The following is a 56,885-nucleotide window of genomic DNA, read 5'->3' as shown; positions in this document are numbered from 1 at the left end:
CCGGATGCCTGAGCAGCGGGAATGCGACGTCCGAATCCCGCCAGCACCGCCCTCGCCGAGGGACCAGACTCGTAGCCGTACCGCACGAACGACGGAAGGACCGGACCGATGACGGTCTACACCACGACACCCAGCCCGCTCGGCGAACTCCTGCTCGTCGGCGAGGAGTCGGCGACCGCCGAGGGCGGCACGGCGCTCACCTCGCTGTCCGTTCCCGGGCAGAAGGGCGGCGTCACCTCCCCCGCGCCCGGCTGGCGCGAGGACCGGGCCGCGTTCGCCGGGATCCTCGACCAGCTCACGGCGTACTTCGCGGGCGAACTGACCCGCTTCGACATCGAGTTCACCGCGGCCGGAACCCCGTTCCAGCAGCAGGTGTGGAAGGCGCTGGAGGGCATCGACTACGGCACGACCCTCTCCTACGCCGACGTCGCGGAGCGCTGCGGCATCCCGCGCAGTTCGTCCCGCGCGGTGGGCGCCGCGATCGGCCGCAACCCCCTGCTGGTCGTCCGGCCGTGCCACCGCGTGATCGCCTCCAGCGGCGCGCTGACCGGCTACGCCGGGGGCATGGCCCGCAAGGAGCACCTGCTGGCGCTGGAGTCCGGCCACCGCGCCGGCTGAACGGGAGGACCGCATGACCCCCACCACCCACGCCCCGGCGGCCGTTCCCGCGCGGGTCGCCGCCGCCGACTGGCCCGCGCTCGCGGATGAGCTCGACGCGCACGGCAGCGCCCTGACCGCCGACCGCGTCCTCACCCCCGCCGAGTGCCGCGCGGTGGCCGGCCTCTACGACGAGCCGGCGCGCTTCCGCTCGACCGTCGACATGGCCCGGCACCGCTTCGGTTCCGGCCAGTACCGCTACTTCGCCCACCCGCTCCCGGAGCTCGTACGGGAGTTGCGCGAGGCGTTCTACCCGCGCCTGCTGCCCGTCGCCCGCGACTGGGCGGCGCGGCTGGGCGGCGCGGCTGGGCCGTCCCGCGCCCTGGCCGGACACCCTTCAGGAGTGGCTGGCGATGTGCCACGCGGCGGGCCAGCGGCGGCCGACGCCGATCCTGCTGCGCTACGGCCCGGGCGACTGGAACGCGCTGCACCAGGACCTCTACGGGGAGCTGGTCTTCCCGCTCCAGGTCGTGATCGGCCTGGACGAGCCCGCCGGGGACTACACCGGCGGCGAGTTCCTGATGACCGAGCAGCGGGCGCGCGCCCAGTCCCGGGGCTCCGCCGTCGCCCTCCCCCAGGGCCACGCCCTGGTGTTCACCACCCGCGACCGCCCCGTCCGCACCGCACGCGGCTGGTCGGCCGGCCCCATGCGGCACGGCGTGAGCACCGTCCGCTCCGGCCGCCGGCACACGCTGGGGCTGGTCCTCCACGACGCGACTTGAATCCTCCCCCAGCTGAAGCAGGGGGATTCCTGGCTCACGCCGCCTGCAGGTCAGCGACCCGACAGGTCTTCCACGATCAACACCAGCCGGGTTGCGATCAGCACGGCGTACGCGCTTGGCTCTCGCAACGCACGAGAGCGATCTCACCCTACGTGTCCGTGCGGTTTCTCCCTGGAGCCGAACCGACGTTCCTGCCCCGCTCCGCAGGGAGTCCGATTCCTCCCCGGCCTGAAGTCCGGGGCATCCTCGGAGGCCGTCGGTGACCGGCTCCCGCCCCGCCAGGACGTACACGCTGACCGGACCGGACGGGCTGCCGTACCGCAGCACCACGCCCGGCGCCCTCGGCGGGCACCGGCGCGGCCGCCTCTACGGCAGGCTGGACTGCCCGAGCGCGCTGCGGGCGCTGGCCCGCGGCGGCTACGTACGGGAGCGGGTGTTCTTCGCCGACGAGGCGACGGCGGTGGCGGCCGGCCACCGGCCCTGCGCACGCTGCCTGCCGCGGCAGTACGCACAATGGAAGGCGAGCCGAGCGAACCGGGACCCCGACACCATGGCACTGCCGTACCTCTCCGACAGCGGGACGCCATCCTCGCCGCTGCTCGCGGCCGGCGACCTGGCCGCGCTGGAGGGAGCGGCGGCGCCCGCGGCTCACACGGCGGAGGAACTCGCCGCTGTGCTCGGGCTGCTGGGCGGTGCGCGGGTCGTGGCGGTGGGGCACAGCCGCGACGCGGCCTCGCGCGATGCCGCGGCGGCCTTCGCGGCCGCGTGGCGCACGGCGGGCCGCGAGATCGCCGCCGTCGTGGACTGGCCCGAGGCGGCGGCCTCCTGGCTGCGGCCGGCCCTGCGGCTGACCGCGGACGCGCCCGACGCCTGGGCGGTCGCCGCGGCCCCCCGCGGCTGGGCCCAGCTCGTCCGCCGGCTGCGGCACAGCACCGGCTGGGACCCCGCCCGCACGGTCGGCTTCGCCGCGCTCGGCGATCCCCGTGTCGCGGCCGCGACCGGCGCGGCGGCGCTCCAGGGACTGCGCGCGGCGGCGGCCGATGGCGGCGTCTGGCGCTTCGACCGCGGCTGGGTCGTCCGGGACACCGGAGGCACGACATGAGCGCGCTGATCCCCCGCCCCCGGCTGGAGCTCGCACCGGGCGCGGTGCACGTACCCGGCTGGCTGGACCTCGACGAGCAGCGCCGGCTCGTGACCGCCTGCCGCGCCTGGGCCACCGGACCGGTTCCCATGCGGCACACGAGACTGCCGCAAGGCGGAGTGATGTCGGTGCGGACGGTCTGTGTCGGCTGGCACTGGCAGCCGTACCGCTACACACGGACGGCGGGTGACGTGAACGGTGCCCGGGTCGCGGAATTCCCCGGCTGGCTGGCCGAGATGGGCCGCCGGGCGCTGGTGGACGCGTATCAGGACGCGGCGGCCGGCGACGGCTACGCGCCGGACACCGCTCTGGTCAACTTCTACGACGCCGACGCCCGGATGGGCATGCACCAGGACAAGGACGAGCGCTCCGGCGCCCCCGTGGTGTCGCTGACCATCGGCGACAGCTGCGTCTTCCGCTTCGGCAACACCGAGAACCGCAACCGCCCCTGGACCGATCTGGAGCTGGCCTCGGGAGACCTGTTCGTCTTCGGCGGGCCGTCGCGTTTCGCGTACCACGGGGTGACGAGGATCCTGCCCGGGACCGGTGACCCGGCCACCGGCCTCACGGCCGGGCGGCTGAACATCACCATGCGGGTCACCGGTCTGACGGACACCGCCGGTCAGTGACCGGGCAGGTCGCGGTTGAACAGCCGCACCTGGCCGCGGGCGATGGGCGTGCCGGCCTCGTCCGCGATCTCCACGAGCCACAGTTGCAGGCTCCGGCCCTGCTGGAGGGGTGTGGCGACCACGTCGAGGCGCCCGGCGACGTGCGAGCGCAGGAAGTCGGTCTGGTTGCCAACCCCGACCGCGAACTGGCCCCGGGACCGCACCGCGAGCGACGCCCCCACACTGGCCGCGCTCTCGATGACCGTGATGCCCTACGGGGTGTGGTGCTCCGCGGTCACGTCCACGTGACCGCGGACCTCGGTCGGGGAGGCGGAGTCGAACCGCAGGCCGACGGCGCGGAGGAAGGCCCCCGAGTTCTCCGGGGCGAGGGCGGCGTCGGGCTGGGCTGCTTCGGGCACGGCGGGCTCCTGGTCCGCCCGCGGACGGGGCGACGGGATCAGTGCTGCTGCGGGGTGGGACGGTTGCGCACCAGTGTGGCGGCCGCGACGGCCGCCGCGGCGATGGCGACACCCGGGATGACGACGGCCACGTGCAGCGCGCCGGAGAAGGCGGCGCCGACCGCGGAGTCCACGGTGGCCCGCAGGTTCGCGGGCAGGCCCGCCCCCGAGGAGCCGCTGGCGACCGCCTCGACCACCTGGCCGGTGACCGCGGACGGGGTGCCGCGCTCGGTGAGCGCGTCGGGCAGCCGGGAGGCGAGGCCGCTGGTGAGGACGGTGCCGGTGACCGTCGCACCGAGGGTGCTGCCGACCTGGCGGAAGAGGTTGACCGTTCCGCTGGCCATGCCGCCGTCGGTGTGCGGCACGCTGATGACCGCCACAGCGGTGCCGGGCGGCAGGATGAGCCCGGCTCCGGCACCGAACAGGGCCAGTTCCACCCCGATGACGGTGATCGACGTGGTGGCGGACTGCGCGGTCATCAGCAGGGCGGCGACCGCGGCGAGCACGGTTCCGGTGACGAGGGTCGTCTTGAAGCCGACGCGGCGGGCTATCGCGGCGGCCACGTAACTGACCAGCACGTACGCGATCATCACCGGCAGGAGCAGCAGTCCCGCGTGGAGGATCGTCTCGTGCCGGACGCGCTCGAAGTACAGCACCTGCGCGAGGGCGACGGCCACGAACGAGTACTGGCCGATCATGGCGACGACGTTGGCCGTGGCGAAGGTGCGGTTGCGGAACAGCCGCAGGTTGAGCATCGGCGTGCGGGTACGCGACTCCTGCACGATGAAGGCGGCCACCGCGACGGCGGCGAGCACGAACGCCCCTGTCGCCTGCCAGGCCCCGTATCCGCTGTGACCGCCTTCGACCAGGCCGTAGTTGAGCGCGGCGATGGCGATCACGCCCAGCACCAGGCCCGGCGGGTCGAGGTGCCGGCCCGGCTGCTTGCTCTCGGTGACGAAGCGCGGCGTGAGGATCAGCACGACCACCGCGAGCACCACGTTGACCAGGAACACCGCGTTCCAGGAGAAGCGCTCCAGGATCAGGCCGGCCGCCACGGGACCGAAGGCGAGCCCGATGCCGGACACGGCCACCCAGATGCCGACCGCCCGGGTGCGCTCGTGCGGGTCCGGGAACATGTGGGTGACCAGGGAAAGGCTGTTGGGCAGGATCGCCGCGCCGCCGATGCCCATGAGCGCCTGGCCCACGATGACCGTCCCGGCGCCGGACGCCAGGAACACCACGAGGCTTCCCGCGCCCAGGAGCACCATGCCGAGGGCGAAGACGCGGCGGCGTCCCAGGATGTCGCCGACGGTGCCGGCGGAGAGCACGAAGCTCGCGACCATCATCGAGTAGATGCCGGCGATCCAGACGAGCGCCGAACCGGATACGTGCAGATCCTGCTGGAGGGGCGCGAGAACCGCCGCGGTCTGCGTGATGTTCACGAACATCGCCATCTGGCCGAGGCTGGCGACGACGAATCCGATCCATTGCCGCCGGCTCTGCCGGGCGGCGGTGGGCTGTGTGACGGGCGGTGCGACGGACGCGCCGGTGGCGGTCGGGGGTGTCATGAGCGTGTTCCCTCCTCAGCTGAGTACGACTCTCGAACCCAGCCGTGGGGTCGTACGCTACCATGTCTAAGTTCTTCTGCAGAACTCAGATAGGATTCACCGCATGGACTACCTGGACCAGGACACCTCCAACTGCTCGGTGGGCCGCGCCGTCGATCTCCTCGGCCAGCCGTGGGTGCTGCTGATCCTGCGCGAGGTCTCTCGCGGGATCCGGCGGTTCAGCGACATGCAGAACCATCTGGGCGTGTCCCGCTCGGTCCTCAGCGACCGGCTCAACGGCCTGGTCGAACGCGGCGTGCTGGAAATGCGCGACTACCAGGAACCGGGGACGCGCCGGCGCTCGGAGTACGTGCTCACCCCGATGGGGAAGGACCTCTACCCCCTGATCACGGCGCTGCGCAATTGGGGCGACAAGTACCTCGCGGACCCGGAGGGCCCGTCCCTGCTGGCGACGCACCACGGGTGCGGGGCGCCCGTGCGGGTGGCGCTGATGTGCGAGGACGGGCATGTGGTCGCCTCCGGCGACGAGGTCGATCGCCGCCCCGGTCCGGGTGCGCGGGCGCGTGTCCGCGCCTGACGCCCTGGGTTTCTCCCCCGCCCTCCCGCCCGAGTGCCCGGCGCGGTAAGTGCGGCCCCCGCTGCGTGCGTTGTGGGGTCGGCGCCGCGCCGGGGTACGTCCTCAGCGCTCGCGGGTTACGCCTGCAATCCGTGTACCGCGGTCACCGCTCGTCGCTTCCGGGCGCACCCCGCCACACCCCCTCCCGGGCCGGTTGGGGCGACTGACGGCCGGTGGGGTGTCTGTAGGCGGTGACGGCGGAGCATGTCGTTGGCGCGGCGCCAACAGGTGCCCGAGCACGGTGCCGCTTCACACCACCCACCGGGGATCAGGCGCGATACGAGACGGAGGGGGCGGGGTCGTAGGGGTGGCGTTCTGGACACTGGAGCATATTTGGGTGCACAACCCGGAGTGATCAAGTCGGGTACCTGAGGCACCTAAATGTGCTGTCCAGAATGGCAGCCCCGGAGGGCCCGCACCCGGCCCCCCAACAACGCGCGTCGGGGCGCCCGGACCTTGCCGGGCACACGGGAGGGCGGGCGGGGGAGAAACGGGTCTACAGCGGACGCGGGCCCGTGCTCCCGCGCGGGCAAAGCGTCGGCGTCGGCACCTGCGACCGCCGCGCGCTCCCCCCATCCAGCAGCGCCAGCAACTCCCCCGCCGCATGCCGCCCCACCCCCGGCGTGTCCCGTACCAGCGCCGTCAGCGGCGGGTGCGTGGCCCGGCACAGCGGGGAGTCGTCGAAGGCGACGAGCGACAGGTCGCCCGGTACGGACAGCCCGCGCCGGGCGGCGACGGCCGCCCCCGCGACCGCCATCACGTCGTTGTCGTAGACGATCGCCGTGGGCGGATCGGCCCCGGCCAGCACGCGGTGGGTGACCTCCGCGCCCTGGTCGCCGGAGTAGTCCGTGGTGACCGAGCGGGCCGCGGTCAGCCCGAGGCGGGCGGCCTCGGCCCGCAGTGAGGCGATGCGGCGGGCGGTGTGCGCCAGGTGCGGCAGGCCCGCGACGTGGACGACACGGCGGTGGCCGAGGGCGTGGAGGTGGCGGGCGATCGCGGCCATCGCGGCGGTGTCGTCGGCCCACACGGTGGAGATCCCGGGGTGCTCTGCGGCGCCGTCCGGCGTGGTGCCGATGACGACGGCGGGCAGGCCGAGGGAGTCCAGGAGTTCGGGGCGCGGGTCGCCGGCGTGCGGGTCGACCACGACGACCCCGTCGACCCGCTGCTCGGCCCACCACCTGCGGTAGACGGCGCACTCCTCCGTGCCGTCCTCCACCACGCGGAAGAGCAGGCCGAGTTGGCGTGCCGACAGCACTTCCTGGAGGCCCGAGACGAGTTGCAGGAAGAACGACTCGAGCCCGAGGGTGTTCGCCGGACGGGCCAGCACCAGGCCGACCGTGGCGGCGCCCTCCCCCGACAGCGCGCGAGCGGCGGTGCTGGCCCGCCAGCCCAGTTGCTCGGCGACGGCACGGACGCGGCGGCGCGTGGCGTCGGACACTCCCGGCCGGTCGTTGAGGGCGAAGGAGACCGCGCTCTCGGACACGCCCGCCCGGCGGGCGATGTCCTTCATCGTGGGGCGGCGTGCCGACGGGCGCCGGTCGGCGCGGCCCGGGGGCACCGGTTCCGCCGTCATCGGGTACCTCCCGCCGTTCTCCGCCGCGTGTTCCCGTTGTGGGGTGCCAGTATCCACCAGGGGAACACCACGCGTTGCTATAGCGCTTGAGCGGATTGCCTCTAAAGCGCATTAGCAGTCCCTGCTCAATTTCTTCACCTGCGGCATGACCTGCGGTTTCCCTCGGCCAAAAAGCCTTTGCCCGCGTTGAGTTGACTTTGCCGGGGGAGCGATGCGAGTTTGGCGTGGGCGCCGGCGGCCGGCCCCCCGGCCGAAGCCGGTCGAGGCACGGCTCTCCCCCGCCCGCCCGACAGCCCCGGCGTGCCGCCGCGCCCGCCCTTCGCCACCTGGAGCCGCCATGACCCCGCGTCTGGGCGTCAACTACACCCCGAGTCAGGGCTGGTTCCACCACTGGCTGGACTTCGACCTCGACGCGGTCCGCGCCGACCTCGACTCCATCGCCGGTCTGGGTCTGGACCACATCCGGGTGTTCCCGCTGTGGCCGCTGTTCCAGCCCAACCGCGCGCTGATCCGGCCGCGGGCGGTCGAGCAGCTGGTCGCGCTCGCCGACGCCGCCGCCGAGCGCGGCCTGGACGTCAACGTCGACGGGCTGCAGGGCCACCTGTCCAGCTTCGACTTCCTGCCCGCCTGGACCGGCACGTGGCACCGCCGGAACATCTTCACCGACCCCGACGTCGTCGCGGCGGAGGCCGAGTACCTGCGCACCCTGGCCGCGGCCCTCGCCGACCGGCCCAACTTCCTCGGCATGACGGTCGGCAACGAGATCAACCAGTTCTCCGGACCGCCGCACCCGGACCCCGACCGGATCGGCCCCGCGCAGGCCGAGGCGTGGCTGCGCCTGATGCTCGACGCGTGCGAGCGCGGCGCCCCCGGCAAGCTGCATCTGCACGCCGAGTACGACGCCGCCTGGTACCAGGACGACCACGCGTTCACCCCCGGTCAGGCCGCCCGCCTCGGCTTCGCCACGGCCGTGCACTCCTGGGTCTTCAACGGCACCGCGCAGCGCCACGGCCACGCGGGCGTCGCCACCGAGCACCATGCCGCCTACCTCGTCGAACTCTCCAAGGCGTGGGCCACCGACCCGCACCGTCCGGTCTGGCTCCAGGAGGTCGGCGCGCCCGCGCCGCTGATCCCGCCGGACCACGCGGCGGCCTTCGCGTCGGCCACCATCGCCAACGCGCTGGACTGCACCGATCTGTGGGGCATCACCTGGTGGTGCTCCCACGACGTCGCGCGGAGCCTCGCCGACTTCCCTGAGCTGGAGTACACGCTCGGCCTGCTCACCAACGACCGCCGGGTGAAACCGGTCGGCGCCGCCGTCGCCCGCGCGGCCGCCGAACTGCGTTCGGCGCCGGTCCCGCTCCCGCGCACCACCGCGCTCGTCGTGGACGTCGGCGATCCCGGGACGGCTCCGCGCCGCGCCACCTGCGCCCCCGGGGGCGAGGTCTTCGAGGCCTGGGCGGCCCTCACCGCCCGCGGGGTGCGGCCGGCCCTCGTCCTGGCCGAACTCGCCCAGGACCCGGTGCATCTGGCCGCGCGCGGCATCACCGAGGTCGTCACCGCCGACGACGCCCGCTGAGGCCGCCGGTCCGGGACCTCTCTTTCCCCGGGGCATCGCCCCCTGTCAGACTCGGCCCGTGACCGAATTCGACCTGCTCGTCATCGGATCCGGCCCGGGCGGCCAGAAGGCCGCCATCGCCGCGGCCAAGCTCGGCCGCCGGGTCGCCATCGTCGACCGCCCGGACATGCTGGGCGGCGTCTCCATCCACACCGGCACCATTCCGTCCAAGACCCTGCGTGAGGCGGTGCTGTACCTCACCGGCCTGACCCAGCGCGACATGTACGGGCAGAGCTACCGCCTCAAGGAGGACATCACCGTCGCCGACCTCACCGCGCGCACCCAGCACGTGGTGAGCCGTGAGGTGGACGTGATCCGCAGCCAGCTGGCCCGCAACCGCGTCACGATGCTGCCGGGCACCGGCCGCTTCGTGGACGAGCACACCGTCGCCGTGCGCGACGCCTCCGGCCAGGACTCGCTCGTGACGGCGGCGCACATCGTGATCGCGACGGGCACCCGGCCGGCCCGGCCGGCCAGCGTGGAGTTCGACGACCGCACGGTCATGGACTCCGACAGCGTGCTGAACCTGGAGCGGGTCCCCCGCTCGATGGTGATCGTCGGCGCCGGGGTCATCGGCATCGAGTACGCCTCGATGTTCGCCGCGCTCGGCACCAAGGTGACGGTGGTCGAGCAGCGCGACGGCATGCTGGACTTCTGCGACGTCGAGGTCGTCGAGTCGCTCAAGTACCACCTGCGGGACCTGGCGGTGACCTTCCGCTTCGGCGAGACCGTGGCGGCCGTCGAGCGGCACGCCACCGGCGCGCTGACCCTGCTGGCGAGCGGCAAGAAGATCCCCGCGGACACCGTGATGTACTCGGCGGGCCGGCAGGGCCTCACCGAGGAACTCGACCTCGGCAAGGCGGGGCTGACCGCGGACAAGCGCGGCCGGATAGCCGTCGACGAGCACTACCGGACCGCCGTGCCGCACATCTACGCGGTGGGCGACGTGATCGGCTTCCCCGCGCTGGCCGCCACCTCCATGGAACAGGGCCGGGCCGCCGCGTACCACGCGTGCGAGGAGCCGGTGAACGCGATGCGCGGCCTCCAGCCGATCGGCATCTACACCATTCCCGAGATCAGCTTCGTCGGCCGTACCGAGGACCAGCTGACCGACGACAACGTGCCGTTCGAGGTGGGGATCTCGCGCTACCGCGAGCTGGCCCGCGGCCAGATCATCGGCGACTCGCACGGCATGCTCAAGCTGCTGGTGTCGCCCGAGGACCGCACGCTGCTCGGCGTGCACTGCTTCGGCTCCGGGGCGACCGAGCTGCTGCACATCGGGCAGGCCGTGATGGGCTGCGGCGGCACGGTCGACTACCTGGTGGACGCCGTGTTCAACTACCCGACGCTCGCCGAGTCATACAAGGTGGCCGCGCTGGACGCGACCAACAAGATCCGCCAGATCGACCGGCTCACCGGCTGATCCCGCGCCGCGGCCGCGGCTGCCCGGGCCCTGCCCCGGGGCCCGCGGCCGGTGCGGCCGCGGGCGGCCCGCGGGGCCTGCGGTTAGCCTGGGACGACGCATGCGCCACACCGCCTGACGGCGGCCAGGAGGTCGTCATGAGCGATCCCGTACGGGTTCCGGGCGTCGAAGGGGCGATCGTCCGCAGGGGCGACGCCGGCTACGAGGACGTCCGCGCGAGCCGTCTGTGGAACGGGTACCAGCCGCGGCGCCACCCCGAGGTGATCGTCCGCGCCGCGACCGTGCGCGACGTGCCGGCGGCCATCGCGCTGGCCCGTGCCGAGGGCCTGCGGGTCGCGGTCCGCACCGGCGGCCACAGCTGGTGCGGCACGCCCCTGCGCGACGGCGGCATGCTGCTGGACCTGTCGGCCCTGCGGCGCTGCACCGTCGGCCCCGGGCAGGCCACCGCGACCGTGGAACCCGGGATCCGGTCCGCGGAACTCACGCGCATCCTCGCGGGCGCCGGCTTCGCCTTCCCCACCGGCCACGCCCCCGCGGTCGCCCTCGGCGGCTACCTGCTCGGCGGCGGCCTCGGCTGGAACTCCGGTGAGTGGGGCCCCGCGTGCGCGAGCGTGCGGGCGATCGAGGTCGTCACCGCGGAGGGCGAGGTCGTGCGCTGCGACGAGCGGGAGAACGCCGACCTGTTCTGGGCGGCGCGCGGCGCGGGACCGGGGTTCTTCGCCGTCGTGACCGCCTTCCGGCTGGCACTGCGGCCCCTCCCGGCGGCGATCGCCGCGACCTCGTACGTGTGCCACCTCGGGGAGGTCGAGAGCCTCACCGACTGGATCGCCGACGCCGCCGAGGAACTGCCGCCGAACGTGGAGGTCGCGTTCGTCCTGCTGACCGATCCCGGCTCCGGTGAGGTGGTCGTCTCGCTGACCGGTACCGCGTTCGCCGGCTCGCACGACGAGGCGGCCCGGGCGCTGGCGCCGCTGGCGCGCGCGCCGCTCAGCACCGCCCCGCTGCACCGGGCCGTCGCGGAGCCCACGTCCATGGAGGCCCTGTACGCGCGGGCCGCGGCGGCCTGGCCGGAGGGGCACCGCTACGCGGTCGACTCGCTGTGGTCCCGGGCCGACCTGGGCACGCTGCTGACCCGGCTCGGCGACGCGCTCGGCCGCGCGCCCTCGGCGAAGTCCCTTGTCCTGGCGCCGCTCGCCCCGGCCTCGCGGAACCCGGAGCTGCTGCGGAACATGGCGTTCGGCGTTCTGGGCGACGCCAAAGTCGCGCCGTACGCGATCTGGGACGATCCGTCACGGGACGAGGCCAACGTCCGCTGGCAGCGCGAGGCGACGGCGTCGGTCGCCCCGCTGGGGACCGGGCACTACATCGGTGAGGCGGACCTGTCGGCGGACGCATCGCACGCCCGCAGGTCGTACCGGGCGGCCGACTGGGCGCGGCTCGGCGAACTGCGCGCGAAGTACGACCCCGACGGGGTCTTCCACACGTTCCCTTAGTGCCGGCGCTCACCGGACGTGGCAGGGCCGCCACCTCCTGCGAGGTGACGGCCCTGCCGTACTGTCACTGCGTTGCTCGGTCTGCTCCGATCGTCAGACCTCAGCGGTAGAAGCCGTAGCCGCCCCAGCCGCCATAGCCGCCGTAGCCGTGGCCCCAGCCACCGCCCCAGCCGCCCCAGCCGCCGTGGCCCCAGCCACCGTAGCCGCCCCAGCCGCCCCAGCCGCCGTGGCCCCAGCCACCGCCGCCCCAGCCGCCGCCCCAGCCGCCGTGCGCGACGACTGCCTGCTGCGTGGCTGACTCATGCGGCGTGGCCGCACTTGCCGCGGACGCTCCGGCGAATGCCAGCAGCGGAGCAACAAAGGCCGCTGCGACAATCCTGCGAGTGGTGTTCTTGTTCGCGCGCATGTCGTTCCCTTTGAGGTGTGAACGTTTAGGGGTGCGACCATAAGGACTGGTCGCCGCCGCACCGGCTTCGTGCGCGTGATTCCGGTGCGACCGGGATGTGCCCGGGTCCTTGGGACGGGGCACACCATCACTGGTGTGGAACGCCGTATCCGATGTGCCTAGTTGGAAGCGTCCCATTTGCACCGTAGGCACGTTCGTGGCCCAGAGTCAAAGGTTTCCGACAAATTACGCGAACTCGGACAAATAAACATGCTTTTCGAGGGGTGGGAACGGCTCCTTCTGACGTGCCGTCCGCAGCCCAAATCCCTTGTTCATGAAGGGATTTGGGCGCCGCCTCAGGACCGCCGGACGCACACGGTTCACACCGGCGACACAGCGTCACGACTACCGAGAGTGCGCGATCAGCCTGAGGAGAGTTGCTCGGAGAGCTTCTCCGAGACAGTGTCGACGAGGTCGCCCACCGTCCCCATCCGCTCGACCTCGGCGGCCAGCAGCATGACCCCCACCTTGCGCTCGACGGCGTCGGCCGCCCGCTGCTTGCCCCGGTCCCCCAGGCGGAGCCCGCCGAAGGTGGACTCGGCGCTCACCTCGTCCACCGTCACGCCCGCACATTCGGCGACGGCCTTGCGGACGATCTGTGCGACGTCATGCGCCATGTCCCTGTGTCCTCTTCCCATCGGCCCATCGGCTGCTGCGGGATACGTGTACCCCGGCGGTCGCACGGCCATTACCCCGGGAGCAGCGGGCCACGCGCCCGCGGCGGTCACAAATCGGAGGCGTGCGGGAGCGTCCCGTACGCACGCCGGAACGCACGGGAGCGGCGGGATCACAGAGAGAGGGGGGAGAGGGGAAACGACGTCCGGACGGGCCGGCCCGCGCCGGCGGGGCAGCCGGCTGTGCGAACAGGCAGCGGCGACGGGCAGCGCGAGCGGCGGCCGGAACGGGTCAGCGGGTCTCGTCCGGATGCAGATTCTTGATCTTGATCCAGTCGCGGCTGCGCCGCCCCGGCAGATAGGGACTGGTCAGCCGCTTCGCCACGATCCCGTCGTACCCCTCCTGCCGGATGTGCTGCAGCGCTTCCGCCGCCATGGCCGGCCAGTAGGGCGGGACGGCGACGAAGGGGCCGGACATGTCCAGGTCGTCCAGCAGGGCACGGCGTGCGGTGTACGGGGAGTGCAGGACCGGCTCCCCCAGGTGGAGGATGTCGTAGACCATCAGCCGGGCCGGCATGTCCGCGGCCGCCTGTTCCACGGCCGCCGGGTGCCGCAGGCTCATCCGCCGCTGGAGCCGTTCCATGGACGGACCGCCGTGCTTGCCCAGGGTGATGATCTCGCCGTCGAGCACGGCGACCAGCCCCGGTGGCAGCACGTCGGGCAGCTGCTGCAGCTCGGGATACACGCTCGTGACGTCCTGGCCGATCCCGGAGATCAGCCGAACCCGGCCGTCCCCCGGCAGATGGACAAGAACTCGGGCACCGTTGAAGAGCGGCTCGAACCCGTACTGCGCCTCGTCCTCCGGCCCGGGCAGCGGACCGGCCACCGCCAGCATGGGCGACCAGGACGGCAGGGCAGCCTGCTCCACGGAACCCGCTGGTAGGCGGGTACTCATACGTCCAGCGTCCCACCAACCGGCCGGGTCCGCGACGAGGGCGGAAAGCTCTGGCCAGTGGTGGGGGTGCCGGGCCCGCCACCCGGCTGCTTCCCCGGCGACCGGCGGGGACCCGCCCCGCGTAACTGATGATCCGTCAGGTCACCTGAGGGCGGCGCGACTCAGAGCCAACCGCGGCGGGCGGCCTGCCAGGCGAGCTGCATCCGCGTGTCGGCACCCGCGAGCGTCATCATGTGCTGGATGTGGCGCTGCACGGTGCGCCTGCTCAACCCCATCTGACTGGCGATGGCCTTGTCGGCGACACCCGCCACGAGCAGCGAGAGCAGCCGCCGGTCGGTCTCGGTGAGCGGATCCGCGTCGACGACCCCGTCGCTTCCCTCGACCCCGCCGGAGGCGCTGACGTTCAGCGGGACCGCGGTCTCCCAGTAGCGCTCGAAGAGCGAGATGAGCGCCTCCAGCAGACTGCTGCCGCGCACGAGAGCGGCCGTCGCCACACTGGGACTGCCCTGGGGCCCGCCGGGCACCAACGGGCAGATGGCGATGGCCCGGTCGGCGACCGCGAGCCGCAGCGGAAGGTGCGGGACCGACCGGGCGACCTCGCCGGCGCGCACCCCCTCCACGACGTTGTCGACGGCGCCCTCGTCGTCGAAGAAGGCCTGCTCGTACAGGACGCGGTAGCGCACCCCGCGGGCGAGGGCGTCGTACTCCGCGCGGTTGCTGCCCGAGGGCATCGCCACGTACTGCGCCTTGCAGAACCAGAGCATCTCGTGGCGCGCGTTGTCCTGCATCTGCCGCAGGTGCTGGCGCAGCGCCTCCGCCCCGGTGATGACCTCGATGAGCTGGCCGGGGTCGTGCCTGCGGCGGGTGCTGCGGTAGCTGTCGAGCAGGTCGGTGACGGCGGTACGGGCCTTGTCGAGCGCGTCCGCGTTGCGCTGAAGCCGCGGCAGCAGCGCCACGTCGGGCGGTACGGCGGCGTAGTGCAGCGGATCACGGTCGGTGGGGCTGGCGAGTCCCTTGCCGCGCAGGGCGTCGAGGACGTCCTCGACGGAGTCGCGCGGGAGTCCGGTCCGGTCGGCGACCTCCTGCGCCGACGCGGTCGCGGTCCCGACCAGGAGCCGGTACACCGTCTCCTCGATCGCCGTGAGACCTGCCGCCTCCAGCATGCCGTGCCCCTCCCTCGCCGCTGCCGGCCCTCATAAGCGGAACGGCCCGTTGAAGTTTGCACCGCGAGCCACCACCGGGCAAGCAAACAGCGGGTGCCCGGGGCTTCCGCCCGGGCACCCGCCGTCGTTCAGCCGTTCCGCGAGGCCGGCGTCACCGCCCCGAGGAGGGGCCGCGGTGCAGGTACGCGCGGTCGACCGTCTGCCGCACGGAGTTGCCCGCCGCGTCCGCCGCCGTCACCCGCAGGCTGACGTACGCGTCCCCGCGCACACCCGACGGGCGCTCGACCGCGGCGGTGAAGTGCGTGCCGCCGTGCTGCGCGGTGCGGGCCCGGTGCCAGGTCCTGCCGTCGTCGTACGACGTCTCCAGCGTCAGCGTGACCCCGCGCGGGGCGGCCAGACCGTCCGGCATCCGCACGTCCAGACCCAGCGTGTGCGACCGCCGTGCGTCCACCGCGTTGCGGACGTCCACGGGCGCGTTGCAGTCGACCTGGAGCAGCGGCAGCAGCGTGGCCGTCGCCGCGGTGTCCGAGGTGAACGTCCAGGACGTCCTGGTGCCGGTGCCGAACTGCCAGTCGGCGGAGGTGCGGGCGGTGGTCAGGTCCAGCCGGTAGCCGGCCTTGCCCGCGGGCACCTCGAATCCGCCCCAGGCCCCGGTGTCGGACTGCGCCACGAGCCGGCCGTTGCGGTACACCTCGGCGCGGGCCACGTCGTTCGGGTCGCCCACCGCGGAGACCGCGGCACCGGTGCCGACACCGCCACCCAGCGAGCTGGCCTCCGCGAACGACCAGTGGCCGGACTGGGAGTCGGTGAATTCCGGAATGTACAGGGACAGGGTGTCCCCGTTGCGCACCGAACCCGGCCAGCCCGTCACACCGTGCGGGATCGACGGGCGCACCGGCCCCGCGAACCACTGCTCCGCGGCGTGCTGTCCGGGCCTGTAGGTGTGGGCGGCGTCCTGCATGCCGACGCCCAGCTCGATGTCACGGTCGAAGACGGTGTCGTGGTGCACGGTGTGGCTCCACAGCGTGTCACCGGCCGTCACGTACTCGATGCGCTGCTGTCCCGCCGGCACGTCGCGGCTGTACTGGTTCCAGGCGAAGTCCTGGTAGGGGCGCCAGCCGAAACGCTGCTCGCTCGCCCAGGCCGAGGCGCCGGTGCGGGTGTAGGAGGCCTTCACCACCGCGCTGTTGCGTTCGTCGACGGTGTACACCACCTTGTCGGGCACACGCTGCTGGGACACCTGCAGCACGTCGTACAGGTAGGGGCTCTTCACCGTGCCGGAGAAGTCCACCGTGGTGGTGCGCTTGCCGGCGCGCGCCAGCAGGTCGGTGCCCTCCTGGAAGCCGGCGCGCATGATCGGCAGTGCGAGGCGGTCGCCCTCCGGCGCCCAGCGCGTCCAGGGGTAGAAGCCCTCGGGCATGACGAGCATCAGCGCCTTGGCCCCGGCGTCCGCGGCGGCCTTCGCCAGTTCGCGGTCGTTGCCGAAGTCGTAGCGGACGACGGCGAGCTTCCCGCGCACGTGGGCGGCCTTGAGGTCCGCGGCGGTGCCCGCACCGGCGTCCACCGCGGTCAGCCGGACGCCCTTGTCGTCGAAGACCGGAGAGCTCGGCAGGTAGTACGGGGCGAAGGGCGCCGAGGTGCCGGACACCTTCGCCCGCAACTGCGGTGCCGTCATCTGCCAGCGCGAGGCGAACTCGAAGGTGCCGTCGGTGACCTGGGCGGTCGGGCTGACGTAGATGCGCTTGGCGACGTCGAAGAACATCACGCCCTGGATCAGGCCGTGGCCCTCGATGCGCCGGTACGTCTGGTAGCTGAGGATCCCGCGCTGCTCGGCGGGCCGGGGCGTGCGGATCTGCACCGGGGTGACCTTGGAGGCGTCCAGCGTCACCGTGGTGTCCTTGGCCACCTTCACCTGCGGGTTGATCACCTCGACCAGTTCCTGGCCGTCCGAGGCCCTGTCCAGGGTGCTGAAGTCGACCTGGTAGGTGCCCTCCTCGACGATCGCGACCGCGGGGTCGGCGCTGGTGTACGAGACGAAGCCGTCCTGGCCCCAGATCGTCGGCATCCAGCCCGGCAGCACCTTGCCCGCGCGGTCGCGGGCGATCACGGTGAGCCGGTGCAGCGGCGCGTGCACGACCAGGGAGAGCGTGGTGTGGGCGAGGACGGTGCCGTCCGCGCCGGTCGCGGTGACGTAGCCGTAGTAGGCGCCGCGCCTGGCGTCCTTCGCGTCGGTGCTCAGCGGCACGTCGGCGGAGGCTCCGGGGGCCAGGTGCACGGTGCTCGCGCCGGGCGCGACGACACCGGCCGTCAGGGCCACGCCGTCGGAGTTGGCCAGCGCCACGCCCAGCTTCAGGTCCACCGCCTTGTCACCGGTGTTGGTGTAGTGCAGGGTCGCCGACTGCTGCTTGCCACTGCCCACCTGGACGGCGGGGAGCAGCACACTGCCGGTGGCCGTGACCGCGCCCATGGCCGCGGCGACGTCGATCCGGCCGCCGCCCTGCTCGGTCACCTTCGTGCCCGGAACGGTGTGCGCGGTGCTGGTCAGCGCGTCCTTCAACTGCTGACCGGTCCAGTCGGGGTGCATCTGGGCGATCAGCGCGACGGCGCCCGCCACGTGCGGGGTCGCCATAGAGGTACCCGACGCCGCGGTGTAGTTCGCGTCGACCGGGTCGCCCATCGTGGTCCCCGCGGCGCGCGCGGCGACGATGCCGACGCCCGGCGCCGTCACATCGGGCTTGACGGCCTTGTCGCCCAGGCGCGGGCCGCGGCTGGAGAAGGAGGCGAGGGAGTCGTCACGGTCCACGGCGCCCACCGTGAGCGCGGCGTCGGCCGCACCCGGCGAGCCCACGGTGGACTCGCCGTTGTCCCCCGCGTTGCCCGCCGCGACGACGAAGAGGGTGTCGCCCGAGGCGGAGAGCGTGTTGAGGGCCTGGCTCATCGGGTCGGTGCCGTCGGTCTCCTCGTCCGAACCGAGGCTCATGTTGACGACCTTGGCGTGCTCGGCGGCCGCCCACTCCATGCCGTCGATGACCTGCGACTCCGAGCCGAAGCCGTCGTCACCGAGCACCTTGCCGATCAGCAGCTCCGCCTTCGGCGCCACGCCCTTGCGGGAACCGGAGGACGCCGCGCCCGTGCCGCCGACGATCGACGCCACGTGCGTGCCGTGCCCGAAGTGGTCCACGGTGTTGCCGCTGTCCGAGAAGTCCTTCGACTCCGCGATCCGGCCCGCCAGATCGGGGTGGCCGGCGTCCACGCCGGTGTCCAGCACGGCCACCTTCACGCCCTGGCCCTCGTACCCGGCCTGCCACGCCGCCGGCGCGTTGATCTGCGCCGTGCTGCGGTCCAGCACCGGCGCGACCCGGCCGTCCAGCCACACCCGCGGGGTCGCGGCGGCACGGGCGGTGCCCTGGGCGTCGCCCGGGGTCAAGGCCTTCCAGAAGGCGCCGAGGTCGCCGTCCGCGACGCGCAGGGACCGCGCCCCGATGCTGGCGAGGGTCCGTGCCGGGGCCGACGCCTCGTTGAACGCGGCGACCCGGTCCGCGACGGCGGCCGCGGCCTTCTCGCTCTTCGCCGTCGTCCGGGCGACGCCGCCGCGCGGGGCGCCGGAGACGATCAGCGGGAGCGCGGAGGTGCGGGCCTCGTCGTAGCCCTGGGCGATCAGGGTGGAGACGTCGAACAGCCGCCGGTCCAGCGTCCCGGCGGAGACCAGGTCCGCGGCGTCCGACGGCAGCACCGTCAGGTCGCCGCCGTCCTCCTGGTACGTGCGGAACACGATGCCCTCGCGACCGGGGCCGGGCTCCACCGAGGCGGCGCTGCGGCCGTCGGCCGCCGGCGTCACCGTCACGCGGTCGCCGGTCACCAGGCGTACGGTCACGGGCGGGGAGCCCGGGCCGCCGGCGGGTCGCGCCGCGGTGTCCTGGGGCGTCCGGGCGGAGGCGGTCGGTACGCCTCCGGCGGCGAGCAGCAATCCTGTCGATATTGCCGCCGTCAGGCGGATCCATGCCATCAGCCAAGCACCTTTCGTACAGCTGGGGGTCACGCGCTGTCCGACAGAATCTGCTGTGGCGGTGGGCATGTCACTGACCTGCGGTGTCACAGCTGCGACATGTCCCAACGGCGCCACGGGGTGCGGTCGTGGCGCCGTTAAGGTGTCAGCGCGGCGTTCTGCCGCGCGAGCGGGTGCTCAGGCCGCCGCGCCGCGGTAGCCGCGCCGTGCCGGCTCCGCCCGCAGGGCACGGACTCCGTGGTGGGTGCGGGACGTGACCGTCCCCCGCGGGACGCCCGGCTGCGCGGCGACGTCCTCGCCCTCCTGGCCCATGACGTGGACGCGGACCACCACTTCACGGTGCGCGGGGGCGAGCGCGTGCAGCGCGCCGACCAGGACCGGGCGAGATTGCGGGCCACGCGGAAGAGCCACATGCGGATCGGCCGCCCGTCGGAGTCGAGGCGCCCGGCACGCTGCCAGGTCCGCAGCAGGGTCTCCTGGAGAACGTCCTCGGCGGTGTGCACATCACCGCCCATCAGGCCGCCGACGTAGCGTCGCAGGCCCTCGGTCTCGGCAAGGAGGCGGTCCGCGAGGTCCCGTCGCCCCCTTCCGCGTCGTGTGGTGCGGGGGTCACGGCGCCGGCTCCCGGAGGATCTCATCTGCCCTGGCGCACCGACTCGTTCCAGCAGGTGGGGTGAACGATTTCGCCCGCCAGGGCGTGCTGTACTTACGAGGTTGGCGAACGGTCGATCATTCGGCGAGGCTCTTAAGACGACGTTCGCTCACTGTGCATGTTCCGGCAGAAGTTGCGCGGACCTGCGCCTCCATGCTTCCCGGCAGCCTCACCGATACGACAGGAGACGATGTGCCGTCCCCATCCGAGCCACGGCACCCCGAGGTGCTCGAAGGAGCACCCGAACGCTTCAGCGAGCAGTTCGCCCGGCGCCCCGCACTGCCCCGCCGGGGGCTGCTGCCGGGCAAGCGGGTATGGGCCGCGACAGCCACCGCGGCCGCCGTCGTGGGCTGCGCGGTGCTGGTGGTTCCCCTACTCGCGCAGATAGACCTGTTCCCCGATCACGGCACCGACGGCAGCACGTCCGTGGCCGTCGGCCTGCCGGCCGCCTCCGTGTCCGCCGGCACCCCGGAGGACACGGCATCGAACCCGTCCGCGCCCTCCGGGTCGCACTCCGCCGGCAGCAACACCGGCCCCCAGAACTCCGGTCCGCGCGGCCAGGTGAACGGCACGGCCGGCGGCTCCGGCACGGTCTTCACCGGCGGCGGCTCCACCGGCACCGTCAGCGGCGGCGGCAGCACCGGCGGCGCGGGCGGCACGGCCACGGGCGGCGGAGGCACCGGCGGCGGCGGAACGACCGGCGGCGGCAGCACGGGCGGTTCGGGCACGAGCGGTTCGGGCTCGTCCGGCTCCGCCACCGGCTCGGGCACCGGCGGCGGCACCAAGTCCAATTCCGGATCGGGCGGTTCGCCCGCCAAGCCCACCGCCACGCCCACCAAGACACAGCAGAGCGTCTCGGCCCCCGGCGTGCGCATCCGCAGCTCCGCCACCGGGCGGTGCATCGACATCACCAACGCCGCGGACGGCATCGGCCGCGACGGCAGCCGCCTGCGGATCTGGGACTGCGGTGGCAGCGCCTCACAGAAATGGGACTTCCGCTCCGACGGCTCGGTCCACTCCCTCGGTCTGTGCATGGACCTGGCCTGGGCGTCCACCGACAACGGCACGGCCGTCCAGCTCGCCAAGTGCAACGGCGGCTGGGCCCAGCAGTTCGTGCTCAACAGCGCCGGCGACCTGGTGAACCCGCACGCCGACAAGTGCGTCGACGTCGTCGACAAGGGCACCGCCAACGGCACGAAGCTCCAGCTGTGGACCTGCTACGGCACCTCGAACCAGAAGTGGTACCGCGGCTGACGGATCGTCATGCCGGGTCCGGGCCCGCCGGTTCCTCCGCCGCCCGTGTGGCGCGGTGGGCGCCGGCGGGCCCAACTGCTGTGACGGCCGCGCACATGCCGCGCGCACTCCGGAAACCGTCCCCGGCCGGAGAATCCTCCCCTGCTTCCGGGGTATCCGTCGAAGGCGGGGTCACGACCGGAGGAGGGGCTCAGTGGTGCGGTCAGTGTGGGGTCGGAGAACGTCGAAGCCAGCCAAACCGACCAAGGCAGCCAAGGCACCGGCGCCGAGGCGCCGTTCGGTGCTGGCGACGGTGGGCCGCTGGGCCGCGGTGGCGGTGGCGTTCGTCGCCATGGTGGCCTTCGGGGCGGTGCTCGCCCGCGCGACGCTCTCCCCCTCGTACGCCTCCGAGGGCCTGGCGCACGCCAATCTGCACCCGGGGGCCTCGCTCCGCCAGTACTACGAGCGCTACACGGTGGCGGGCGCGGTCCGGCAGGTCGGCGGCAACGTGCTGCTGGGCATGCCCTTCGGTGTGCTGCTGCCGGTGCTGGCCCCCAAGGCGCGCGGCGCCCTGCGGGTCGTGGTGACCACCGGGCTGGTCATGGTCCTCGTGGAGCTCGCGCAGGGCGCGGTGGTGCAGGGCCGGGCCTTCGACGTCGACGACGTGATCATGAACACCACGGGCGCCCTGCTCGGCTACCTGCTCCTCGGCCGCCGGCTCGGCCGGGTCGTGCACGCGCTGCCCGAGCCCGCCCCGGCCCCCGCCCCGGCGGCCGCGAGCACACCGCGCAGGACCGCCCCCGGCCCCGCCGCCCCGCGCAAGTCCTTCCGGCCCTTCGCGACCGTCCGGCGCGGGCTGGCCAAACGCCCCTGAGCAGTCCCTGACCAGCCCCTCACCAGCATGGAATGCGTCACATTCGGGGCGGGAACGCTTCCCAGCAAGTCCGGCATTTTGATACACACGTTTGATTCACCCCCGAGTGCCGCGGGAGCGGGCGAGCGACCATGAACCACAACGATTCCCCGGACCAGCTCCACACCTTCGAGCTCGACTTCACCGAGCACGAGACGGCCCGTCGCGCCGAGGTCGTCGCCGCCCTCGGCGACGACTGGGATCCCGTCGAGGTCCTGCGCGGCGAGGACGAGGCGCACCGGCTGCTGTACTCGGGCCTGGACGAGGAGCAGGAGGCGGTGCACCGCATGCTCGTCGCGGCCGGCGTCCTGCCGGCCCGCGAGGAGACCGGGAAGGACGACGGTGCTGCTTCCGATTGATCCCTCCGCGGACCCGGGCCGCCGGGCCTGGATCCCGTGCCCCCGCTGCGAGGACCACGCCGAGTGCGCCACGTGCGCCGCGGGCCGCAACTGCCCCGACCACTGGCGCTACTTGCTCTCCAACCAGGGCCCCGTGGTGCATCTGCAGTGCCCGTCGTGCACGCACATGTGGTCCTGGGACAGCGGCTTCGGCGCCCGCCACCGCACCGCCGGCTGAACCACCGCCGGGAGCCGTTCTCCCCCGGCAGGCGACCCGGCGCGGGGTGTGAAACGCTCGGGAGGTGGGCTGCCCCCGTCCGCCGGGGAGCAACCGTGGACCTCGAGGAGGCAACCATGGAAACCGACGCCCTCACGGCCGGAACCCTGCGGGAGCTCCGCGCGACCAGGCCGTACCCAGCGGTGTCGCTGACCATGCCTACGCACCGGCGTCCGGACAACGCCCAGGACGCGGTGCGGCTGCGCAATCTCATCGCCGAGGCCGAACGCCGGGTCGAGAACGACCCGGACGCGTCCCGCCGGACCCGGATGAACATCAAGGGCCAGCTCCAGCGGGTCGCGTCCGAGGTGGACCTGCGGCATTCGCTCGACGGTCTGGTCATGTACGCCACAGAGGACGACCACCAGTTGTGGGTGCTGCCGCGGCCGGTGCCCGAGCGCGTCGTCATCAGCGACAGTTTCCTCACCCGCAACCTGGTCGCGGCCAAGGCGCGCGCCCGCCCGTACTGGGTGCTGGGCGTGGCCGCCGACCGGGCGACGCTGTGGAGCGGCAGCGGGCGGTCGCTCCAGCCCCACGAGGGCGACGGCTTCCCCGCGGAGCCGGAGCACCTGGAGTGGGACCCGGAGCGGCTGGAGCAGATCGGCGACTACCCGAGCACCTTCAGCAACGAGGAGACCCGGCGCTTCCTGCGCACCGTCGACAGCGCGCTGGCCGCGCTGCTGGGCGCGGACGCCCGCCCGCTGTACCTGGTGGGGCTGCCCGACGCGGTCGGGCTGCTCAAGGAGGTCGGCACCGCCTCCGACGCCGCTGTGGCCACCGTGCTCAAGGGCGGTCTGACGGACGCCCCCGAGCCGGCGCTGCTGGAGGAACTCGCCCCTGCCCTGGAGGAGTTCGCGCGCCAGGAGACCGAACGGGTCGGCGCGCGGCTGGAGGAGGCCCGGAGCCGCCGCACCTTCGCCGCGGGACTGGACGAGGTCTGGGAGTCGGTGTGCGAGGGCCGGGCCGAGCTGGTCGCGGTCGAGGAGGACTACCAGCGCATCGTGCGGCTGTCGGACGGCCACCTGGTCCCGGTCGACGGCGACGCCGAGCAGGCCGGCGGCTTCGAGGGCGGTGTGCGCGAGGACATCGTCGACGAGGTCGTGGAGACCGCGCTCGACAAGGGCGCCGAGGTCGTCCTCCTGCCCCCCGACACGCTCGCCGGGCACGAGCACATCGCCGCGGTACTGCGCTACTGACGCGGTCCCGGCCGCACCCGCGGACGCCGCGGGTGCGGCCGCGCCCGTCGGCGCGGCTGCGTCCGCCGGGGTCAGGAGGCCTCGACGGCCGCCTTGATGCGCTGCCCGAAGGCGGGCGCGTCCTTGCGGGCCGCGCTCAGGGCCAGCCCGGCGAGCAGCTTGCCGATGCCGTGCCCCTCCAGCTCGTTGAAGATGCGCACCCGGGTCATCCGTTCGCCGACCGGCTCCAGGTCGTAGCCGCCCTGCACCGCGGTGACCAGGTTCTTGGACTGCTCCGCCCAGCGGATCCGGTTGGGCGCGTCCAGCACCGTGATGCGGAACTCCCGCCGGGACTTCATGCCGGCGTCCTTGACCACGCTGGTGAAGATCGTGCCGACGGTGGTCGGACCGGCCGGGCTCTTCCTGATCTCCTGCACCCGGGGGCTGAACTCGGGGTCGTGCGTTCCTTCGGCGAGGTAGGCGAAGACCTCGCCGACCGACCGGTCGATCTCGACCACTGCCTCGAACTGTCCGCCCATCCCGACTCCTTGATGGCTCACCCCCGCGACGCGGACGCGCCGTCGCGGGCGGCGCCCGCCTGGCGCCTCTCCGTCACGATAGGTCCTCGCCGGTGCCCGGGCACCCGGGACGCCCGGTCCCGCCCCCCTCGGACAACGGTCGCCGCGGCGGTGAGCACGCGGCGCGTACCGCACGTATGGAGGGTGGGCCCGGGTCGCGGGTCCGCGTACGGATGCGGAAGTAGGGGTCTGGGTGAGGCGCACACGGCGTGGCGTGCAGCGCGCGATACGGCTCGTGGCCGTCGCGGGAGTCGTCTGCGGCGGGGTGATGGTGTCGCAGTCCGGGGCGAACGCGTCGCAGGACGGCGGTGGCGGACGGCGGGTCCTGGACGCCCCGGCGGACGGCGCGCAGAGCGTCGGCAGCGCCGCCACCCTCGCCAGAGAGCTGGAGAGCCGGCTCGGCGACTCCCGTACCGCGGGCAGCTGGGTGGACGCGCAGGGCCGCCCGGTGGTCGCCGTCACCGATGACGCGTCGGCGGCCGAGGTGACCGGGGCGGGCGCGCAGGCGAAGGTCGTGCGGTACAGCATGCGCGAGCTGAGCGCGGCCGGGGAGACGCTCCGTGAGGCACCGCGGGTGGCGGGCACCGCGTGGTCGGTCGACCCCAAGTCGAACACGGTGGTGGTCCTCGCGGACGCCACCGTCTCGGCCGCCGACTGGTCGCGGCTGAAGGAGGTGGCCGACGGCATCGGCGGCGCGGTCCGCATGGAGCGGACCACGGACACGTTCACCGTCCGCACCGCGGGCGCCGCGCCCATCTTCACGCGGGGCAGCCGCTGCTCCGCCGGTTTCAACGTCACCAACGGCAAGGAGACCTTCCTGCTGACCGCGGGGCACTGCGGCCCGGTCGGCACCACGTGGTTCGGCGACAACCGGGGCGCCATCGGGGTCGGTACGACGGTGGCGAGCTCCTTTCCCGGCGGGGACTTCTCCCTGATCCGCTACGGCGGTCCCGGCGACGGCACCACGGACGACGACCGGACGAGCGCGGTGAACCTGGGCGACGGCCGGGCGGTACGGATCAACGGCGCGGCCGAGGCCCTGGTGGGACAGCAGGTCTTCCGCAGCGGCAGCACCTCGGGCCTGCACTCGGGCCAGGTCACCGGCCTGAACGCGACGGTCAACTACCCCGAGGGCCAGGTCGGCGGCCTGATCCAGACGACGGTGTGCGCCGAGCCCGGGGACAGCGGCGGCCCGCTGTTCGCCCAGAGCCTCGCCCTCGGCGTCACCTCGGGCGGCAGCGGCGACTGCACCTCCGGCGGCATCACGTTCTTCCAGCCCGTGACGACCGCGCTGGCCGCGCTGGGCGTGGGCATCCCCCGTGCCACGGACAGCGACGGCACGGCCCCGGGCGACCAGAACGGCGGGCCGGCGGCCCCGGTCTCCTCCGCGCCCGCCGCGGACCCGGCCACGGGCACGGGCACAGGTGCCGGTGGCGCCACCCCGGGCGGCGGGAATCCACAGGACACCCCCAACGGCCAGGCGACACCGGCGGCCCCGGCCGCGCCGGCCGCTCCCGGGGCGCAGGGCGGGGCGAACGCCCCGGCGGCTCCGGGGGCCGCAGGCTACCCGGGCACCGCGGCCGACACCTCGGCCTTCGCCGCCATCAGCAGCGGCCGCGGCATCGGCCCGGGTGTGCTCGTGATCGCCATCAGCTTCCTCGGGCTGCTGGCCACGCTGTGGATCAGGCCCGCGGGCGGCGGAGGCGGGCACGCGTACCGCCGCCAGTGGAATTGACCACGGAAGGGCAAAGCTTTCGCCCGCCGGGCGCGCGGCGACGCAGGATGGAGGCATGACGATCATTTCCCGCGCCCGTTCCTTCGACAAGGCGGCCGCCCTGTACGCGGCGAACCGCCCCTCCTACCCGGTGGCCCTGCTGGACGCCCTGGAGGAGGTCGCCGGGCGGCCGCTGGCCGGTGCCCGCGTGGCGGACGTCGGCGCGGGGACCGGGATCGCGACGGCCCTGCTGCACGCCCGCGGCGCCCGGGTGGTGGCCGTCGAACCGGGCGACGGCATGGCCGCCCAGTTCCGCCGCTCGCTGCCCGGGGTGCCCGTCGTGCGCGGCGAGGGCGACCGGCTGCCGCTGGCGACCGGCGCCCTGGACTTCGTCACGTACGCGCAGGCCTGGCACTGGACGGACCCGGCGGCCTCGGTGCCGGAGGCGCTGCGGGTGCTCCGTCCCGGCGGCGCCTTCGCGGTGTGGCGCAACGACTTCGACCGCTCGGCACCGTGGCTGGCGGACCAGGAGGCCCGGCTGCGGGCGTACTTCGGGCACGGCGGCGGCGCCCTGGGCGGCGGGGCGAAGGACCGGGTGCCGGAGGGGCCGGAGTTCACCGTGCGCCGGGTGGCCTGGACGCGGCGGGTGCCGCTGGACGTCCACCTCGGGAGCCTCGGCAGCCATTCCGCGTTCCTCGTGCTCGGCGAGCAGCCGGCCCGGGACTTCCTCGCCGCCGAACGGGAGCGGCTGACCGCGCTCTTCCCCGACGGCACGGTCGAGGAGCCCTATGTCGTCACCTTGGCGGTCGCGTTCCGCTGAGCCCGTCCCCGGGTGGCCCCCGCCGCGGGCCGCCGCCGGTTGATCAGGACGACTCCGGCGATCCCGAGCACCCCGCCGGCCAGTTCGGCCCAGTGCGGCGTCTCGCCGAGCCACACGAAGGCGACGGCGATGGCGACCGGCGGGACGAGGTAGAGCGCCGCGGTCGAGACGGCGAGCGTCGTCCGGGCGACCGCGTACCCCCAGAGCACGAAGCCGAGCGCGGAGGGCAGCAGCCCGAGCCAGACGGCCGCCCCGAGGGCGGCGGCGGGCGCGTGGACCGCCGCCGTCACCGTCCCCGGCGCGAGCGGCAGCAGCAGCGCCGTCCCGGCCCACATCGCGTAGCAGGCGACCTCCAGGCCCGTGCGATGGCGCAGCAGCGGCTTCGTGGCCACGTGGTAGATCCCCTGCACGACGGCCGCGGCGAGCACGACGAGGGCCCCCGCGGAGACGCGCGCGCCGCCGTGGGCGAGGGCGATGACGGCGGCGCCCGCGATGGCCACGAGACTGCCGGCGACGATGCGGACGGTCAGCGCCTCACCGAGGCAGGCGGTGGCCAGCAGCACGCTGAACACGGGCGCGAGCGCGACGAGCAGGCTCGCGGTGCCGGCGGGGACGTGGACCTCGCCCCAGTTCAGCAGCACCTGGTAGGCGCTCATGCCGGTCAGCCCGCACAGCACGATGAGCGGCAGGTCGCGCGCCCGCGGCCGCCGCACCCCGGTCAGCGGTGCCACGACCGCCAGTGCCACGGAGGCGACGGCCAGGCGTAGGAACGACAGCCCCGCGACGCCGAGACCGTCCAGCCCGACCCGGATCGCGGGGAAGGCGGACGCCCAGAGCACGACGGTGCCGGCGAGGGCCAGGGTGTGGCGGGCGTTCTTCACGTCCCCACTGTCCCCAGTAGAATGACAAAGATCCAGTTACTCTTTCTATGCGGAACGAAAAGGTGAGCTTCGTGCTCGATGTCCGCCGGCTGGCCCTGCTGCGCGACTTCTCCGTGCACCGCACCATCGCCGCCACCGCCGAGGCCCTGCACCTGACCGGTCCCGCGGTCTCGCAGCAACTGGCCGCGCTGGAGCGCGAGGCGGGCGTCCCCCTCCTGGAGAAGCACGGGCGCACCCTGCGGCTGACCGCCGCGGGCCGGCTGCTGGTGGAGCACGCCGAGGTGGTCCTCGGCGACCTCGCGTCCGCCGAGGCCGCCCTCGACGGCCTGCGCGGCGGGGACCGGGCACCGGTGCGCGTCGCCGCCTTCCCGTCCGCGGCACGCGTCCTGCTGCCGGACGTCTGGGCGCGCCTCGCCGCCGGGGCCGCCGCGGACGGCACGGGACCTGCCGAACTGCGCATCGCCGAGCACGAGCCGGACGCCGCCGTGGGCGCGCTGCGCCGCCGCGAGGCGGACATCGCGGTGGTCCACGCGTACAGCCTGCTGCCCCGCGACGTCCCCGCGGGGTGCGAGCAGCACCGGCTGCTCGACGAGCCGGTGCTGCTGGCCCTGCCGGCGGCCCTCGCGGACCGCCTGCGGCTCGCCGCCGGGGAGAGCGCCGACCTCGCCGGCCTCGCCGCGGAGAACTGGCTGATGCCCGGTCCGGAGACCTCCTGCCACGAGCTGACCCGGCGGGCCTGCGGGGCCGCCGGGTTCGTCCCGCGGCCGGTGGCGCTGGCGAGCGACTTCGCCGTGCTCACCGCCCTCGTCGGCGCCGGGGCGGGGGTCGCGCTCGTGCCGCGCATGGCCCTTCCCGCCGCCCTCGACGGCGTCAGCCTGCACCCGCCGGCCGACCCGGTGACCCGCACCGTCTCCGCCCTGCTCGCCTCCGGCACCTCGCGGCAGCCTGCACTGCGCCGGGTCCTGGAGTGTCTCGTGGCCGCCGCCGGGGCAGCCGCCTAGCGTGGAGCGCAACCCGGCCCACCGAAACGCAGGGAGTACCCGTGAAGAGCGCCCAACTGCTGGTAGACGCCTTCGGCCGGATCCAGGAGGTCGTCCATGAGGCCGTCGACGGCCTGACCCCCGACGAACTGCACGCCCGTCTGGACGACCGCTCCAACTCCATCGCCTGGCTGGTCTGGCACCTCACGCGGATCCAGGACGACCATGTCGCCGACGCCGCCGGCACGGAGCAGCTGTGGACCGCCGACGGCTGGGCCGGCCGCTTCGACCTGGGCCTGCCGCCGTACGACACCGGGTACGGGCACGTCCGCAAGGAGGTCGACGCGGTGCGGGTGGCCTCGGGCGAGCTGCTCACCGGCTACCACGACGCCGTCCACGACCACACCGTCGGCTATCTGCGCACCCTGCACGAGGCCGACTTCGAGCGTGTCGTCGACGAGAGCTGGGACCCGCCCGTGACCCTCGCCGTCCGGCTGGTCAGCGTCGTCTCGGACGACCTCCAGCACGCCGGCCAGGCCGCGTTCGTGCGCGGCCTGGTCGCGCGCCGCACCCGCTGAGCGACCGGGCCGCGGCGGATCAGCCCTTGGTGGCGGCGGTCCGCCCGGACTCGTCGACGGCGCTGAGCGGCGCGGCCAGCGACTCCAGGCTGCGGCGCTCGGCGCGCACGCCGATGGCCGCCTCCACGCACCCGGCGACGATCATCAGCACCGCGCCGATGCAGAAGGCGAGCGTCGTGTCGGACGGCTTCCCGCTGCTGACCAGCCCGTTGAAGAGCAGCGGCCCGGTGATGCCGCCGAGCGCCGTGCCGACCGCGTAGAAGAACGCGATGCACAGCGCCCGGGTCTCCAGCGGGAAGGTCTCACTGACCGTCAGATACGCGGCGCTGGCACCGGCCGAGGCGAGGAAGAGCACGGCGGTCCAGCACGCCGTCATCGTGAACGCGCTGAGCATGCCCTGCTGGAACAGCCAGGCGGTGCCCAGCAGCAGGATGCCGGAGCCGATGTAGGTGCCGGAGATCATCGGCTTGCGGCCGACCGAGTCGAAGAGGTGGCCGAGCAGCAGCGGCCCCATGAAGTTGCCGACCGCGATCACGGCGAAGTAGTAGCCGGTCTTGCCGTTGGGGACGTCGAAGAACGTGGTGAGGATGACGGCGTAGCCGAAGGTGACGGAGTTGTAGAGGAAGGCCTGGCCGGCGAAGAGCGCGAGGCCGAGCACCGTGCGCCGGGGGTAGGTGCGGGTCACCGTCCGGGCGATGGTGACGAAGCCGATGTCGCCGCGCGGGGTGATGAGGATGCTGCCCTCGGGCTCCGGGAGGGGCCGCCCGGTCTTCTCGTGGATCTCCCGCTCCACGTCGGCGACCAGGCGTTCGGCCTCCTCGGCCCTGCCGTGGACGAACAGCCAGCGCGGACTCTCCGGCACATGGCGGCGCACGAGCAGGATCACCAGGCCCAGGACCACACCGATGGCGAAGGAGAGGCGCCAGCCGACATCGGTGGCGAACAGCGCGGTGTTCAGCAGGGCGATGGACGCGAAGGCGCCGACCGCCGCGCCGATCCAGAAGCTGCCGTTGATGATCAGGTCCACCCGGCCGCGGACCCGGGCCGGGATCAGTTCGTCGATGGCGGAGTTGATGGCCGCGTACTCGCCGCCGATGCCGAAGCCGGTGAAGAAGCGGCACAGGATGAAGAACCAGGCGGTCCACGAGAACGCCGTGACCGCGGTCGCCGCCAAATAGACGGCCAGGGTGACCATGAACAGCTTCTTGCGGCCGAGCCGGTCGGTGAGGCGGCCGAAGAACAGCGCTCCCAGGCACGCACCCGCCACGTACACCGCCGCCGCGAGAGTGGTCACCTGGGCGGTGCTGATGTCGATGCCGCTGCCGGACTCCGCGAGGCGGCCGGCGATGTTGCCGACGATCGTCACCTCCAGGCCGTCGAGGATCCAGACCGTGCCGAGGCCGATCACGATGCGCCAGTGCCAGCGCGTCCAGGGCAGCCGGTCCAGCCGTGCCGGCACGTCCGTCCGCATTGCTCCCGGTGGATCGGCGTGAGCGGTCGACCCTGCCATGGGGCCACCTCCTGGGCGTTCGGCGTGCGGGGCGGGTTCCGCAGGCGCGCCTTCCCGCAGGTGGGACCGTTCATGCCGGGGTCGGGGCCGGTGCGGGCCCGGACGAGGCGCCCGCCGCCGGTCCGGACGGAACGTCAACCACATTGAGAGGAAAGGGAGTTGACGGGTCGACGACGACGGGATCACCGGGTAACGGTTTTCACGGAAGCCCCGCAGAAACCACCCGGTCTCGCTAATCTCGCCGCTCACGGAAGGCGTCCGTCCGGCAGCCCGGCACCGCCGCCGTCCCCCGGTCCGACAGCGACGGAGCACCCCACGTGACAGCCGCAGAGCCCGACGGCCACGACGGCCCCGAAGGCCCCGACGACGAGGACCTGGACGTCTTCCAGCCGCGCCGCACCCCCGGCACACACCACCACCCGTTCCCCGGCTTCGACGACGAGGCCTGGACGCGGGCGGCGTCGCGCAGCCGGCTGGGCGTCGCCCTCACCGCACCGGGGCGGGCGGAACCGGCACCCCGGCGCCAGACGCGGGCGCTGCGCCTGGTCACGGGCACCGCGGTGGTCGCGGTGTGCGCCCTGCTCGCGCCGGTGGTGTTCCACCACGCGGCGCCGGCGCCCGGCGAGACGGCCGCCGAGCAGGCCGCGCCCGGCCGGCCGTCGGGCGGCGTCCCGGCCGCCGCGGCGAAGGCGTCGCCGTCGCGCTCCCTCCCGCCCTCCGCCCCGCGGATCCAACCGGTCACCACCCGGCTCCCCGCCGTGACCCCGCCTCCCGCGAGCCGCGGCTCAGAACCCGCGTACAGCACGCCCGCCGCGCCCCGGGCGACACCGAGCCACCACCACCGGGCGGACGGCGCGGACGGCGACGACTCGCGGGCGCCGCGCGGCCACAGCCTGTCCCTGCAGTCCGCCGACCACCCCGACCGCTACTGGAGCGCTCCCGGCGGCACCGTCCGCCTCGACCCCGTCGGCCCGTCGTCCTCCCGTGCGACACGCCGCGCCGCCACCTTCGTGCTCGTCCCCGGCCTGGCCGACGCGCGCTGCGTCTCCTTCGCCACCCCGGACGGCGACTACCTGCGGCACCAGGACTTCCGCCTCCGCGTCGGCCGGCCGGACGGCTCCGCGCTCTTCCGCGAGGACGCCACGTTCTGCGCCCGGCCCGGTGCCTGGCGGGGCACGGTCTCCTTCGCGTCGTACAACTACCCGGACCACCTGCTGCGGCACCGCGACTTCCGCCTGCGCATCGACCCTTACCGGCACGAGGCGGGGTACCGCGCGGACACCTCCTTCCGGATCGCCCCGCCCTGGGCGTAGCGCAGTACGGCAGCGGGCGGGGCGGATTCGCCGATTCCCGGCGGGGGCACGGCAGTTCGTTCCTAACGTGGGCGAATCAGCAGGACCGAGGGGGGAGACAAGGGGTACCCCAGTGCCGAACCCGTCCGCCGGAGGGCCGTCACGGCGCCGCATGATCGAGCCGACGCGGGTCATCCCCGCACGTGAGTCCGCGGCCGCGGGCGATTCCTGGGAGGAGTCCCTCGGCCTCTTCCGCCCCGCCGGTGCCGCCCCTCGCCCGGCCGGATCGCAGCGCCCGCGACCGGCGCCCGCGCCGCCTGCGGCTCCCCCCGCCGGCGAGGCCACCCGGCGGCACGCCTCGTCCCGCGCCTTGCGCCTCACCGGTCTGGGCGCCCTCGTCACGGGCGCCGGCGCGGCCGGCTTCGGGCTCGCGCTCGCGCTGTCCTCCCCCGGCGCCACCCTCACACCGGCGGCCCCCGCCCCGCCCGTCACCACGGCGCCGCCCGCCGCGGGAACCGCCTCCGGCGTGCTCCGGGAGGGCGACAGCGGCCCCGCCGTCAGCGAACTCCAGGCCCGCCTGCTGCGCATTCCCGACGTCTACACCGGCGGACCGGTGGACGGCCGCTTCGACCGGCGGCTCACGGCGGCCGTCGCCCGCTTCCAGGTCTGGTACGGCATCCGCGGCGACGAGAGCGGCGAGTACGGCGACGCCACCCGCCGCGACCTGGAGTCCCGCACCCCGGGCTGACCCGTCCGGCGCCACCGCACACTCACCAGGGCGGGGGAAACCCGCCCTTGCGCCTGCACGCGCCACACCCCTCACCCCCGACCGCCCCGAAGCGGCTGCCGGGCCACCCACGTCCCGCCGACCGGCCTGGCCCCACCACGAAACTGCCGCCGGGCCAACCCCACCGCCGCGCCACGAGCAGAAGCAGCGTCTCGCCAACCATCCCGGCACCACCCCGCCCCGAAGCCGCCGCCAGGCCACCCCACCGCCTCGCCAAGGGCAGCGGCCACAACCGGCCACGGCAACCCGCCCTTGCGCCACCGCGCCTCAGCACGCAGCACACCGACCACCCCCGAGCGGCTGCCGGGCCACCCGGCCAGACGCCCACCGACACCGGGGACCACACCCGCCACACCCCGAAGCTGCCGCCGGGCCAACCCCACCGCCTCGCCAAGGGCAGCGGCCACGACCGGGCACGGCACTCACGCTCGCGCCGCCACTTCCCGGCACGCACCCCACCCCGCCACGGGCACAAGCCGCGTCGCGCCAACCGCCCGACGCCACCCCGCCCTGAAGCGCCCGCCGGGCCACCCGGCCGCACGCCGGCCGCAGGCCGCAAGCTCACGCCCGGCCCCGCGCCACCGCGACCCACCACGCGCCGAAGCGACGCCTCGGCAACGGCCCCGGAGCGGCTGCCGGGCCACCCGGCCAGATCCTCGCCGCGACCGGGGACCACATCCACCACGGGCGTGAGCGACGCCGCGCCGACCGGCCCGGCGCCACCCCGTCCCACAGGCGGGCGGGCCACCCGAGCGGACGCCTCAAGGCCCGTGACCGCGGTGCGGTGGCCCGGCGTCAGCGGGCGTCCTACCGTTTGACGATGGGAGTGGCGCGCCGGAGCGGACTGGAGTGGCTGCGGGCCCGCGATCCGGGTCTCGCGGCGGTGCGGCGCTCGGCGCGGGTGACCGTGGTGGCCTGCACGGGCTTCTACGCCGCGCGGTACGGCCTGGGCGACCGGACGGTGGCCATCTACGCCCTGTTCGGCGCTGTCGCGGCCGGCGGGCTGTCCTCCGTGCCCGGATCGCCGCGCGAGCGGGCCCGCACGCTGCTGGCCGCGCTGCCGGTCGGTATGGCCCTGGTGACGCTGGGCACGGTGCTGGCGGCGCACGCCTGGACGGCGGCCCTGGGGATGCTGGTCGTGGGCTTCCTCGTCACGTTCAGCGGGGTCGGCGGGCCGAAGCTGGTGGGCCTCGCCAACGGGCTGCAGTTGTTCTACATCCTCCCCTGTTTCCCTCCGTACGCGCCGTCGACGCTGGGACACCGGCTGGCGGGCCTGGTCGCCGGGGTCGTGCTGATCGGCCTCGCCGAGTGCTTCCTGTGGCCGGCGCCGTGTCCCGCCCGGTACGAGCAGCGGGTCGCGCGGGCGGCGCGGACGGCGGCCGAGGCGCTGTACGGGCTGGCGGCGGACCCGCCCCGGCGGGGTGATCCGGATGCGCTGCTGAAGGCCTCGCAGGAGTTGCGGATGAGCCATGTGCCGACGGACGAGCGTCCGGCGTCGGCGTCCGCGCGGGACCGGGCGCTGTCCGAGGCGGCCTCGCAGATGCGGCATCTGCTGGCGCAGACATGGCAGCTGACGGAGTCGGCCGGTGAGGGCGCGGCCCCGCCGGAACCGGCCGCCATGGGGCTGCTGCTGACTTCGGCCGCAGCCTGCGAGGACGTGGACCGGGCGCTGACCGGCCGGGCCCCGCCGCCCATGCAGGCCGTCTGCGGTGCCGCCGCGAGCGCCTTCGAGTCGCACCGCGTGCGGCCGCGCGGGACGGGCGCGGACTCCGCCACGATGGTGCGCAACGGCGCGATCGCCCTGGACATCACGCACACGGCCGACTTCGTCGTCACGGCGGTCCGGATCGTGCTCGGGGCGCGTGTGCCGGCGGACGGTACGCCGCTGCCGGCCCGTCCCGGGGCCTTCTGGTACGCCGGGCGCCCCACGGCGGAGCTGTACTACCACCGGCTGCGCGCCCATCTGACGCCGCGGTCGGTGTACTTCCAGAACGCGGTGCGGATCGCCGTGGCGCTCGCGGCGGTCCGGCTGGTCGTCGGCGCGCTCGGTCTGGAGCACGGCTTCTGGGCCCTGCTGACCACGCTCACGGTGATGCGCACCAGCGCCGTCGGCACCCGCACCGCGCTGATGCCGGCGCTGCGCGGAACGCTCGCGGGCGCCGTGGTCGCGGCGCTGATCCTGTACTTCGCCGCGGGGACGCCGCTGGTGTTCGCCGCGCTGCTGCCGCCGTGCATGCTGCTGGCCTTCGCCTCGGGCAAGGTGCTCGGTCCCGGCTGGGGCCAGGCGTTCTTCACGCTGACCGTGGCCGCCGCGTTCACCCAGATCGCCCCGAGCGGGCCGGAACTGGCCGCCGCCCGCTTCCTGGACGTGCTGACCGGGGCCGTGACGGGGGCCGTCGTCGGCCTGCTCGCCTGGCCGCACGGCGGCACCGGCGAACTGCGGCGCGCCTGCGCCCGCGTTCTGGACCAGGGCACCCGCGCGGTCGCCGACATCACCGAGAGGATCACCGAGGGGGCACGGGCCACCGACGCCCTGCCGCGGGCCCGGCTGGCGCAGCTGATCGTCGAGGCGACCTACGCCCAGTACGCCACCGAGCGGCACGACGCCCGGCACGCGGCGTCGGGGGACACCGACTTCCAGGTGATCATGCTGGCGGGCAACCGCGTCATCACCATGGGGCAGGTCCTGCTGGACAACTGCCCGCCGGGCGCGCTGTCCGCCTGGCCGCTGAGCGCCGCGCATCTGCGCGACGCCGCGCACCGCCTGCGGGGCCTGGCGCTGCCGTTCAGCTACGACCTGATCCTGGGCCGCGAGCGCGCCTTCCCCGAGAACCCGCACCCGGACGACGCGCCGACGGACCGCACGGTCATCCACGACGTCTGCACCGCCTCGGCGGGCGGGGCCCCCGATCCGCTGCTCTACTACGCGGTCGACGCCGCGATCTGGCTGGCGAGTCTCCAGGCCGCGATCGCCGCGGCCCGCCCGGCGTCGCGGGAGCCGGCGACGGCCGGCCCGGACTGAGCCGCGTCGTCAGGGCGTGCCGTCGTCCGCCGGGAGTTCGGCGAGCAGGTCCGGGTTGACGACGGCGAGGATCGCCGCGATGTCGCCGCGCGCGGCGGCCGGCCACAGGACGGCGCGGGCGGCCCGGTACTTGGTGGCGAGGCGTTCGCGTGCGGCCGGGTCGAGGCGGGCGGCGCGGTCGGCCCGGCTGTTGTGGGCGTTGTCGGCGATCTTGACCAGGGTGGCGTCCCGGTCGGCGGCGATGCGCCGCAGCTTGTCCGCGTAGGCGACACCGGGCTGGTTGGTGACCTGCTCGACGACGGCGACGACGCGGTCCGGAACCCCCGCGGCGCGCAGCCGCTCAGCGGTCCAGGGCGTGTCCTCGACGATGTCGTGGAGCAGCCCGGCCATCTGCAGTTCGGGCCCGAAGGGCGCGAGCCCCGCGGCGACGGCGCGCACGTGCTCGACGTACGGCACGCCGATGCGGTCGGTCTGGCCCTCGTGCGCGCTGCTCACCAGCGCGTCGGCGTCGGCGACGCTGTTCACCATCACGGCACCCCATCCTCGGGGGCGCCGCCCGGTCCGTCCAGCGGTTCGGGCGGCGCGGCCGGCCCGTGGACCGGGCCGGCCGCGCCGCGCGGCTAGAGCAGCCCCTCCGCGACCGGTCCGAGGGACAGCGCCGGCAGGAAGTTGAGCAGCGCGAGGACGAGCGCGGCCCCCGTGGCCAGGACGACGAAGTTGACGCCGTACGGCCGCAGGGTGCCGACCGTGACCACGCCGGGGCGCTGCCGGGCCAGGCGCCCGGCGAGGGCGAGCACGAAGACGATCGGCACGTAGCGGCCGAGGAGCATCGCGGCCACCATGAGCAGGTTGTGGAAGTCGGTGGCCCCGTTGAACCCGGCCATCGCGCTGCCGTTGCTCGCCGCGTTGCTGGTGTAGGCGTAGATCAGTTCGCTGAGACCGTGCGGACCCGTGTTGCCCATGGACGAGCGGCCCTCGGGCAGGGCGACCGCGATCGCGGAGCACACCAGGACCGTGGTCGGGGCGACGAGGGCGTAGAGCACCACGTGCCGCATCTCGCCGAAGCCGATCCGCTTGCGCAGGTACTCGGGCGTGCGGCCGACCATCAGCCCGCCGATGAAGACGGCGACCATGACCGCCATGAGCAGGCCGTACAGCCCGCTGCCGGTGCCGCCGGGCGCGATCTCGCCGAGCATCATGCCCGCGAGGAGCACGCCTCCGCCGAGGCTGGAGAAGCTGTCGTACGAGGCGTTGGCGGCGCCGTCGGCGGAGGCGGTGGCCGAGACGCCGAACAGGGTGCTCGCGGGGACGCCGAAACGGGTCTCGGTGCCCTCGGTCTGGCCGCCGACGGCCGCCGTGACGGTGCCGGTGTGCAGGTTCTGCACCAGGTTGCCGGCGACGAGCAGCAGGCAGAACAGGATGCCCACGACCGTCAGCAGGGTCCAGCTCTGGCGGAGGCTGCCGACCATGCGGCCGTAGGTGCGGACGAGCGCGGTCGGGATCAGCAGCATCAGCACGATCTCGACGGTGTTGGTCCAGGCGGAGGGGTTCTCCAGGGGGTGGGCGCTGTTGGCGTTGAAGAAGCCGCCGCCGTCGCCCGACATGAGCTTGAGGGGCTCCCAGGAGCCGACCGGGCCCGCCAGCTGGTCGACGCCGGAGAGGTGCTGCGGCACGCCGGCCGCCATGAGCAGCAGTCCGAAGACGACGGAGAGCGGCAGGAAGACGCGCAGCACCGAACGGATCAGGTCGACCCAGAAGTTGCCGAGTTCGTCGGTACCGCGCCGGACCAGGCCGCGGACCAGCGCGAGGGCCGCGCAGATGCCGACGGCGCCGGACGCGAAGGCCTGGGTGCCCAGGCCCGCCATCACCGCGAGGTGGCCGGTGGTGGACTCGCCCGCGTAGTTCTGCCAGCTGGTGTTGGTGGTGAAGCTGACCGCGGTGTGCAGCGCGAGCGGCCAGGGCATGCCGTCGCGGCCGAGCGACCACGGCAGGCGGTCCTGGAAGGTGAACAGCGCGAAGAGGGCGGCGATGCTCGCGGCGCTGAAGGCCAGGAGCGCGAAGAGGTAGTGCCGCCAGTTCTGTTCGCGGTCGGGGTCGATGCCGCAGACGCGGTACAGCAGCCGTTCGGGCGCGAGGTGCCGTCCGCCGTCGAGAGCGCGGGCGACATAGTCGCCGAGCGGTACGTGCAGGCCGACGACGACGGCGATGACGAGGGTGGCCTGGAGCCAGCCGAAGACGGTCATGCTCAGGCTCCCTGGAGCGGACGGGCGCGGTCCAGCGCGCTGTTGAGGCCGGCGACGTCGACGGCCGGCTCGCCGAACACACCGAGTGCGCGGCCGGTGGTGCAGCGGGCGACGAGTGCGCGCACGGTGCTCTCGGGCAGGCCGCGCTCGCGGGCGACCCGGGGGGTCTGGAGGCGCGCGTAGGCCGGGCTGATGTCCGGGTCGAGGCCGCTCCCGCTCGCGGTGACGGCGTCCGCGGGCACCACGGGGTGCGCGGGGGCGCCGCCGCGCACGGGGACGACGACGGCCTTCGCGTAGTCGGCGCCCGCCGCGGCGCACGCCACGGCCACGCCCTCGTACGAGGCGGTGAACGGCCGTGCGGGGCACGGCTGGTTGAGGCTGATCACGCGCTGGACGTCACCGATGGTGCCGTCCGCGCGGAAGACGCCGAGCACGGCGCCGACGCCGTCGGCGGTGCAGTAGGGGCGGGAGCCGTCGACGCCTTCCAGCTCGCCGACCGCCTTGCTGCGCGCGCAGACCTGGGTGAGCAGGCTGGGCTTGTCCGGGGTGTCGACGACGCTCTCGGGGCCGAGGTTGCCGGCCGCCGAGGTGGCCGGGTCGTAGCCGGCACCGGCGTTGGAGGGCCGGGACTGGAAGTAGCCGGGCAGCGGGCGGCCCTTGGTGTCGGTCCAGGACCTGCCGAGGGCGGTGCCGGGGGACGTGTGGCGGAGCCCCGGCAGTTGTCCGAGCGCGGTCATACCCAGCGGGTAGGCAAGGCCGACGAGCACGGTGAGCGCCACGACGACCCGTACGGCGGCCAGATGGTGGGCCGCCCAGTGCGGGAGGCGGGGATGGGGAGGCATGGTCAGATCCCGGGGACGAACTGGACGAGGACGAGGTCGATCAACTTGATCGCGAGGAAGGGGACGACGACGCCGCCGAGGCCGTACACCCACAGGTTGCGGGTGAGCAGGGCGGACGCCGAGGACGGCCGGTAGCGCACGCCCCGCAGGGCGAGCGGGATCAGCGCGACGATCACGACGGCGTTGAAGACGACGGCGGACAGGATCGCGGAGCCCGGCGAGTGCAGCCGCATGATGTTGACGGCGTCGAGCGCGGGGTAGACCCCGACGAAGATGGCGGGGAGGATCGCGAAGTACTTGGCGATGTCGTTGGCGATCGAGAAGGCCGTCAGCGCCCCGCGGGTGATCAGGAGTTGCTTGCCGATCTCGATGATCTCCACGATCTTCGTGGGGTCGGAGTCGAGGTCGACCATGTTCCCGGCCTCCTTGGCGGCCGAGGTGCCGGTGTTCATGGCCACGCCGACATCGGCCTGCGCCAGCGCCGGGGCGTCGTTCGTCCCGTCACCGGTCATCGCGACCAGGTTGCCGCCCGCCTGCTCCCGCTTGATCAGGGCGAGTTTGTCCTCGGGGGTGGCCTCGGCGAGGAAGTCGTTGACGCCCGCCTCCTCGGCGATCGTGCGGGCGGTCACCGGGTTGTCGCCGGTGATCATGACGGTGCGGATGCCCATGCGCCGCATCTCGTCGAAGCGTTCGCGCAGTCCGGGCTTGACGACGTCCTTGAGGTGGATGACGCCGAGCACCCGGGCCGGGCCGTCGGACGTGCGCTCGGCCACGGCCAGCGGGGTGCCGCCGGAGGACGACACCTGCTCGACGTAGACGTCCAGGCCGGCCGGCACCGTGCCGCCGTTCTCGCGGACCCAGCCGGCGATCGCGGACGCGGCGCCCTTGCGCAACTGCCGCCCGCCCCCGGGCAGGTCCACCCCGGACATGCGGGTGACGGCGCTGAAGGGCACCCACGCGGCCTCGGGCAGTTCGAGTTCGTCGGCGCGGTGGTGGCTCAGCTCGAAGTGCTCGCGGGCGTGGGCGACGATCGACCGGCCCTCGGGGGTCTCGTCGGCGAGGCTGGACAGCAGGGCGGCCTGCGCGAGTCGCTCCGGCTCGACGCCGCCGATCGACAGGAACCCGCCGGCCCGCCGGTTGCCGTAGGTGATGGTGCCGGTCTTGTCGAGCAGCAGGGTGTTGACGTCGCCCGCCGCTTCCACGGCGCGGCCCGACGAGGCGAGGACGTTGCGCTGCACGAGCCGGTCCATGCCCGCGATGCCGATCGCCGAGAGCAGGGCCCCGATGGTGGTCGGGATGAGGCAGACCAGCAGGGAGACCAGGACGATGCCGGTGACGCCGTCGGCGGTCAGCGCGGTGCTGTCGGGGGCGGCGCCCGTGATGCCCTTGGAGAAGATCGCCATGGGCTGGAGGGTGACGACGGCGATCAGGAAGACGAAGGTCAGCATGACCAGGAGCAGGTTCAGGGCCAGCTCGTTGGGGGTCTTCTGCCGGTTGGCGCCCTCGACGAGGGCGATCATCCGGTCCAGGAAGCCGGCGCCGGGATCCTGGGTGATGCGGACGACGATGCGGTCCGAGAGCACCTTGGTCCCGGCCGTGACGGCGCAGCGGTCGCCGCCGGACTCGCGGATGACGGGCGCGGACTCCCCCGTGATGGCGGACTCGTCGACACTGGCGACACCCTCGACGACGTCGCCGTCACCGGGTATCAGCTCGCCGGCCTCCACGACCACCATGTCACCGCGGCGCAGCGCGATCGCGGGGACGGTCCGCTCCCCCTTCTCCGTCAGCCGCCGGGCGGTGGTCTGCCGGCGGGTCCGGCGCAGCGAGTCCGCCTGCGCCTTGCCGCGGCTCTCGGCCACGGCCTCGGCGAGGTTGCCGAAGACGACGGTGAGCCAGAGCCACGCGGTGATCAGCCACGCGAACAGCGAGGAGTGGGCGATCGCGAGCCCGGTGGTCAGCGCCGCGCCGATCTCGGTGACGAACATGACCGGATTGCGGAAGAGCGTGACGGGGTTGAGCTTGCGCAGCGCCTCCGGCAGGGCGAGCCACAGCTGCCGGGGATCGAGCAGGCCCCCGCCGACACGGCGGTTCCGGCCGGGACCGGGTGTTTCGGCCTCGCCCTCCGGGGCCGGTGCGGCGAGGGTGGGGGCTGTGGTCATCTGAGGTGCTCCGGGAAACTGTGCGGTGGTGCGGAAAGGGTCGGGCACCTCCGGGCAGGGCAACGCGGGGACGGCACCTGCCCGGAGGGCGTAGGAGGGGCCCCTTGCGGGGCGGGCTGCGGACTCGTCAGCGGATCCACAGACACAGGGCGTCGACCAGGGCGAACGCACCGGTCACCCGCAGGACGCCCATCAGCTGGGAGCCGAACCGGTCGGACGACGCGTCGGGGTCGTCCTTGACGGCGGGGGCCGCGAACTGGGGGTCCACCGTGAGGGCGGTGACACCGAGCGGCCGGGCGAGCGAGCGCAGCGCGGGTTCCGACAGGCTGATCCATTCCTGTTCCGCGCCGAGGGTCGCGGAGAGGCGTTCCGGCGTGGTGAAGGCGACCGCTGTGCGATCGCCCAGCGGGGTGCGGAACATCCGCGTCACGCAGCCGGCGGGTCCCGGCCGGACGGGGACGCAGAGCATCCCGCGGTCTCCGGCCGGGTCGGGTTCGCAAGGCTCGGGGTCGTCCTCGGACGCGGGTTCGGTCATGGATTCCTCCAAGAGGGAAGACTGGGCCCCGGTCCGGGCACGTCGGGCCGGGGCGCAGCAGGACGCTAATCCCTGGCGCCGGGGGGCGGCGGCCCTCCCTGACGGGACGTTGACGGCGCGCGTCGATTTGTTGACGCCGCGGTCGCGGACGGGTCAGGGCTCCGTCAGGCCCGGGGGCGGCGGCGTCAGGATCGCGACAAGGACCGTTGCCCGCTCGCGGCACGGCGTTTGCATGGAGTCATGCGTGAGTCCCGCGAAGACCGTGTCGTCGTCGGTGTCAGCGGATCCCTGGGCAGCCTGGCGGCTCTCCACAGGGCCGTCGAGGAGGCACGCCGCCGGTCGGCGGCGCTGACGGTGGTGATCGCCTGGGAGACCGTCGGTGTCGACCTCGGTTCCGGCCGGCCGCCGTCGCCGCCCCTGCTCGACCGCTGGCACTCCCTCGCGCGGCGGCAGTTGTTCGCCGCCTTGGACACCGCCTTCGGCGGCAGCATCCCCCTCGACCCGCAGCTGCGCCCGGTCATCGCGCTGGGCATGCCCGGCCCCACCCTGGTCAGGGTGGCCGACCAGGAGTCCGACCTGCTGGTGGTGGGCACGGGCTCGCACGGCCTGCTGCGCCGCCTGCTGTCGCCGTCGGTGGCCCGGCACTGCCTGGACCACGCCCGCTGCCCCGTGCTCGCCGTACCGCCGCCGCCCCTGATGTCGGAACTCGTCGAGGCCGAGCGCCGCGGAGGACGCGCACGCCTCGGCCTCGGACGCGGGCCGCACGACTCCTTCATGCCCTGAGCCCGGCCTCCTCCAGGTCCAGGGACCGCTGGACGGCGCGCTGGGTGGCGTCGCTGACCTCACCGGCCTCGTACAGCCGCCGCAGTTCCCCGGTCTGCACGCCGATCAGCGCCCGGCGCAGGTCCCGGTGGGCGGCCACGGCCTCGGCGAAGGCGGCGGCGCGGCCCGACCCCGGGCTCTCGTCCCCCTCGTCGAGTCCGGCCTCCAGATGGCGGCGCAACTGGACCACGGCGGACGCCGGCGCGGCTTCGAGGTCGTGCAGCTGGTCGAGGTAGCGCAGGCCCGCGCGGGACAGCGCGTCGCGGGTCCTGGCCTCCTCGCGGGCGGTGTGCTCCGGTTCGAGGGCGATGCCCGAGCGCCGGACGACCGCGGCGAGGGTGAATCCCTGGACGACGACGGTCAGGACCACCACGCCCGTCGTCAGGGTGAGCACGAGCGAGCGGTGCGGCAGCGGCGCGCCGCCGGCCGTCACCAGGGGCACCGACAGGGCGGCGGCCAGCGGCATGACCCCGCGGGTGCCGGCCCACGAGGTCACCAGCGGCACCCGCCAGGAGACGGGGCCGTCCTTGCGGCGGTGCTGCATGACGGCCGACAGCGGGAAGACCCAGACGAGCCGCAGGAGGACGACCGTGGCGGCCACCGCGAACACGCCCACGACCAGCGGCAGGCCGCGCTCCGACGGATCGAGCTCGCGCACGAGCGTGGGCAGTTGGAGGCCGATGAGCGCGAAGACGGCGTTCTCCAGGAGGAAGACGACGGTGGCGTACACGGCGTGGATCTGCAGCCGTATCGGCGCGTTGGTGATCCGGTGCCCGGTGCTGCCCAGCACCACGCCCGCCAGGACGACCGCGGTGACCCCGGAGGTGTGCAGGTCCTCGGCGAGCACGTAGACGCCGTACGGCGTGACCAGGGAGACGACGGTCTCCAGCACCGGGTCCTCGGTGCGCCGGCGCAGGAGCGTGACGAGTCCGGCGACGGCGGCCCCGACCAGCGCGCCGCCACCGCCCAGTTCGAGGAAGCGGCCCGCGGCCGCGGGCGTCAGCAGCGAGCCGGAGGCGACCGCGGCACCGATGGCGACCTTGAACAGCACCAGGCTCGTGGCGTCGTTGAACAGGCTCTCGGACTGGACCAGCACCTTCACCCGGTTCGGCAGGGACAGCCGGCGCCCGAGGGCCGTCACGGCGACGGGGTCGGTGCTGGCCAGTACGGCGCCCAGCACCAGCGCCATCGGTCCGCCGAGCGGGGTCACGGCCGCCGCGACGGCGGCCACGGCCGCGGCCGAGGTGACCACGAGTCCGAAGGCCAGGACCGTGACCGGGCGCCACACGCGGCGCAGTTCCCGCCAGGAGATCTCCTCGGCGGAGGCGTACAGCAGCGGGGGCAGGACGACGACGCTGATCGCCTCGGGCGCGACGTGCACCGCGGGTACCCACGGCAGCAGGCCGACCAGCAGCCCGGCCACGACGAGGAGGGAGGGAGCCGGGACCCGCCAGTGCCTGGCGCCGGTCGCCACGGTGGTCGCCAGGGCCACGAGCAGGAGGACGGCGGTCAGGACGGTCATGTGAGGGTCCCCAGGGAAAGAGATGGTACGGCTGCTGCGCATGTCTTCGCCGACCAGACTTCCCGGCACTCCACGGGAGAATCTACCCGGTTCCGGCAACGGTCGGGGAGCCGGGGGGAGGCAGGGCGTTAAGAACGCGTCAGGATTGCGCGTCAGCCGTATGGAGCCCGTCAACGGCGGACCCGCTCCGGCGGGCGGGACCCTACTGTTCCGCGGCCCGTCACCGGCTCGCCGCGACGTGCTCCCCCGCCGGCCCCGACTCCCGTCCCGACCTGGGGAATTGATCATCGGGTGGGCCGCCCCGGCCCCCACGGCACCGCCCCCGGCACGCCCCGGCCGCGGGGCACGGGAGCGGCCGCGGCGGTGCCCCGCCGCCCTCGCGCGGCCGTGGCGTGCGCCGACAGCCCCGGCCGGGCTGCGTACGCTGACGTGGCCGTCCGCCGACGGCGGATTCTTGACTGTTGTCGACGGGAGTGCAACGTGGCCATGTCCGCTCATCCGAGTCGGCTGCGCGCGTGGATGCTGGAGGGCCTGTCCGACATGGCCCGGCACCAGCAGGGCGGGCAGCCGGTACCCGAGAGCGCCCACCGCGGGCAGCGGTGGTGGCGGGTCATGTGCCTGACGGGTGTGGACTACTTCTCCACCCTGGGCTACCAGCCGGGCATCGCGGCGCTGGCCGCCGGCCTGCTGTCGCCAGTCGCCACGATCGTCCTGGTGGTCGTGACGCTCGCGGGCGCGCTGCCGGTGTACCGGCGGGTCGCGGAAGAGAGTCCGCGCGGTGAGGGCTCGATCGCGATGCTGGAGCGGCTGCTGTCGTTCTGGCAGGGCAAGCTCTTCGTGCTGACGCTGCTGGGCTTCGCGGCCACGGACTTCCTGATCACGATCACGCTGTCGGCGGCCGACGCCTCCACCCACCTGGTGGAGAACCCGCATCTGACCAGCGTGCTGCACGGCCACGAGATGATCATCACGCTGTTCCTGGTGGCCCTGCTCGGCGCGGTGTTCCTCAAGGGCTTCCTGGAGGCGATCGGCGTCGCCGTGGCCCTGGTCGGGCTCTACCTCGCGCTGAACGTGGTGGTGGTCGTCGTCGGGCTGTGGCACGTGGCGACCGCGTCGCACGTCGTCACCGACTGGTCCAGCGCCCTGACCGCGGAGCACGGCAACGTGCTGGCGATGGTCGGCGTGGCCCTGCTGGTCTTCCCCAAGCTGGCGCTCGGCCTGTCCGGCTTCGAGACCGGCGTGGCCGTCATGCCCCACGTGCAGGGCGACGACAGCGACACCGAGGAGAAGCCCGCCGGGCGGATCCGCGGGACGAAGAAACTGCTGACCACGGCCGCGGTCGTCATGAGCTGCTTCCTCATCGCCACCAGCTTCATCACCACGCTCCTCATCCCCGCCAAGGAGTTCGAGTCCGGCGGGCAGGCCAACGGCCGCGCCCTGGCGTACCTGGCGCACGAGTACCTGGGCAACGCCTTCGGCACCGTCTACGACGTCTCCACCATCTGCATCCTGTGGTTCGCCGGCGCCTCGGCCATGGCGGGCCTGCTCAACCTCATGCCGCGCTACCTGCCCCGCTACGGCATGGCCCCGCACTGGGCGCGCGCCGTGCGGCCGATGGTGCTGGTCTTCACGCTGGTGGCGTTCCTGGTCACCTGGATCTTCGACGCGGACGTCGACGCCCAGGGCGGCGCGTACGCGACCGGTGTGCTGGTGCTGATCAGCTCCGCGGCGATCGCGGTGACCATCGCGGCCCGCAAGGCCCACCAGCGCGGCTGGACCATCGGCTTCGCCGTGATCTCGGCCATCTTCCTCTACACCACCGTCGTCAACGTCATCGAGCGCCCGGACGGTGTGAAGATCGGTGCCTGCTTCATCGCCGGCATCATCCTCATCTCCCTGCTGTCGAGGCTGGCCCGCGCCTTCGAACTCCGCGTCACCAGCGTGACGCTGGACGACATGGCCCAGCGCTTCGTCCGCGACATGTCGCACCGCAGGATCCGCTTCATCGCCAACGAGCCGGACCGCCGGGACATGGCGGAGTACCGCGCCAAGATCCAGCAGATCCGCGCCGACAACGACATCCCGGCGGAGGACGACTTCGTCTTCGTCGAGGTCACGGTCTCCGACCCGTCGGAGTTCGAGTCCGGCCTCACCGTGCGCGGCGACGTGCTGCACGGCCGCTACCGGGTGCTCACGCTGGAGTCCTCGTCCATCCCCAACGCGCTGGCCGCCCTGCTCCTGCACGTGCGGGACGCCAGCGGGCAGCGTCCGCACATCTACTTCGAGTGGACCGAGGGCACTCCCTTCGCGAACTTCCTGCGCTTCTTCCTCTTCGGGCAGGGCGAGGTGGCCCCGGTCACCCGCGAGGTGCTGCGCGAGGCGGAACCGGACCGGACCCGCCGCCCGCGCGTGCACGTCGGCTGATCCGCCGGCCGTCAAGGCCGCGCCAGGATCGCGCGGCGGGCCGTCAGGGGCGCGTCAGCCGCCGGCCGTGCGGAAGTGGCCGCTCCTACGGTCGGCGGCATGACACGGACCGCCTCCGGCCACACCGACCGCCGCTGGGCCGGGCACGCCCGGTTCGCGGCGCTCTGCGCGCTCGGCTTCCTCGCGCTCGCCCTGGCCCTCGACGCGGCCGCGGGCACCCTCGGCGCGGCCCGCGCCGGGCTCTGGGCGGTTTTGGCGGTCCTGGTGCTGGCGGTGCTGGTGCCGCCGCGCGTGACGGCGGGCGACGGCTGGCTCTCCGTGCGCCGCTCGCTGCGCACCCGCACGGTCCGCACCGATGCCCTGGTGGCGGTACGGCAGCACCAGGGGCCCGCGGCGCACCTGCTGCTGTACGACGCCTCGGGCCGCTGTGTGGAGGTCGATCCGCGGACGCTGGCCGCCGACCCCCTGCTGTGGCACCTGCTGGAGGCCGGCGCCCACCGCTCCCGCGACCGCGGCGTGCTGCGGCACGGTTCCCGGGTGCTGGCGCACCTCGGCGACGGCGTCGACGGGCCCGCGGCCCGGGCGGTGTTCCGCGTGTCGGGGCTGGTCTGACGGACCGCTCGCGGGCTCAGCCGAGGCCCGGCACGAACTGGACGACGGCCATGTCGATGAGCTTGATGCCGAGGAACGGCAGCACGAGCCCGCCCAGTCCGTACACCAGCAGGTTGCGCCGCAGCAGTTCGGCCGCCGACGACGGCGTGTAGCGGACTCCGCGCAGGGCCAGCGGGATCAGCGCCACGATGATGAGGGCGTTGAAGACGATCGCCGAGGTGATCGCCGACGTGGGGCTGTGCAGGCGCATGATGTTCAGTGCCCCGAGCCCCGGATGGGCGCCGGCGAACATCGCGGGGATGATCGCGAAGTACTTCGCCACGTCGTTGACGATGGAGAACGTCGTCAGCGCGCCGCGGGTGATCAGCAGCTGCTTGCCGACCTCCACGATCTCGATCAGCTTCGTCGGGTTGGAGTCCAGGTCCACCATGTTCCCGGCCTCCTTGGCGGCCGAGGTACCGGTGTTCATCGCCACGCCGACGTCCGCCTGGGCCAGCGCCGGGGCGTCGTTGGTGCCGTCACCCGTCATCGCGACCAGGTTGCCGGCGGCCTGCTCCCGCCTGATCAGGGCGAGTTTGTCCTCGGGGGTGGCCTCGGCGAGGAAGTCGTCGACCCCGGCCTCGTCCGCGATCGCGCGGGCGGTCAGCGGGTTGTCACCGGTGACCATCACCGTGCGGATGCCCATCCGCCGCAGTTCGGCGAAGCGTTCGCGGATGCCGTTCTTCACCACGTCCTTGAGGTGGATCACCCCGAGGACCTGGGCCTGGTCCCCGTCGTCGAGGGCGACCAGGAGCGGGGTGCCGCCCGAGGCGCCGATGCGGTCCACGATCGGATCCACCTCCGCGGGCACCAGACCGCCGCGGGCGGTGACCCACGCCGCCACGGTCGCCGCGGCGCCCTTGCGCACGGCGACTCCGGCACCGTCCTCCCAGCGCAGGTCGACCCCGCTCATCCGGCTGCGGGCGGAGAACGGTACGAAGCGGGTCTGCCCCAGCTCGCCCGGGGCGGGGGCGCGCAGCCCGTAGCGCTCCTTGGCCAGGACGACGACCGAGCGGCCTTCCGGGGTCTCGTCGGCGAGGCTGGACACCTGGGCGGCCTGCGCGAGTTGCAGGTCGTCGACCCCGGGCAGCGGGACGAAGGCGGTGGCCCGGCGGTTGCCGAAGGTGATGGTGCCGGTCTTGTCCAGCAGCAGGGTCGACACGTCGCCCGCCGCCTCGACGGCGCGCCCGGACATCGCCAGCACATTGCGCTGCACGAGCCGGTCCATGCCCGCGATGCCGATCGCCGACAGCAGCGCCCCGATCGTGGTGGGGATCAGCGTGACCAGCAGCGCCACCAGGACGACCGTGTCCTGGGCGGCGCCGGCGTAGGCGGCCATCGGCTCCAGGGAGACGACGACGAGGACGAAGACGACCGTCAGCGACGCCAGCAGGATGTTCAGGGCGATCTCGTTGGGCGTCTTCTGCCGGGAGGCGCCCTCGACCAGGGCGATCATCCGGTCCAGGAAGGTCCTGCCGGGGCGCGAGGTGATACGGACGACGATGCGGTCCGACAGCACCTTCGTCCCGCCGGTCACCCCGGAGCGGTCGCCGCCCGCCTCACGGACGACCGGGGCCGACTCCCCCGTGATCGCCGACTCGTCGACGGCCGCGATGCCCTCCACCACCTCCCCGTCACCGGGGATGGTCTGCCCGGCCTCCACGGCCACCACGTCGAACCGCCGCAGCTCGCCGGCCGGGACCGCCTCTTCGGTGAACTCCCTTCCGTACGGCCGCCAGCCGCGCAACCGCCGGGCCACGGTGCCGGTCCGGGCCCGGCGCAGGCTCTCGGCCTGGGCCTTGCCGCGGCCCTCCGCCACGGCCTCGGCGAGGTTGGCGAAAACGACCGTCAGCCACAGCCAGCCGGTGATCACCCAGGCGAAGACGCTCGGGTGCAGCAGTGCCGACAGGGTCGTGAGCGCCGCGCCGGCCTCGACGACGAAGAGCACCGGTTTGCGGACCATGCCGCGCGGGTGGAGCTTGCGCACCGCCTCCGGGAAGGCCGTCCACAGCTGCCGGGGGTCGAGCAGTCCCGCCGCCACCTTGCGGCGTCTGCCGGACCTCCTGCCGGGGCGTGGCGGCTGAGGGGCGGTGCGGTCTGTCCCGGGGGCGTGGGCGGGGGCCGGCGGCTGCATGGACGAGGGCCTTCCGAAGGTGCGGGAGTTGGGGGGGGTACGCACGCCAGCAGATCGCGACCGCGGGGCCCGGCGGACGTCCCTGACAGGACCTTTGCGCCCGCGGCTCGGCTTTATGACGGCGCCTTGACGGCGCCTCAGGCCGCGCCGTCAGGACCGTGTCAGGAACGGGCGGCGGATCTTGCCTGCCACGGCGGCGGGCGGTGGGATGAAGGGGTGAACAGCGGTCGGCGCCATGACGACCGGCCACCCCATCGGGTGCCGCCGGTTCCGCGCGCTGTTCTCCTGCCGGCTCCCTGACGAGCCGGTGTCCCGCGGCCATGCCTGACGGCCGCATTCCTTCGCGTACGGCGCGCGCCCCCACGACCCGTGGCCAGGGCGCGCGCCGACGCGTCGTTCCCCGGAGGGATCCCACCCATGTCCGTATCCGCCCTGTCCGCCGTCCCCCCGAGGACCGCCCTGGTCACGGGGGCGACCTCCGGCATCGGGTGGGAGACCGCCCGCCTGCTCGCCGAACGGGGGCGCACGGTCATCGTCCACGGCCCCGACACCGAGTCCGCCCACCACGCCGTGGAGCGCCTGGTGGCGGCCGGCGCCGACCGGGCCCGACTGCGCCTGGCCGTCGCGGACTTCCGCCGGCTGACGCAGGTCAGGGCGTTGGCCTCCGAACTGTCGGCCACCCATCCCGTCCTGGACGTCCTGGTCAACAACGCGGCGGTCGCGGCCCCCGAGGAGCACACGGTCACCGAGGACGGCAACGAGGTCTCCTTCCAGGTCAACTTCCTGGCCGCGTACCTGCTCACGCGGGAGCTGCGCGGCCCGCTGACGGCGCGTCCGGGCAGCCGGGTCGTCAACGTCTCCTCCACCACGTACCGGTCGGCCTCCCTCGCCTGGAACGACCTCAACCGGGCCCGCCGCTACTCCCGTTACGCCGCGTACGCGCAGTCCCAGCTGGCCCTCACCGTGTTCGCCGGTGCGGCGGCGCCCGCGGGCTGCACTGTGGTCAGCGTCGACCCGGGCACCTGCTCGACAGCCCTGCTGCCGCTGTACGCGCACGAGGGCGAGCCGCCGGCCGAGGGCGCCGCCCGCGTGGTGCGGCTCTGCGACCCGCGGACCCCGCTGGTCCCCGGTGCCCACTACGACGCGGACGGCCCGTCCACCGCCGGCCACGGGGAACGCACCGCGCGCCGCCTGTGCAAGGCCGCCGACCTGCTCGTCACCGCCTGAAAGCCCGTCACCACCACAAGGAGGAAACCGGTGTCCAAGCGCGCCCGCAAGAAGAGGGCCCGTCGCAAGAAGGGAGCCAACCACGGCAAGAAGGCCAACCAGGGCTGAAACCCCCCGCGGCGGTGCGGACCTCCGGACGATCCGGTGGTCCGCACCGCCGTCGGCATGAGGCACCCGGCAGGTCGTGGAGCGACGCGGCGCGGCCCGCGGCGCGTCAGGCGCCCGGCCCGGCCGGCGATACCCGAACGCCGGAGCGCCCCGGGCCGGCACACCGAAGAGAGGCGAGCATGATCGAGTACACAGGACTCCCGGTCCCCGGGGGCTGGTTCCCGGCGGACGTTCCCGGGCCCGTCGGCCTCGCGGAGCACGTGCGCGCCACCGGGCACGGCCGGTGGTGGGCGGACCGGGCCGTCGCGCCACGGGTGGTCGCCGTGGCCTGTGCCGGCCACGTCCTGCTGGACGGCGACCCGCGCCACACCGATCCGCGGGCCCTGGCCCCGCTGGGTGACAGCTACGTCCTGGCCCGGCCGGGGTTCCTGCCGCTCCTCGGGGCGGCGTTCGACCGTGTCGTGCCCTGGGAGCGCATGATCTGGCTGCGGTCGCACCCGGTGCCGCGCCGCCGCCTTCCCGCTGACGTGGTGGTGCGCCGGCTGACGGCGGCCGACGGCCCGGCGCTGGCCGCACTGGGCCCGGACCCCGCCTGGGTCGCGGCCAGTTGGGGCGGGCCCGCCGCGCTCGCCGGCTCCGGTCACTGCTGGGGCGCCTTCCGCGGCGGCCGTCCGGTCTCGCTCGCCTGCACGTACTTCCTCGGCGCCGCGTACGAGGACATCGCCGTGCTGACACTGCCGGGCCACCGCCGCGAGGGTCTGGCGCTCGCCTGTCTCGCGGGCCTGAGCGCGGACGTGGCCGCCCGCGGGCGCGTTCCCAGCTGGACCTGCTCGCGCGACAACCGGCCGAGCTGGCTGCTGGCCTGGGCGGCGGGCTTCCGGCTGTTCGGGGAGTACGTCCACTTCGCGGTGGGCCGCCCCGCCCGGCACGTCGGCCGGGCGGGGTGACGCCGCCGGCGCGGGCTCAGGGCTCGAAGCGGTAGCCCAGGCCGGGCACGGTGATCAGGTGGCGGGGGCGGGAGGGGTCCGGCTCCAGCTTGTGCCGGAGGGTGGCGAGGTAGACGCGCAGGTAGTTGGTGCGCTTCTCGTTGCCCGGTCCCCAGACCTCGCGCAGCAGCTGACGTCCCGTCACCAGCCGTCCCGGGTTGCGCAGCAGCGGCATGAGCAGCCGCCACTCGGTGGGGGTCAGATGCGGTGCCTCGCCCCGGCCCCGGCGGGGGCCGACGGTGAAGGCCGCGAGGTCCAGGCGGTATCCGCCGACCTCGACCGTCTGCGGCTCCTCCACGGCCGCGGGGCGGCGGAACACCGCCCGCAGCCGGGCGGCGAGTTCGTCCATGGAGAACGGCTTCGTCAGGTAGTCGTCGGCGCCGGCGTCCAGCGCCGGGACCTTGTCGGCGGGGTCGGACCGCCCGGACACCACGATGATCGGCAGCGGGCTCCACGCCCGGACGCCGAGGATGACGTCGATGCCCGCCATGTCCGGCAGTCCGAGGTCGAGGACGATCGCGTCGGGCGGGTTGATCGACACCAGGGTCAGCGCGGTCGCCCCGTCCGGTGCCGTGGTCACGGTGTAGTGGCGGGCGGTGAGGTCGATGTCGAGGGCCTTGCGGAAGCCCGACTCGTCGTCGACGACCAGAACGCGCCTCATGTCAGGGCCTCCTCGTCCCCGAGGGCGGGTTCGGCGGACGCGGCGGCCTCTGCCGCGTCCGCCACCGGCAGGGACAGCACCATGGTCAGTCCACCGCCGGGCGTGTCCTCGGGGGTGAGGGTGCCGCCCATGGCCTCGGTCAGTCCGCGCGAGAGCGCGAGCCCCAGGCCGAGCCCGGTGGTGTTGTCGGTGTCGCCGAGCCGCTGGAAGGGCGCGAAGACCCGTTCCCGGTCGGCAGGCGTGAGCCCGGGCCCGCGGTCGGCGACGCGCAGTTCGACGCGCCCGCCGAGCGCGCTCGCACCGATCAGGATCCTGGTGCCCGCCGGGGCGTGCCGCTGTGCGTTGGTCATCAGATTGGCCACGACGCGCTCCACCAGCGGCGGGTCGGCCAGCGCGAGCGGCGCCTCGTCCAGCCCCTGGGTCACCACCTGCGCGGTGGCGTCGGTGAGGCTGTCCAGGGCCAGCGGCACCACCTCGGCGAACGCGGTCGGCCGCAGCGTCAGCCGGAGCGCACCCGCCTGGAGCCGGCTCATGTCCAGCAGGTTGTCCACGAGGCGGCTGAGCCGGGCCAGCGACTCCTCGGCCGTCGTCAGCAGTTCCTCGCGGTCCTCGGCCGAGAACTCCACCTCGCGGCTGCGCAGCGAGCTGATCGCGGCCCAGGCGCCGGCCAGCGGCGTGCGCAGGTCGTGGCCGACCGCGGCCAGCAGCGCGGTCCGCATGCGGTCCGCCGCCTTGACGGGTTCGACCTCGGCGGCGGCCTCGGCGAGCCGGGCGCGTTCCAGCGCGGAGGCCACGTGGCCCGCGAAGGCGACGAGGACCCGCCGCTCGGAGGCGGCCAGGCGGCGGCCGCGCAGGACGAGGGTGTCCTGCGGGCCGACGGCGACCGCGACGGTGTCGCCCGCCTCGCCGTCCCGTTCCGCGACGACCGCACCGCGGTGGTCGGAGGGCCCGTGGACGAGTTCCGCGGACTCCAGCCCGAAGGCCTCGCGTGTCCGTTGCAGCAGCACCTCCACGGCCTGGTCGCCGCGGAGGATGTTGCCGGCCAGCGAGGAGAGCGTCTCGGCCTCCGCCGTCGCCCCGGCGGCGCGCCGGGACAGCCGCAGGGAGCGGTCCACGATCGCGGCGACGGTGACGGCGACGACCGCGAAGACGGCCAGGGCGAGCACGTTGTTGGTCTCGCCGATGGTGAACCGGCCGATGGGCGGGATGAAGAAGTAGTTGAGCAGCAGCGACGCGGTGACCGACGCCAGCAGCGCGGAGGCCACCCCGCCGATGCACGCGACGCCGACGACGGTGAGCAGGAAGAGCAGGGCCTCGCTGGTGAGGTTGAGGTGCCCGCGGGTGTTCGCGAGCAGGGCGGTCAGCAGCGCCGGCAGCACGAAACCCGCCACCGGCCCTGCGACCTTGCGCACGAAGGGCAGGTCGCTGCTGGGGACGGGCAGCAGGCGGCCGCGGCCCGCGCGTTCGTGGCTGACCATGTGGACGTCGATGTCACCGGAGCGTTCCACGATGGTCTCGCCGACCCCGCGCCCGGTGGCGAAGCGCGCCAGGCGGCCGCGCCGGCTCACCCCGACGACCAGCTGGGTGGCGTTCTCGGCCCGGGCGAACTCCAGCAGGGCGGTGGGGACATGGTCGCCGACGACGGAGTGGAAGCTGCCGCCCAGGCTCTCCACGAGGGCGCGCTGCCGGGTCAGGGCGGCCGGCGAGGCGTCGGCCAAGCCGTCGCTGCGGGCGATGTGGACGGCCAGCAGGTCGCGGGTGCCGCCCGCGCCGGAGGCGCCGCCGCCGTGGGAGCGCTCGGCGATGCGCGCCGCCCGGCGGATCAGCGTCTCGCCCTCGGGGCCGCCGGTGAGCGCCACCACGACGCGTTCGCGGGTCTCCCAGACCCGTCCGATGCCGTGCTCGGTGCGGTACTTCTGGAGGGTCTCGTCGACCCGTCCCGCGACCCACAGCAGGGCCAGTTCGCGCAGCGCGGTGAGGTTGCCGACCCGGAAGTAGTTCGACAGGGCGGCGTCGACCTTCTCCGGGGCGTAGACGTTGCCGTGGGCCATCCGCCGGCGCAGCGCCTCGGCGGGCATGTCCACGAGCTCGATCTCGTCGGCGCGGCGGACGACCTCGTCGGGCAGGGTCTCGCGCTGGGGGACGCCGGTGATCTTCTCGACGACGTCGTTGAGCGATTCCAGGTGCTGGATGTTGACGGCGGTGAGGACGTCGATCCCCGCGTCGAGCAGCACCTCGATGTCCTGCCACCGCTTGGTGTGCGCGCCGCCGGGGATGTTGGTGTGGGCCATCTCGTCGACCAGGGCGACCTGGGGGGCGCGCGCGAGGACGGCGTCGAGGTCCATCTCGGTGAACTCGGCCCCGCGGTAGTGCCGTTCGGCGCGCGGAACGATCTCGAGACCGTCGAGCTTCGCCTCGGTGTGCGGCCGTTTGTGGCACTCGACGTAGCCCACGACGACGTCCGTCCCGCGGGCGGCCCGCCGGCGGCCCTCGTCCAGCATCCGGTAGGTCTTGCCCACTCCGGGTGCGGCTCCGAGGAAGACCTTCAGTTTGCCGGGCCGCCCTTGGCGGGCGCCGGCCGCGGCTGTGACGACTGGCTGCGTCACCGGGAGTCCTTCCTTGCGGGGATGTCACGCCGCCCGGCGCCGCAGGATGCCTGCGACGCCGGGCGGCGTGGTCCGTGCGATACGGCCGGAACGCGACGTCACCCGAGCTGGGCGAGCGCGAGGTTGAGCTCGACCACGTTGACGCGCTCGGCGCCGAGGAAGCCGATGACGCGGCCCTGCACGTGGTCCGCGACCAGCTTGCGCACCTCGGACGCGTCCAGGCCGCGGGCCGTGGCGACACGGTCGGCCTGCTCGTAGGCGTAGGCCGGCGAGATGTGCGGGTCGACACCGGAGCCGGAGGCCGTGATGGCGTCGACCGGGACGTCGCTGGGGGCCACGTCGTCGAACTCGGCCACGGCGGCGCGGCGTTCCTTGATCGTCTTGATCAGGCCCTCGTCATTGGGACCGAGGTTGGACGCGCCGGTGGCGAGCGGGTCGTACCCGCCGGGCCGCGGCTGGAACCACTTCGGGTCCGGCAGGGCGGCCTCGTCGGCGTCGTCCGGGTTCTTCTTCGGGAGGTTGAAGCTCTGGCCGATGAGGCTGGAGCCGACGGTCTTTCCGTCCTGCGTGATCTTGGAGCCGTTGGCCTGGCCGGGGAAGACCGCCTGGGCGACCCCGGTGACGGCCAGCGGGTACACGATGCCCGCGACGACCGTGAACACCAGCAGCATGCGCAGGGCGGCCAGATGGTTCCGGACCACGGCGGGAAGGGAGCTGGACATGTCGATTGCCTTCTTCGGTCAGCTGAGTCCGGGGATGAACTGGATGATCAGGTCGATCACCTTGATGCCGGCGAACGGCAGCACCAGGCCACCCAGACCGTAGATCCAGATGTTGCGGGTCAGCAGTGCGGACGCCGAGGACGGCCGGTAGCGGACTCCGCGCAGCGCGAGCGGGATCAGCACCACGATGATGAGGGCGTTGAAGATGATCGCCGAGACGATCGCCGACTGCGGGCTGTGCAGCTGCATGATGTTGAGCTTGTCCAGGCCCGGGTAGGCGATAGCGAACATCGCGGGGATGATCGCGAAGTACTTCGCCACGTCGTTGGCGATGGAGAACGTCGTCAGCGCGCCGCGGGTGATCAGCAGCTGCTTGCCGATCTCCACGATCTCGATGAGCTTGGTGGGGTTGGAGTCCAGGTCCACCATGTTCCCGGCCTCCTTGGCGGCCGAGGTACCGGTGTTCATGGCCACGCCGACATCGGCCTGGGCCAGCGCCGGGGCGTCGTTGGTGCCGTCACCGGTCATCGCGACGAGCTTGCCGCCCGCCTGCTCCCGCTTGATCAGCGCCATCTTGTCCTCGGGCGTCGCCTCCGCGAGGAAGTCGTCGACACCCGCCTCCTCGGCGATCGCCTTCGCGGTGAGCGGGTTGTCACCCGTGATCATCACCGTGCGGATGCCCATGCGGCGCAGCTCGTCGAACCGCTCCCGCATGCCCTCCTTGACGACGTCCTTCAGGTGGATGACACCCAGGACCCGGGCCGCGCCGCTGTCCTTGACCGCGACGACGAGCGGCGTGCCGCCCGACTGCGAGATGCGGTCGACCTGCGACTGCACCTCCTCGCCGGCCTGGCCGCCGTTGGCGGCGACCCACGCGGTGACCGCGGACGCGGCGCCCTTGCGGATCTGGCGGCCGTCGATGTCGACGCCGGACATGCGGGTCTGGGCGGTGAAGGGCACGAACTCGGCGTGGCCGAGCTCGCCCTCGTGCCGGGCCCGCAGGCCGTACCGCTCCTTCGCCAGGACGACCACGGAGCGGCCCTCGGGCGTCTCGTCGGCCAGCGACGACAGCTGCGCGGCGTCCGCCAGCTCCTCGGCGGTGACAGCGCCGACCGGCAGGAACTCCGCCGCCTGGCGGTTGCCGAGGGTGATGGTGCCGGTCTTGTCCAGCAGCAGGGTGTTGACGTCACCGGCGGCCTCGACGGCACGGCCGGACATGGCCAGCACATTGCGCTGCACCAGGCGGTCCATGCCGGCGATGCCGATCGCCGACAGCAGACCGCCGATGGTCGTCGGGATGAGCGCGACGACGAGGGCCACGAGGATGACGATGCTCTGCTCGGCGCCCGCGTAGATCGCGAACGGCTGCAGGGTGACGACCGCCAGCAGGAAGACGATGGTCAGCGAGGCCAGCAGGATGTTGAGCGCGA

General features: G+C 73.8%; 50 protein-coding genes and 2 pseudogenes (1 of these 52 running past the window's edge). 27 read left to right on the top strand and 25 right to left on the bottom strand.

Going from position 1 to position 56,885, the window contains the following annotated elements; translation table 11 throughout:
• The 5 genes and pseudogenes from ACIP9H_RS18310 to ACIP9H_RS18290 all read left to right on the top strand — a co-directional run.
• On the top strand, positions 1-12 hold the 3' end of the coding sequence (locus ACIP9H_RS18310; protein WP_401959775.1) for an AlkA N-terminal domain-containing protein. The gene continues 1,491 nt to the left of window position 1, outside the view; the window shows 12 of its 1,503 coding nt (coding positions 1,492-1,503); its start codon lies off the left edge, out of view; it ends in the stop codon at positions 10-12.
• 96 nt (positions 13-108) lie between these two features.
• Positions 109-618 (top strand): methylated-DNA--[protein]-cysteine S-methyltransferase, encoded by a 510-nt coding sequence (locus tag ACIP9H_RS18305; protein ID WP_401959774.1) that lies wholly within the window; start codon positions 109-111, stop codon positions 616-618.
• Positions 619-631: 13 nt separating this feature from the next.
• A pseudogene (locus ACIP9H_RS18300) lies at positions 632-1,379 on the top strand (2OG-Fe(II) oxygenase).
• A gap of 259 nt (positions 1,380-1,638) precedes the next feature.
• Positions 1,639-2,481 carry an ABC transporter substrate-binding protein gene (locus tag ACIP9H_RS18295; protein ID WP_401586753.1) on the top strand — a complete coding sequence of 281 codons (843 nt, stop codon included), beginning with the start codon at positions 1,639-1,641 and terminating at the stop codon, positions 2,479-2,481.
• Positions 2,478-3,149 (top strand): alpha-ketoglutarate-dependent dioxygenase AlkB family protein, encoded by a 672-nt coding sequence (locus tag ACIP9H_RS18290; RefSeq protein ID WP_401586750.1) that lies wholly within the window; start codon positions 2,478-2,480, stop codon positions 3,147-3,149. The genes ACIP9H_RS18295 and ACIP9H_RS18290 overlap by 4 nt, the downstream gene beginning before the upstream one ends.
• On the opposite strand, the gene ACIP9H_RS18285 is transcribed toward ACIP9H_RS18290, so the two are convergent.
• The 3 genes from ACIP9H_RS18285 to ACIP9H_RS18275 are packed head-to-tail and all read right to left on the bottom strand — an operon-like array spanning position 3,143 to position 5,154.
• Positions 3,143-3,388: a PaaI family thioesterase gene (locus ACIP9H_RS18285; RefSeq protein WP_401587318.1), complete on the bottom strand. Its 246-nt coding sequence runs from the start codon at positions 3,386-3,388 to the stop codon at positions 3,143-3,145. The genes ACIP9H_RS18290 and ACIP9H_RS18285 overlap by 7 nt on opposite strands.
• Positions 3,389-3,400: 12 nt before the next feature.
• A complete protein-coding gene (locus ACIP9H_RS18280; protein WP_401586747.1) occupies positions 3,401-3,547 on the bottom strand; it encodes a hypothetical protein in 147 nt (48 codons plus the stop codon).
• A gap of 38 nt (positions 3,548-3,585) precedes the next feature.
• Complete coding sequence (locus tag ACIP9H_RS18275) at positions 3,586-5,154, bottom strand: MFS transporter (protein WP_401586744.1); 1,569 nt, start codon at positions 5,152-5,154, stop codon at positions 3,586-3,588.
• Positions 5,155-5,257: 103 nt separating this feature from the next.
• Between ACIP9H_RS18275 and ACIP9H_RS18270 the strand changes: the two genes are divergently transcribed.
• Entirely contained in the window at positions 5,258-5,731 is a 474-nt protein-coding gene (locus ACIP9H_RS18270) for a winged helix-turn-helix transcriptional regulator (RefSeq protein ID WP_401586741.1), read from the top strand.
• A 535-nt stretch (positions 5,732-6,266) separates the two neighbouring features.
• On the opposite strand, the gene ACIP9H_RS18265 is transcribed toward ACIP9H_RS18270, so the two are convergent.
• Positions 6,267-7,343 (bottom strand): LacI family DNA-binding transcriptional regulator, encoded by a 1,077-nt coding sequence (locus tag ACIP9H_RS18265; RefSeq protein WP_401586739.1) that lies wholly within the window; start codon positions 7,341-7,343, stop codon positions 6,267-6,269.
• Positions 7,344-7,680: 337 nt separating this feature from the next.
• On the opposite strand from ACIP9H_RS18265, the gene ACIP9H_RS18260 reads away from it, so the two are divergent.
• The 3 genes from ACIP9H_RS18260 (at position 7,681) to ACIP9H_RS18250 (ending at position 11,877) form a co-directional block, all read left to right on the top strand.
• Positions 7,681-8,922, top strand: coding sequence for a glycosyl hydrolase (locus tag ACIP9H_RS18260; RefSeq protein ID WP_401586736.1), 1,242 nt, complete (start codon positions 7,681-7,683; stop codon positions 8,920-8,922).
• A gap of 58 nt (positions 8,923-8,980) precedes the next feature.
• The gene (gene sthA, locus ACIP9H_RS18255) at positions 8,981-10,384 is read left to right on the top strand and encodes a Si-specific NAD(P)(+) transhydrogenase (protein ID WP_401586733.1); all 1,404 of its coding nucleotides are present in this window, start codon (positions 8,981-8,983) and stop codon (positions 10,382-10,384) included.
• Between the two features lie 137 nt (positions 10,385-10,521).
• A complete protein-coding gene (locus ACIP9H_RS18250; RefSeq protein WP_401586730.1) occupies positions 10,522-11,877 on the top strand; it encodes an FAD-binding oxidoreductase in 1,356 nt (451 codons plus the stop codon).
• A gap of 100 nt (positions 11,878-11,977) precedes the next feature.
• On the opposite strand, the gene ACIP9H_RS18245 is transcribed toward ACIP9H_RS18250, so the two are convergent.
• The 7 genes and pseudogenes from ACIP9H_RS18245 to ACIP9H_RS18215 form a co-directional block, all read right to left on the bottom strand.
• Complete coding sequence (locus ACIP9H_RS18245) at positions 11,978-12,283, bottom strand: hypothetical protein (RefSeq protein ID WP_360909325.1); 306 nt, start codon at positions 12,281-12,283, stop codon at positions 11,978-11,980.
• A 401-nt stretch (positions 12,284-12,684) separates the two neighbouring features.
• Positions 12,685-12,939 (bottom strand): hypothetical protein, encoded by a 255-nt coding sequence (locus tag ACIP9H_RS18240; RefSeq protein ID WP_360909327.1) that lies wholly within the window; start codon positions 12,937-12,939, stop codon positions 12,685-12,687.
• A 289-nt stretch (positions 12,940-13,228) separates the two neighbouring features.
• Entirely contained in the window at positions 13,229-13,891 is a 663-nt protein-coding gene (locus ACIP9H_RS18235; protein WP_401959772.1) for a hypothetical protein, read from the bottom strand.
• A gap of 161 nt (positions 13,892-14,052) precedes the next feature.
• The gene (locus ACIP9H_RS18230) at positions 14,053-15,054 is read right to left on the bottom strand and encodes a helix-turn-helix domain-containing protein (protein WP_401586724.1); all 1,002 of its coding nucleotides are present in this window, start codon (positions 15,052-15,054) and stop codon (positions 14,053-14,055) included.
• Positions 15,055-15,205: 151 nt separating this feature from the next.
• Entirely contained in the window at positions 15,206-19,060 is a 3,855-nt protein-coding gene (locus tag ACIP9H_RS18225) for a S8 family serine peptidase (RefSeq protein WP_401586721.1), read from the bottom strand.
• Between the two features lie 177 nt (positions 19,061-19,237).
• Entirely contained in the window at positions 19,238-19,471 is a 234-nt protein-coding gene (locus ACIP9H_RS18220; RefSeq protein WP_401586718.1) for a sigma factor-like helix-turn-helix DNA-binding protein, read from the bottom strand.
• Between the two features lie 20 nt (positions 19,472-19,491).
• Positions 19,492-19,575: pseudogene (locus tag ACIP9H_RS18215) on the bottom strand (sigma factor); the annotation flags it as partial.
• Between the two features lie 329 nt (positions 19,576-19,904).
• Here ACIP9H_RS18215 and ACIP9H_RS18210 point away from each other — a divergent pair.
• The 5 genes from ACIP9H_RS18210 to ACIP9H_RS18190 all read left to right on the top strand — a co-directional run bounded on the left by ACIP9H_RS18210 (position 19,905) and on the right by ACIP9H_RS18190 (position 23,669).
• A complete protein-coding gene (locus tag ACIP9H_RS18210; protein WP_401586715.1) occupies positions 19,905-20,966 on the top strand; it encodes a ricin-type beta-trefoil lectin domain protein in 1,062 nt (353 codons plus the stop codon).
• Positions 20,967-21,246: 280 nt separating this feature from the next.
• Positions 21,247-21,819 (top strand): VanZ family protein, encoded by a 573-nt coding sequence (locus tag ACIP9H_RS18205; protein ID WP_401586713.1) that lies wholly within the window; start codon positions 21,247-21,249, stop codon positions 21,817-21,819.
• Between the two features lie 131 nt (positions 21,820-21,950).
• Positions 21,951-22,217: a DUF6400 family protein gene (locus ACIP9H_RS18200; RefSeq protein WP_360909340.1), complete on the top strand. Its 267-nt coding sequence runs from the start codon at positions 21,951-21,953 to the stop codon at positions 22,215-22,217.
• The gene (locus ACIP9H_RS18195; RefSeq protein ID WP_401587316.1) at positions 22,204-22,434 is read left to right on the top strand and encodes a hypothetical protein; all 231 of its coding nucleotides are present in this window, start codon (positions 22,204-22,206) and stop codon (positions 22,432-22,434) included. The genes ACIP9H_RS18200 and ACIP9H_RS18195 overlap by 14 nt, the downstream gene beginning before the upstream one ends.
• A gap of 116 nt (positions 22,435-22,550) precedes the next feature.
• The gene (locus ACIP9H_RS18190; protein WP_401959769.1) at positions 22,551-23,669 is read left to right on the top strand and encodes a chemotaxis protein; all 1,119 of its coding nucleotides are present in this window, start codon (positions 22,551-22,553) and stop codon (positions 23,667-23,669) included.
• A 71-nt stretch (positions 23,670-23,740) separates the two neighbouring features.
• Here the strand turns inward: ACIP9H_RS18190 and ACIP9H_RS18185 are convergent, their stop codons facing one another.
• Entirely contained in the window at positions 23,741-24,187 is a 447-nt protein-coding gene (locus ACIP9H_RS18185; RefSeq protein ID WP_401586708.1) for an SRPBCC family protein, read from the bottom strand.
• Positions 24,188-24,440: 253 nt separating this feature from the next.
• On the opposite strand from ACIP9H_RS18185, the gene ACIP9H_RS18180 reads away from it, so the two are divergent.
• A complete protein-coding gene (locus ACIP9H_RS18180) occupies positions 24,441-25,961 on the top strand; it encodes a S1 family peptidase (protein ID WP_401586705.1) in 1,521 nt (506 codons plus the stop codon).
• 55 nt (positions 25,962-26,016) lie between these two features.
• Positions 26,017-26,760, top strand: a complete 744-nt coding sequence (locus tag ACIP9H_RS18175; protein WP_401586703.1) for a class I SAM-dependent methyltransferase — start codon at positions 26,017-26,019, stop codon at positions 26,758-26,760.
• Here ACIP9H_RS18175 and ACIP9H_RS18170 read toward each other — a convergent pair.
• Positions 26,727-27,641 carry a DMT family transporter gene (locus ACIP9H_RS18170; RefSeq protein WP_401959767.1) on the bottom strand — a complete coding sequence of 305 codons (915 nt, stop codon included), beginning with the start codon at positions 27,639-27,641 and terminating at the stop codon, positions 26,727-26,729. The two genes, ACIP9H_RS18175 and ACIP9H_RS18170, sit on opposite strands and share 34 nt — an antisense overlap.
• Positions 27,642-27,712: 71 nt before the next feature.
• On the opposite strand from ACIP9H_RS18170, the gene ACIP9H_RS18165 reads away from it, so the two are divergent.
• Both ACIP9H_RS18165 and ACIP9H_RS18160 read left to right on the top strand, forming a co-directional pair.
• Positions 27,713-28,642: a LysR family transcriptional regulator gene (locus ACIP9H_RS18165; RefSeq protein WP_401959766.1), complete on the top strand. Its 930-nt coding sequence runs from the start codon at positions 27,713-27,715 to the stop codon at positions 28,640-28,642.
• A gap of 41 nt (positions 28,643-28,683) precedes the next feature.
• Positions 28,684-29,199: a DinB family protein gene (locus ACIP9H_RS18160; RefSeq protein WP_401586695.1), complete on the top strand. Its 516-nt coding sequence runs from the start codon at positions 28,684-28,686 to the stop codon at positions 29,197-29,199.
• Positions 29,200-29,218: 19 nt separating this feature from the next.
• On the opposite strand, the gene ACIP9H_RS18155 is transcribed toward ACIP9H_RS18160, so the two are convergent.
• The gene (locus ACIP9H_RS18155) at positions 29,219-30,709 is read right to left on the bottom strand and encodes an MFS transporter (RefSeq protein WP_401959764.1); all 1,491 of its coding nucleotides are present in this window, start codon (positions 30,707-30,709) and stop codon (positions 29,219-29,221) included.
• 317 nt (positions 30,710-31,026) lie between these two features.
• Between ACIP9H_RS18155 and ACIP9H_RS18150 the strand changes: the two genes are divergently transcribed.
• The 3 genes from ACIP9H_RS18150 (at position 31,027) to ACIP9H_RS18140 (ending at position 35,810) form a co-directional block, all read left to right on the top strand.
• Complete coding sequence (locus tag ACIP9H_RS18150) at positions 31,027-32,022, top strand: AbfB domain-containing protein (RefSeq protein WP_401959763.1); 996 nt, start codon at positions 31,027-31,029, stop codon at positions 32,020-32,022.
• A gap of 151 nt (positions 32,023-32,173) precedes the next feature.
• On the top strand, positions 32,174-32,749 hold the full coding sequence (locus tag ACIP9H_RS18145; RefSeq protein WP_401959762.1) for a peptidoglycan-binding protein: 576 nt from the start codon (positions 32,174-32,176) through the stop codon (positions 32,747-32,749).
• Between the two features lie 859 nt (positions 32,750-33,608).
• The gene (locus ACIP9H_RS18140; protein WP_401959761.1) at positions 33,609-35,810 is read left to right on the top strand and encodes an FUSC family protein; all 2,202 of its coding nucleotides are present in this window, start codon (positions 33,609-33,611) and stop codon (positions 35,808-35,810) included.
• 9 nt (positions 35,811-35,819) lie between these two features.
• Here the strand turns inward: ACIP9H_RS18140 and ACIP9H_RS18135 are convergent, their stop codons facing one another.
• The 5 genes from ACIP9H_RS18135 to ACIP9H_RS18115 form a co-directional block, all read right to left on the bottom strand.
• The gene (locus ACIP9H_RS18135; protein ID WP_401959904.1) at positions 35,820-36,335 is read right to left on the bottom strand and encodes an HD domain-containing protein; all 516 of its coding nucleotides are present in this window, start codon (positions 36,333-36,335) and stop codon (positions 35,820-35,822) included.
• A gap of 95 nt (positions 36,336-36,430) precedes the next feature.
• Positions 36,431-38,053, bottom strand: a complete 1,623-nt coding sequence (gene kdpA, locus ACIP9H_RS18130; RefSeq protein ID WP_401586680.1) for a potassium-transporting ATPase subunit KdpA — start codon at positions 38,051-38,053, stop codon at positions 36,431-36,433.
• 2 nt (positions 38,054-38,055) lie between these two features.
• Positions 38,056-38,895, bottom strand: a complete 840-nt coding sequence (locus tag ACIP9H_RS18125) for a potassium-transporting ATPase subunit C (protein ID WP_401959759.1) — start codon at positions 38,893-38,895, stop codon at positions 38,056-38,058.
• 2 nt (positions 38,896-38,897) lie between these two features.
• Positions 38,898-41,057 (bottom strand): potassium-transporting ATPase subunit KdpB, encoded by a 2,160-nt coding sequence (gene kdpB / locus ACIP9H_RS18120; RefSeq protein ID WP_401959757.1) that lies wholly within the window; start codon positions 41,055-41,057, stop codon positions 38,898-38,900.
• A gap of 127 nt (positions 41,058-41,184) precedes the next feature.
• A complete protein-coding gene (locus ACIP9H_RS18115) occupies positions 41,185-41,592 on the bottom strand; it encodes an SAV_915 family protein (protein ID WP_401586672.1) in 408 nt (135 codons plus the stop codon).
• A 240-nt stretch (positions 41,593-41,832) separates the two neighbouring features.
• Here ACIP9H_RS18115 and ACIP9H_RS18110 point away from each other — a divergent pair, with 240 nt between their 5' ends.
• Positions 41,833-42,375, top strand: a complete 543-nt coding sequence (locus tag ACIP9H_RS18110; protein ID WP_401586669.1) for a universal stress protein — start codon at positions 41,833-41,835, stop codon at positions 42,373-42,375.
• On the opposite strand, the gene ACIP9H_RS18105 is transcribed toward ACIP9H_RS18110, so the two are convergent.
• Positions 42,365-43,936 (bottom strand): Na+/H+ antiporter, encoded by a 1,572-nt coding sequence (locus ACIP9H_RS18105; protein ID WP_401586666.1) that lies wholly within the window; start codon positions 43,934-43,936, stop codon positions 42,365-42,367. The two genes, ACIP9H_RS18110 and ACIP9H_RS18105, sit on opposite strands and share 11 nt — an antisense overlap.
• Positions 43,937-44,422: 486 nt before the next feature.
• Between ACIP9H_RS18105 and ACIP9H_RS18100 the strand changes: the two genes are divergently transcribed.
• Both ACIP9H_RS18100 and ACIP9H_RS18095 read left to right on the top strand, forming a co-directional pair.
• Positions 44,423-46,360: an amino acid transporter gene (locus tag ACIP9H_RS18100; protein WP_401586663.1), complete on the top strand. Its 1,938-nt coding sequence runs from the start codon at positions 44,423-44,425 to the stop codon at positions 46,358-46,360.
• Between the two features lie 99 nt (positions 46,361-46,459).
• On the top strand, positions 46,460-46,972 hold the full coding sequence (locus tag ACIP9H_RS18095) for a hypothetical protein (protein ID WP_401586661.1): 513 nt from the start codon (positions 46,460-46,462) through the stop codon (positions 46,970-46,972).
• 16 nt (positions 46,973-46,988) lie between these two features.
• On the opposite strand, the gene kdpB (ACIP9H_RS18090) is transcribed toward ACIP9H_RS18095, so the two are convergent.
• Complete coding sequence (kdpB, locus tag ACIP9H_RS18090) at positions 46,989-49,145, bottom strand: potassium-transporting ATPase subunit KdpB (RefSeq protein WP_401586659.1); 2,157 nt, start codon at positions 49,143-49,145, stop codon at positions 46,989-46,991.
• 417 nt (positions 49,146-49,562) lie between these two features.
• On the opposite strand from kdpB (ACIP9H_RS18090), the gene ACIP9H_RS18085 reads away from it, so the two are divergent.
• The 3 genes from ACIP9H_RS18085 (at position 49,563) to ACIP9H_RS18075 (ending at position 51,427) form a co-directional block, all read left to right on the top strand.
• Positions 49,563-50,372 carry an SDR family NAD(P)-dependent oxidoreductase gene (locus ACIP9H_RS18085; protein WP_401586656.1) on the top strand — a complete coding sequence of 270 codons (810 nt, stop codon included), beginning with the start codon at positions 49,563-49,565 and terminating at the stop codon, positions 50,370-50,372.
• Positions 50,373-50,402: 30 nt separating this feature from the next.
• Positions 50,403-50,480, top strand: coding sequence for a 50S ribosomal protein bL37 (locus ACIP9H_RS18080; RefSeq protein ID WP_401587313.1), 78 nt, complete (start codon positions 50,403-50,405; stop codon positions 50,478-50,480).
• 179 nt (positions 50,481-50,659) lie between these two features.
• On the top strand, positions 50,660-51,427 hold the full coding sequence (locus ACIP9H_RS18075) for a GNAT family N-acetyltransferase (RefSeq protein ID WP_401959753.1): 768 nt from the start codon (positions 50,660-50,662) through the stop codon (positions 51,425-51,427).
• 16 nt (positions 51,428-51,443) lie between these two features.
• On the opposite strand, the gene ACIP9H_RS18070 is transcribed toward ACIP9H_RS18075, so the two are convergent.
• The 4 genes from ACIP9H_RS18070 to kdpB (ACIP9H_RS18055) all read right to left on the bottom strand — a co-directional run.
• Positions 51,444-52,127 carry a response regulator gene (locus ACIP9H_RS18070; RefSeq protein ID WP_401586650.1) on the bottom strand — a complete coding sequence of 228 codons (684 nt, stop codon included), beginning with the start codon at positions 52,125-52,127 and terminating at the stop codon, positions 51,444-51,446.
• On the bottom strand, positions 52,124-54,733 hold the full coding sequence (locus ACIP9H_RS18065; protein ID WP_401586648.1) for an ATP-binding protein: 2,610 nt from the start codon (positions 54,731-54,733) through the stop codon (positions 52,124-52,126). The genes ACIP9H_RS18070 and ACIP9H_RS18065 overlap by 4 nt, the downstream gene beginning before the upstream one ends.
• 98 nt (positions 54,734-54,831) lie before the next feature.
• Positions 54,832-55,455: a K(+)-transporting ATPase subunit C gene (gene kdpC, locus ACIP9H_RS18060; protein ID WP_401586645.1), complete on the bottom strand. Its 624-nt coding sequence runs from the start codon at positions 55,453-55,455 to the stop codon at positions 54,832-54,834.
• 18 nt (positions 55,456-55,473) lie between these two features.
• Positions 55,474-56,885 (bottom strand): potassium-transporting ATPase subunit KdpB (gene kdpB / locus ACIP9H_RS18055; protein ID WP_401959751.1); only part of this gene is annotated, 1,412 nt, incomplete at its 5' end.

The sequence above is a fragment of the Streptomyces sp. NPDC088732 genome (genome assembly GCF_044751205.1).
GTDB lineage: Bacteria > Actinomycetota > Actinomycetes > Streptomycetales > Streptomycetaceae > Actinacidiphila.
This window is presented reverse-complemented; position numbering and strand designations above follow the sequence as displayed.

Bases quoted from the DNA above. Each gene is read 5' to 3' on its own strand.
- ACIP9H_RS18305 (WP_401959774.1), top strand. From the start codon at position 109: ATGACGGTCTACACCACGACACCCAGCCCGCTCGGCGAACTCCTGCTC.
- ACIP9H_RS18290 (WP_401586750.1), top strand. From the start codon at position 2,478: ATGAGCGCGCTGATCCCCCGCCCCCGGCTGGAGCTCGCACCGGGCGCG.
- ACIP9H_RS18275 (WP_401586744.1), bottom strand. From the start codon at position 5,154: ATGACACCCCCGACCGCCACCGGCGCGTCCGTCGCACCGCCCGTCACA.
- ACIP9H_RS18270 (WP_401586741.1), top strand. From the start codon at position 5,258: ATGGACTACCTGGACCAGGACACCTCCAACTGCTCGGTGGGCCGCGCC.
- ACIP9H_RS18265 (WP_401586739.1), bottom strand. From the start codon at position 7,343: ATGACGGCGGAACCGGTGCCCCCGGGCCGCGCCGACCGGCGCCCGTCG.
- ACIP9H_RS18260 (WP_401586736.1), top strand. From the start codon at position 7,681: ATGACCCCGCGTCTGGGCGTCAACTACACCCCGAGTCAGGGCTGGTTC.
- ACIP9H_RS18250 (WP_401586730.1), top strand. From the start codon at position 10,522: ATGAGCGATCCCGTACGGGTTCCGGGCGTCGAAGGGGCGATCGTCCGC.
- ACIP9H_RS18245 (WP_360909325.1), bottom strand. From the start codon at position 12,283: ATGCGCGCGAACAAGAACACCACTCGCAGGATTGTCGCAGCGGCCTTT.
- ACIP9H_RS18240 (WP_360909327.1), bottom strand. From the start codon at position 12,939: ATGGCGCATGACGTCGCACAGATCGTCCGCAAGGCCGTCGCCGAATGT.
- ACIP9H_RS18235 (WP_401959772.1), bottom strand. From the start codon at position 13,891: ATGAGTACCCGCCTACCAGCGGGTTCCGTGGAGCAGGCTGCCCTGCCG.
- ACIP9H_RS18230 (WP_401586724.1), bottom strand. From the start codon at position 15,054: ATGCTGGAGGCGGCAGGTCTCACGGCGATCGAGGAGACGGTGTACCGG.
- ACIP9H_RS18225 (WP_401586721.1), bottom strand. From the start codon at position 19,060: ATGGCATGGATCCGCCTGACGGCGGCAATATCGACAGGATTGCTGCTC.
- ACIP9H_RS18200 (WP_360909340.1), top strand. From the start codon at position 21,951: ATGAACCACAACGATTCCCCGGACCAGCTCCACACCTTCGAGCTCGAC.
- ACIP9H_RS18190 (WP_401959769.1), top strand. From the start codon at position 22,551: ATGGAAACCGACGCCCTCACGGCCGGAACCCTGCGGGAGCTCCGCGCG.
- ACIP9H_RS18185 (WP_401586708.1), bottom strand. From the start codon at position 24,187: ATGGGCGGACAGTTCGAGGCAGTGGTCGAGATCGACCGGTCGGTCGGC.
- ACIP9H_RS18175 (WP_401586703.1), top strand. From the start codon at position 26,017: ATGACGATCATTTCCCGCGCCCGTTCCTTCGACAAGGCGGCCGCCCTG.
- ACIP9H_RS18155 (WP_401959764.1), bottom strand. From the start codon at position 30,709: ATGGCAGGGTCGACCGCTCACGCCGATCCACCGGGAGCAATGCGGACG.
- ACIP9H_RS18145 (WP_401959762.1), top strand. From the start codon at position 32,174: ATGATCGAGCCGACGCGGGTCATCCCCGCACGTGAGTCCGCGGCCGCG.
- ACIP9H_RS18140 (WP_401959761.1), top strand. From the start codon at position 33,609: ATGGGAGTGGCGCGCCGGAGCGGACTGGAGTGGCTGCGGGCCCGCGAT.
- kdpA (WP_401586680.1), bottom strand. From the start codon at position 38,053: ATGACCGTCTTCGGCTGGCTCCAGGCCACCCTCGTCATCGCCGTCGTC.
- ACIP9H_RS18125 (WP_401959759.1), bottom strand. From the start codon at position 38,895: ATGCCTCCCCATCCCCGCCTCCCGCACTGGGCGGCCCACCATCTGGCC.
- kdpB (WP_401959757.1), bottom strand. From the start codon at position 41,057: ATGACCACAGCCCCCACCCTCGCCGCACCGGCCCCGGAGGGCGAGGCC.
- ACIP9H_RS18115 (WP_401586672.1), bottom strand. From the start codon at position 41,592: ATGACCGAACCCGCGTCCGAGGACGACCCCGAGCCTTGCGAACCCGAC.
- ACIP9H_RS18110 (WP_401586669.1), top strand. From the start codon at position 41,833: ATGCGTGAGTCCCGCGAAGACCGTGTCGTCGTCGGTGTCAGCGGATCC.
- ACIP9H_RS18105 (WP_401586666.1), bottom strand. From the start codon at position 43,936: ATGACCGTCCTGACCGCCGTCCTCCTGCTCGTGGCCCTGGCGACCACC.
- ACIP9H_RS18100 (WP_401586663.1), top strand. From the start codon at position 44,423: ATGTCCGCTCATCCGAGTCGGCTGCGCGCGTGGATGCTGGAGGGCCTG.
- ACIP9H_RS18095 (WP_401586661.1), top strand. From the start codon at position 46,460: ATGACACGGACCGCCTCCGGCCACACCGACCGCCGCTGGGCCGGGCAC.
- kdpB (WP_401586659.1), bottom strand. From the start codon at position 49,145: ATGCAGCCGCCGGCCCCCGCCCACGCCCCCGGGACAGACCGCACCGCC.
- ACIP9H_RS18085 (WP_401586656.1), top strand. From the start codon at position 49,563: ATGTCCGTATCCGCCCTGTCCGCCGTCCCCCCGAGGACCGCCCTGGTC.
- ACIP9H_RS18075 (WP_401959753.1), top strand. From the start codon at position 50,660: ATGATCGAGTACACAGGACTCCCGGTCCCCGGGGGCTGGTTCCCGGCG.
- ACIP9H_RS18070 (WP_401586650.1), bottom strand. From the start codon at position 52,127: ATGAGGCGCGTTCTGGTCGTCGACGACGAGTCGGGCTTCCGCAAGGCC.
- kdpC (WP_401586645.1), bottom strand. From the start codon at position 55,455: ATGTCCAGCTCCCTTCCCGCCGTGGTCCGGAACCATCTGGCCGCCCTG.